Raw genomic sequence first — 56,321 nt, forward strand, 5'->3', positions numbered from 1 at the left:
GCGCCCATCCAGGCTGAAACCGCTCCGGCGCCCTCGGCGGCGGTGGTCGAGGCGGAAGCGCCCGCTGCCGAACCGGCGCCTGAGCCCGCTTCCACATCAGCGCCCGCGCCGGCCGAGACCACGCGGACACCCCCCGCGCCGGCCGCTCGCCCGACGACGCCTCCAGCCGCGACCGCGTCCCGCCCGACCCAGAGCCAGACCCAGACGCCCGCGACGACTCCGGCGCCCAGCCAAACGGCGCCGGCCGTCCAACCCCCGGCGGTAGTCATCGTGCCGCAGACGCCGCCCCCGACCGCCGCGCGCCCCACCCAGACCGATCCCGACGCCCCGATCGTCACCCGGCCCCAGCCGCTCGACTGAGATTTCGATCTCGTCTCCTCTCCAGTTCGCGGCGAGGAGACGACGGCGGCTCACGCCGTGCGGATGATCCCGCCGCTCGCCGCCACCGGCCAGGGCGTCAGCCGCCCGCCGGCGCAGGGGCCGCCGCGGCATTCGCCGGTCAGGGGCTCGAACACCGCCCCGTGCCAGCCGCACAGGATCAGGTTTCCATCAGGCGTCAGATAGCGATCCAGTTCGACCGCGATGGGAAAACCCGCATGGGGACAGCGGTCGACCCAGCCTGCGACGACCCCGTCCTTTCGCACCACGAAGCCGTGGAAGAAGGCCTCGCCGATCTGAAGCACGAAGCCGCGCGCCCCGGGATCGGCGATGTCGCCCTCGGCGCACAGGGCGACGCCGGGCGGCGTCTTCCAGACCCGTTTGCGTTCGGTCTCGCCTTCAGACACGCTCGGCCTTCAGCGGGCGCGCCAACAGGCCGTCGATCAGGCCGTCCACGGTGATCTCGCCGGCCAAGAGGGCCGCGATGCCCTCGGCGATCGGCGTCTCCACCCCCAAGCGGGCGGCCAGGGCGCGCACGGCCGGGGCGCTCTCATAGCCTTCCGCCACCGACCGCTTGCCCGCCAGGGCCTGTTCCACCGTCTGGCCCTGTCCCAGGGCCAGGCCCAGGCTCATGTTGCGCGACTGAGGGCTGGAGCAGGTCAGGACCAGATCGCCCAGGCCGCACAGGCCCGCCACCGTCTCGGCCTGGCCGCCCATGGCGACGGCGAGCCGGGTCATTTCCGCAAAGCCGCGCGTGATCAGGGCGGCGTGGGCGCTGCGTCCCAGCTGACGCCCTTCGGAGACGCCGCAGGCGATGGCGAGGACGTTCTTCAACGCCCCGCCCGCCTCGGCCCCGATCAGGTCGGTGGCCAGATAGGGCCTGAAGCCCGGCGCCGACAGGGTGTTCAGCAGGGCTTGGCCCAGGACGGGATCGGCGCAGGCCAAGGTGACGGCGGTGGGCAGGCCGCGCGCCACCTCGCCCGCGAAACTGGGGCCGGACAGTACGGCGGCCGGGGCGTCCGGCAGGGTCTCGGCCAGAACCTCGGTCATCAGCTTCATCGTGCCCCGCTCGACTCCCTTGGAGCAGAGCACCACAGGCACGCCGGCGCGGTGATAGGGCGCAAAAGCGGTCAGGGTCGCGCGCATATGCTGGGCCGGCGGCACAGCCAGGATCAGGTCGCAGCCGCCCAAGTCGGCCAGATCAGCGGTGAATTGGAGCCCCTCGGCCAAGGGCACGCCCGGCAGATACAGGTCGTTGGCGCGCGTCGTTCTCAAGGTCTCGACCAGCTGGGGCTCACGCGCCTGAAGCGTCGTCTCCAGTCCGGCGCGGACGCAGACCTGGGCCAGGGCCGTGCCCCAGGCGCCGGCGCCGATGACCCCTGCGGTGCGGAATTCCATGCGCCCTCCCAAGGCGGTCTCGTTCGTCATGCCTTTGCGCCCTTGCGGCCGGGCTTGTGCGAAGGATCGGCCAGGGCGCGCGCTTCGTCCAGCGGCCATCGCGGTCGGGCGACCACGTCTATGTCGCTGGTCAGCCCGAGCGCCAGCCGTTCGGCCCCCGCCAGGGCGATCATGGCCGCATTGTCGGTGCAATAGGCCATCGGCGGCGCCAGGAAGTCGAAACCGCGTTTCGCCGCCGTCGCCTGCAAGGTCGCACGAATGGTCTTGTTGGCGGCCACGCCGCCCGCGACGACAAAGAGGCGATGATCGTGGGTCTCGGCATAGGCGGCCAGGGCCCGCTCGGACCGGTCGGCCAGCTGCCGGGCGATGGCGGTCTGGACCGCGTCGGCCAGATCGGCCTTGTCCTGGTCGGTTTCGCAGGTCTGGGCGATGCGGAAGGCGGCCGTCTTCAGACCCGAGAAGGAGAAGTCGCAGTCCTTGCGGCCCAGCAGGGCGCGCGGCAGGTCGATCTTCGATCCGTCGCCCTGCTGCGCCAACCGTTCCAGCGCCGGCCCGCCCGGATAGCCCAGGCCCAGGGCCTTGGCGATCTTGTCGAAGGCTTCGCCCGCCGCATCGTCTATGGTGGCGCCGATCCGGCTCATGTCGCCGACGCCCCGCACCTCCAGAATTTGGCAATGACCGCCTGAGACCAATAGCAGCAGGAAGGGATAGGCGACCTCCTGCCCCAGACGGGCCGAGACCGCGTGGCCTTCGAGATGGTTGACCGCCACCAGGGGCAGACCGCGCGCCAGGGCCGCCGCCTTGCCGAAGCTGAGGCCCACCATGACGCCGCCGACCAGACCCGGTCCGGCCGTCGCGGCGATGCCGTCCAGACCGTCATAGCCCAGGCCGGACTCGGCCATGGCGCGGCGCGTGACCTCGGCGATCATCTCCACATGGCTGCGCGCGGCGATTTCGGGGACGACGCCGCCATAGGCCGCGTGATCGTCGATCTGGCTGTGAACGACCGAGGACAGCACCTCGGCCCGGCCGCCCTGCTCCGATGGGTGCAGGCGCACCACCGAGGCGGCGGTTTCGTCGCAGCTGGTCTCCAGACCCAGCACCGTCAGGGCTTTACCGGAACGAGGGGGGACATCCCGTCCAGTTGCCGCTGCGGCGCCGCTGCTATAGTCGGCGGAACTCTCCATCGGATCGAGGTAGCGATCCGGCGTCCGGTAAGCAACGCTCATGACCCTTCCCCTCCGCATCGGCACCCGGCGCTCCAAACTGGCCCTGGCCCAGTCGGGCATGATGCAGCGCGCCATCGGCCGGGCACTGGGCATAGCCGAGGCCGAGATCGAAACGGCCGTGCCCCTGGTCGAAATCGTCACCACCGGCGACCGCGTCCAGGACCGCCGCCTGATGGAGCTGGGCGGCAAGGCCCTGTTCACCAAGGAGATCGAGGAAGCCCTGCTGGACGGCCGGATCGACATCGCCATCCATTCGATGAAGGACGTCCCGGCCGAACAGCCCGAGGGCCTGTGCATCGCCGCCATCCCGGAACGCGAGGACGCGCGCGACGCCTTCATCAGCCGCGACTTCGACAGTTTCGACGCCCTGCCCTTCGGCGCCCGTCTGGGCACCGCCAGCCTGCGCCGTCAGGCGCAGGCCCTGGCCCTGCGCCCCGACCTGAAGGTCGAGATGCTGCGGGGCAATATCGACACCCGGCTGCGCCGCGCCGCCGAGGGCGATTTCGACGCCATTCTGCTGGCCGTCTCGGGCATGACCCGGCTGGGGGTGACCGAACACATCCGCGAAAAGCTGTCGCTGGACGCCTTCCTGCCCGCGCCGGGCCAGGGGGCCCTGGCCATCCAGACCCGTGCAGAGGACATCGACGCCCCGTGGGTCGCCGCGCTGAACCATGCCCCGACCGCCGTCGCCGTCGCGGCCGAGCGCGGGGCGATGACGGCGCTGGAAGGGTCTTGCCGGACGGCGGTGGGTGCCTACGCCGTGATTGACGGCGACACCCTGCGGCTGACCACGGAAATGCTCAGCCCCGACGGCTCGGCCCGCTGGCGCCGCGCCGGCGAACTGTTCCAGCCGACCGAGGCCGACGCTCGCGCCCTGGGCGAAAGGCTGGGGGCCGAGGTCCACGCCTTCGCCGGCGATCAGGAGGTCGATCCGGCGAGCCTGGACGGATGACCGTCTCCCCCAGCCCGGCCCCGGCCAAGCCTCGCGTCTGGATCACCCGGGCCGAGCCGGGGGCGTCGCGCACCGCCGCCCGCCTGCGCGACATGGGATGCGAGCCCCTGATCCAGCCGCTGCTGGCGGTGGAGCCCCTGGCCCCGCCCCTGCCCGATCTGGATCGTTTCGCCGCCCTGGCCTTCACCAGCGCCAACGGGGTGGCGGCCTTCGCCGCCCTGACGCCGCGCCGTGACCGACCCGTCTTCGCCGTCGGCGAGGCCACGGCGGGGGCTGCGCGTGAGGCCGGATTCGTCGCGGTTCGCTCGGCTGACGGCGATCTGACCGATCTCGCCCGATTGATCGCCGCCGAACTGAGCGAGGCCGTCCTGCTGGCGCCCCTGGCCGAAACCCCCGCAGGCGATTTAGCCGCCGCGCTCGACGCGGCGCAGGCCCGCAACGTCGCGGTCCAGCCCTTGACCGTCTATCGCACGGCCTGGGCCGCTCGTGTCGATCCACCCGCTTTTGACGCGGTCCTGGTCCATTCCCCACGCGCCGCTCAGGCCCTGGCGGCCTGGGCGGCGTCCTCACCGGCTCGCCTGGCCGGGGTGGTCTGCGCCTGCATCTCCGCCGCCGCAGCCGCCCCCCTGACCCCGCTCGGCCTGACCACTGCTGTGTCCGAACGGCCGAACGAGACGACATTGTTGAAGACCTTGAAAGCGGCGCTTGGCAAGCGCGACGCGCCCGTATAAAGAGCGCCTCTCGCACGGGCCGTTTCCGCCCGCGCGACCGGGCCGCTTTAGCTCAGCCGGTAGAGCACCTCATTCGTAATGAGGGGGTCAGGTGTTCGAGTCACCTAAGCGGCACCACTTTTCCCCAGTTGCCCCTGAGACGATCGTGCCTCGGCGAAAGCCGCGCTGAATTAGGGATGTTAGGCAGGATTTTATTAGGTCGCGGCCGTTATGGGGGGCGCCTTCAGGGACGCGGCCGTCCCACCTTGACGCGGGCCGCAGGAAGGCGCGTGATTTCGGCCTGTTGTTCAACGATGGACATTGAGTCGCGCGGCGATCGGCGGAGCCGCTTTCATCCCTGAGTAGCCTTAGACTCCCATTCTGAGTACGTACCATCCCTCTAATGCAGAGCTTTGGCTTGACGGCATGGAGGATTTCGGGCCTGACGGCCTCCAATATCGTTCCGAAGGTTGTTATGAGCGACGCAGTAGACCCCGTTGACATCGCGATCGGCGCCCGCATCCGCGCCCGCCGCGAAGAACTCCGCATCACCCAGGCCCAGTTGGCGGCCGGCGCAGGCGTGACCTTCCAGCAGATCCAGAAGTACGAGCGCGGCGTGAACCGCGTCTCGGCCGCCCGTCTGCTGCAGATCGCCGCCGTGCTGAAATCGACCGGCGCGGCCCTGCTGGGCGAACTGGACACCGCCGAGGGCGACGATCTGGTTCTGGCTCAGCCGGGCGTATCGGAACTGCTGTCGGCCTTCCGCGCCATCGGCGACGGCGACAAGCGCGACGCCCTCCTGGTGGTGGCCAAGGGCCTGCGCGGCTGAGATCAGAGCGGCGGCTGCAGCAGTCGGTTGACCGCCGCCCCCTGCCCCGCGCCGACGGCGAAATCCGCCAGCCAGATCTGGACGGCCTCCAAGGCGCGGGCGTCCAGACTGTCCGAACGGCCGGAGTCGGCGATGTTCTGACGGACGATCTCCAAAAGACAGGCCGCCTCGGTCGCGCTGGACGGCGCGTGTTTCAAGAGGCGGGCCTCGGCCTCCACCATCGGCCCCAGGTCCAGTTCGGCCAGCAGATTGTCGTCGCTGGCGGCGACGCCAGCCGCTCCAAGGGTGTCGGCGATGCGGGCGGTCTCGAACCACGATCGAAAGAGCGGCATGAAGGCCGGAGCGGTCGAAGCGGTCACTGATACAGTTCCTTCTTTAAAGCGAAAGCGCGCGGCGTTCTTGACTAGGACGGGTTCGCGCATAGGGGGCCGCATTGGCCTCCCACACGCCGAAGATCGCCAGAAGCAGCAGTTCGAACCAGACCACCATCCGGGCCGAAACCATCGACCACATCAGGGGTTGGGACGCGCCGAGCGCGGCGAAATGGGTCGATAGAGCGATCAGTTGTGCCCCGGCCGCCAACATCAGCCACCACCGTTGATAGACGAGCGCCAACCCCGTCAGCAGGCCGAACATGCCCAGGGAGAGGCCCGCCACCGCCCAACGGAAGCTGCCGATCGTGAGGTGATCCAGGATCGGAGAGCCGAACTGGAGGGCCAGGAGGCCCGCCAGAACCAGCCGCTCCGGCGTCCGACCCTTCCAGGCCAGCAGCGCCATGGCGCCGTAGGTCAGGGCTTCCAGCAGGATCGAGAGGGGCGAGCCCACCGGCGGGACCGATCAGGCCGCGACGGAAAGAACGGGGGCGACGGGATTACCGGTCTTGTCTTCGCGCGTGCCGTCCAGGTTCCAGCCGATCTGATGGTCCTCGGCGACCTTGGCCAGTCCGTCATGCGCCGAAATGACCGCGCCGCGCACCTGGGTCAGTTGGCTGAGGCCCTGAACCATGTCGGCGAGGACCGCCTGGCCCACTTCCGCGGCCAGATGCGCCTCGGCACGGCTTTCCAGGGCCGTCTGGACCAGTCTGCAGACCTCGATCATCGCCCTGTCCACGGCGTGTTCGGTCGTTCGTATTTGTCGCGCCACCCTGACGCCGACCTGAATATTTCTCATGGCTCGCCCTCCTGCTCAAAGCCGCTGCGTCAGCGCACCGCTTCGGGGGCGATCCGGTCGAACAGGGATGGAAGCACCATACCCGCCGTCACAATCCCGATGGCGAGCAGAAGGGCGATGGCGGAACCCGCGACGATGATCCCCAGCCGCGCGACGACCCCACGGGGCGGAGCGGGAAGGAACCAACCGGCATCCCCGGCGGCTTCCGCATCGCCGGACTGTTCGGCCGACGCCGGGCCAACTGAGCCGTCTTCCGTCGCTTCGGGAATGAGTATCGAATGCCCTGAGTAGCCGTTACTCAGCCGGCGCGCGGCCAGCTTGCGGTCCGAAACCCCCAGCTTGCCGTAGGCCCGGTGCAGGTGGTTGCCCACCGTGCGAGGCGAAATCCCCAGACGCGCGGCGATTTCCTTATCCTCCAGTCCCTGGCCCGCCAGGCGGACGCATTCCCTCTCTCTCGGCGACAGGTTTTCGGACATCACGCGCTCCCCCGTCTGTCATAACGGATTTCCGCGCCTCGACCAGACCGGGGTCTCGGATATAGCTGGGCAAGAGTCAGGACATCACTTGAACATATAAGCATATGTTTATATGTCTTCACGCCTGACACTGACAGGAGCCTCTCTTGGCCGCTCGTTCCTCCTTCCTCTTCACCTCGGAAAGCGTGTCCGAAGGACACCCGGACAAGGTCGCCGACCGCATCTCGGACACCGTCGTCGACGCCTTCCTGTCCAAGGACCCCGAGGCCCGCGTCGCCTGCGAAACCCTGGTGACGACCCAGCGGATCGTGCTGGCCGGCGAGGTCCGCGCCACCCAGCCGGGCAACACCAAGGAACAGAACGAAGCCTTCACCCAGTCGATCATCGACAGCCTGGAGCCCCTGGTTCGCGCTGCGGTCAAGGACATCGGCTATGAGCAGGACGGCTTCCACTGGGCGACGGCGGACTACGCCTGCCATCTGCACGCCCAGTCGGCCGACATCGCCGTGGGCGTCGATTCAACCAATGAGAAGGATGAGGGCGCAGGCGACCAGGGCATCATGTTCGGCTACGCCTCGAACGAGACGCCGGAGCTGATGCCGGCGACCCTGCAGTACAGCCACAACATCCTCAAGCGTTTGGCCGAGGTGCGCCACGCCGGCGGCTCGCAGCTGGAACCTGACGCCAAGAGCCAGGTCACGATCGAATACGAAAACGGCAAGCCCAAGCGCGCCGCCTCCATCGTTCTCTCGACCCAGCACGCCAAGGGTCTGAGCGCCGCCCAGGTGGCCGAGATCGTCAAACCCTATATCCTCGAAGTCCTGCCCGAGGGGTTCACCGACGAGAACACCGTCTGGCACATCAATCCGACCGGCATTTTCGAGATCGGCGGGCCGGACGGCGACGCCGGACTGACGGGACGCAAGATCATCGTCGATACCTACGGCGGCGCCGCGCCCCACGGCGGCGGCGCCTTCTCGGGCAAGGATCCCACCAAGGTGGACCGTTCGGCCGCCTACGCCTGCCGCTATCTGGCCAAGAACGTGGTCGCCGCCGGCCTGGCCGACCGCTGCACCATCCAGATCTCCTACGCCATTGGGGTTGCGGAGCCCCAGTCGATCCACGTCGATCTGCACGGCACGGGCAAGGTGTCCGAGGCCTTGCTGGAGGACAAGCTGCTGGGCCTGATCGGCGGCGCCACGCCGCGCGCCATCCGCCAGCACCTGGGGCTGAACAAGCCGATCTACGCCCGCACGGCCGCCTATGGCCACTTCGGCCGCGCGCCGGACGCCGACGGCGGCTTCAGCTGGGAAAGGACCGATCTGGTCGATCAGTTGAAGGCCCTGGCCTGAGACCTCAGCCGGCCTGATCCTCCAGGGTCAGGCCGCGCACCCCCGCCAGATTGGCGCCCGTCAGATCGATCTGGCGGGTCTGGGCGCCGTGCATGACGGCGCGGCCCAGATCGGCGCTCGTCAGCACCGCCCGGCGCAGATCCGCGCCGGACAGGTCGGCGCCCCGCAGATTGGCGCCGGTCAGGTCCGCCGCCAGCAGCCGGTCGGCCCCGATCAGCAGCGGCCCCAGTTGCGCCCCGCGCAGGTCCGCCCCGCTCATCTTGGCGTTCTTCAGCCGCGCGCCGCGCAGATCGGCGCGGTAGAGTCGCGCCGAGCGCAGGTCGGCGTTCTCCAGATGGGCGCCCTGAAGCTGCACCCCCTCCATGTCCAGGCCGTAGAAGACCGCCCCCTTGGCCGACAGGGCGGTCAGGTTCAGGCCGGTGATCGACTTCAGCGGGCGCAGATCGACACCGTCGAAAACCGAAGGCTGCCCCTCCGTCCCGCCCGTCTCGCACCAGCGGGCGTGTTCGCGCAGCATTTCCGCCGCCGGCATGCGATCGACCGAGGCGCCGGCGGACCGGTCGTCGGTCAGGGTTCCTTCCATATTGGCGCCGTCGGCGCGCCACATCGTCATCTTGCAGCCCACCAGGATGGCGTCGCGCATGTCCGCCCCCGACAGGTCGGCGCCCGACAGGTCGGCCCCGGCCAGGTCCGCGCCGCGGAAATCGGCCTGTTTCAGATTGGCGCGGACCATTTTGCAGTCCTTCATCACCGCGCCCGAGAAGTCGGCCTTGATGGCGATGACGCCCGACATGCGCGAACGCTGCAGATTGGCCCCGGCTAAACAGGCGCCCATCATTTCGCTTTCCTGGCGCTGACGCGGTTCAATGACCTTGAACCCCAGTTTGGCGTCGGCGGCGGCGATGGTGCCTTCGCGCAGATCGGCCTCGAACAGGTCCGCGCCCGACAGGTCCGCCCCGCGCAGACAGGCGCCGCGCAGATCGGCCCGACGCAGGCTGGCGTCCGCCAGGACGACGTCCTGCATGTCCGCGCCGAAGAAGTTGGCGTTGTCCAGCCTGGCGCCGGTCAGGTCGCAGTTTTCCAGACAGGCGGCGGCGAAATCCGCATCGGCCAGATTGCGGCCCCTCAGGCTGAGGCCCGAGATGTCCATCCAGGCGAAGACGGCGCGGGCGCCGCCGGGGCGGGCCTGGAACAGGCGGTCGTGCCGGGCGCAGATCACGTCCAGTTCCGCCTGGGTCAGGCGCTTGCGCACGATGGGTTCAGCCGCCTGCATTCGATCAGCCTAGGCCCGGCTGATTTAAGAAAGCCTTTAGCGACAGTCGGTTGTCACTCGGTCAGCAGGCCCTGGTCGCGCAGGGCGTCGGCCAACTCCCCCGACGAGGTCCAAAGGCGCGTATAGCCCGCCTCCCCCAGCCGCTTCAGCTCGGTGACCAGGTCGGCCTTGGGCGAGGCGACGAAACGGCCGTCGAAACCGGCGCCGTCCTTGCTGACCCGCACCAGGGGGCGGCCGGTTTCCAACCGGTGCAGAAACCCCTCGCACAGGGCCGCGCCCTCTTCGCACATAAGGCCGGTCTCGACCGTCAGCCCCTCGGCGCGCAGGCGTTCGGTGCCCCGGCCGGCCGCAAAGGGCGACGGGTCCAGACAGGCGATGACGACGCGCGCCACCCCGGCCTCGGTCAGGAAGTGGGCGCACGATTTGCGGCCGGAAGAACGCGCGCCGCAGGGCTCCAGGGTGACATAGACCGTCGCGCCCTCGACGTCGGGTCCGGCGGCGGGGACCGCCTGCTCCTCGGCGTGGGGACGGCCGCCGGGGGCGGTCGCGGCCTGGGCGATGACCCGCCCGTCCTTGACGATGACGCAGCCGACCGCCGGATTGGGCCAGGTCTCGCCCATACGGCCTGTCGCCAGGTCTATGGCCTGGGCCATGAAGCCGCGATCGGCGTCGCTCCAGCTCATGGCAGGGTCGGCAGGGTTTCGGCGCGATCGGCGTCCAGATAGCGCGCGGCGGTCGGCTTCAACTCGGCGTCCAGCTCGATCTCCAGCGGATTGCCGGTGGGGATTTCGACCCCGACGATCTGATCGTCCGGCACGGCGAACAGCAGTTTGACGATGGCGCGCAGGGAGTTGCCGTGGGCGGCGATCAGCACGTCCTCGCCCGCCTTCAGACGCGGCGCGATCTCGGCGTCCCAATAGGGCTCCACCCGGTCCAGGGTGGTCTTCAGGCTCTCGGTGTCCGGGATGGCCTTGCCGGCGTAGCGGGGGTCGGCGTTGAAATCGAACTCGCCGCCCGGCGCCAGAGGCGGCGGCGGGACGTCATAGCTGCGTCGCCAGATCTTGACCTGATCCTCGCCGTGCTTCTCGGCCGTCTCGGCCTTGTTCAGCCCGGTCAGGCCGCCGTAGTGACGCTCGTTCAGCCGCCAGTCCTCGATCACCGGCACGTCGGTCAGCCCGGCCGATTGCAGGGCCAGGGCGCCGGTGCGTTTGGCGCGTTTCAGCACCGAGGTGAACATGACGGCGGGCTTGAACCCGGCCTGGGCGATCAGTTCGCCGCCCCGACGGGCCTGGGCCTCGCCTTCCGCCGTCAGATCGACGTCCACCCAGCCTGTGAAGCGGTTCTCGAGGTTCCACTGGCTCTGGCCATGGCGGAGCAGGATCAGGCGCGGCATTCGACGGTCCTTTGCAAACAGTCTGTCCGGGTAAGCCGCCGTCATGAGCCGGTCAAGGTTTTGACGCAGGTGCGAAACCGACCGCCTTGTCCGCCGATCGTCGGATGGATAGGGTTCGCCCATGTCCGATCGTCTGTTCTTCCCCTTGGCCGGCGCCGTCGTCGTGATCCTGACGGCCCTGGCCCTGGTCTGGCCTTAAGCCCGCCGTCAGAACAGGATCTTGCGCAGATTGATGCGGAAGACCCGACCCTGGGGGTCCAGATAGTCGCGCTGATAGTTGACCGGGGTCGAGCCGTCGCTGCTGGTCACCGAGATGCGGTCGTCGAACAGGTTCTGAACCCCAACGCCGACGCGGGCCCCCTTCAGGAAGGGGAAACGCTCCACCAGTCCCGTGCGTTGGGTCAGGTCGGCGAAGGCGAACAGATTGACCGTCGTGCGGTCCGAAAAGTCCAGGTCGGTCGCGCCGGGGCCGTCGCCGTTCACCGTGGTGCCCGAGCGCCAGTTGGCGTTGACGAAGGCGCCGTAGCCGTTCTTGAACACGCCGGTCTGAAGCTGGACCTCATGGCGCGACTGGCCGCCCGAGCCGGAGATGGAGTCGCCGCCCAGCAGGTCCAGGGGCGCCAGGCCGTCGCGGATCACGACCTCGTCCTGCACCCGCCAGGTGTGGGTCAGCGACAGGTTGAACATGGCCTGGCCCGGCTGCATGCCCGGCCCGCGCGAGCCGCGCAGACGGCCGCCCCCCGGACCACCGGGCCCGCCGGGCCCGCCGGGTCCGCCGCCCATCCGGATCACGCCGCCGCCAGGGCCGGGGCCGCCCGGGCCGCCCCCAGGCCCCCGCTGGCCTGCAAGCGCGGGATTGGCCTGGCCGAAGGGCCGCGAGAAGTTGAAGCCCCACTGGACGTCCTGCTGGTCGCGTTTGGCGAAGTTCAGCGGCCGGGCGTCGATCGAGACCAGGTCGCCGTCGGCGTTACGGACGAACCGCTCCGGCAGGGCCGCCTCCAGGTCCGGGGTGATGGCGGGGAAGCTGGCGATCTCATTGTCGATCTCGGTGCGGGTATAGGCCAGGTTCAGCCGCAGATCGGTCGCTGACAGGGGCTGCCAGTTGACGCCCAGCTTCAGGATGCGTCGATCCTCCGCCTTCAGATTGGGATCGCCGCCGCTGATCTGGGTGATTTCGACGGTCTGGTTGGTCGCATAGTCGAAGACCGGGGTGTTGGGCGTGGCGATCGTCGGATCGTTCAGCTGCTGCACCGTGGGGGCCTTGCCCTCGTCCGAATAGTTGGCCGACAGGGACAGCCGCTCGACCGGCGACCAATTCAGGCCGCCGCCGATGCTGGAGACCCCGCCGAAGTCCGACAGCTCCTGATAGGCCAGGTTCATATTGGCCGACAGATCGCCGATGCCCGCCAGGACGCCGCGATCCACGCTGGCGATCGGCAGGTCGAAGTTCGCCTGGACGCTGCCCAGGTCGCGCGACTGGGAGCGGTCTGTCGCCAGGCCGGAGCGGACGCTTTCGGAGTCCAGCGCCTGATGCTCTCCGCCGAACTTGAAGGTGGTGGTGATCCCGCCGGCAGGCAGCTCCCAGGCCGTGCCGTTCAGCACCACCTCCCCCTCCAGCGATTGGGAGATCGACTGGGCGGTGTCGCGGCGCACCGGCCCGACCGCGCCGGTGAGATCGCCATAGGGGTTCACCGTCGTGTCGCCGGCGGCGATCCGGGCCAGGAGGTCGTCGTCCTCGACCCCTCGGCCGGTGACGGTGTCGGTCCGGGTGCGGCTGTATTCACCGGTCGCGGTCCAGCGCCAGTCGCCCAGATAGCCGTCGAACACGGCGCCCAGTTCGGCGCTGCGCGTATTGGTCTGGCGGGTCAGGGCCTGGGGCAGGTCCAGATAGCGATAAAGGGTCGTCGCATCGCCCCCCGGCGACCAGGGATTGCCGTCCGGCAGGGTCAGGCTGACGCCCGGCAGGCCCAGATAGCTGCGGCTGGCGCTGTCCGTCAGACTGCCGCTCAGGGTCATGCCGACCTTGTCGTTCAGATCGTGCTTGTAGGTTCCCGCCACCGAGGCCTCGGCCGAACGCGGCAGCAGGGTGCGATAGGCGTTCAGATCCCTGTCGGCGACGGAGTCTTGCCGCGTCGTCCCCGACCGGTCGATGTCGCGCTCGTCCTCATACAGGGGGTTGCTGGTCGAACCGTTGATGTCCATCGACCAGCGGTCGGCGCCGGCGATCTTCAGCAGATTGTTTTCGCTGGCCGTGGTGGTGCGGCCGCCCTGCTCGGGCCGACTGACGTTGACCGAGGCGGTCAGGGAGCGGAAATCGGCCTTCAGCACGATGTTCACGACCCGCTGATTGGCGCTGTAGCCATAGGAGAGCGCCGTCTCCTCAGGCAGGACCTCGAACCGCTCTATGGCCTCGGGCGGAATGCCGCGGATTTCGCGAAAGCCCGAGATGCGCCGGCCATTGACCAGAAAGACGGGCGAGCCGCCCCGCGCGCTGCGGGTCTGGGCCTCCAGCAGGGTGACCAGTTCGCCGATGTTGGTGGCGCCGAAGGCCTGAATCTGGGTCGCGTCATAGGAGACGATCGGCTCCTGCCCGCCCAGGGCCACGCCGCGCTTGGTCGCCGTCACCTCGACATCGGGCAGGACCACCGCAGGGGCCTCCGGCTGGGTCTGCTGAACGTCAGCGGCGGCGGGCGTCAGGGCAAGCAGAAGAAGCGCGGCGGAGGTCATGAAACATCGGTCCGTGACGAGGAGGTCGGCACTCTTGGGACGCGAAAATCATGGCCGGAAAGCGGCGAATATCATGACGCTTTTGAAAGCGTGTCAAAGACTCAACACCCTTGATTTTCCTGCGACGGACAAGGGTCTCAGCCGCGTTGAAGGGTGTTTGGGCGACGTCGCCGCCGCCCGCTGAGGTTAGAACTCTTCCCAACCGTCGGATGCAGCGTCGGTAGAAATCACGCCGCCGTTGGCGACCTTGAGCGTCTTCTGCGGGGCCGTGCGGGGCCTAGCCGTCGCGACGGGCGCTGAGGCGGGTTTGGCCCCCGGCGTCTTGCCCGCCGCCGACACCTGGAAGAAGGCGACCTGGGCCGACAGTTCGGCGGTCTCCTGGCGCAGGGCGGCGCTGGCGGCCGTGGCCTGTTCGACCATGGCGGCGTTTTGCTGAGTGACCTGATCCATCTGATTCACGGCCACATTGATTTCTTGCAGGCCCGTCGCCTGCTCCTTGGCCGAGGCGGCGATCTCGACCACCAGGGCGCTGATGTCGTTGACCTGGGCGGCGATGGCCTGGAGGGCCGAGCCGGCCTCGCTGACCAGGCGCACGCCGTTCTCGACCTCGGCGCCGGAGCTGTTGATCAGGGTCTTGATCTCCTTGGCGGCCTCGGCCGAACGCTGAGCCAGGGCCCGGACTTCCGAGGCGACGACCGCAAAGCCGCGACCGCTCTCGCCCGCCCGCGCCGCCTCAACCCCGGCGTTCAGAGCCAGAAGATTGGTCTGGAAGGCGATCTCGTCGATGACGCCGACGATCTGGCTGATCTGACGCGAGCCGTCTTCGATCTTCTGCATGGCTTCGACGGCGTTCATCACGACGGCGCCTGAGGCTTCCGCGCTCTGGCGGGCGCCGCTCGTGACGACGGCGGCCTGGCTGGCGCCGTCGGCCGTCTTGCGGACCGTGACGGTGATCTCGTCCAGGGCGGCGGCGGTCTCCTCCAGGCTGGCGGCCTGTTGTTCGGTGCGACGCGACAGGTCGTCAGAGGCCTGGCTGATTTCACCTGCGCCGCTGTCGATGCCGTGGACCGAGCCCAGAACGCCGGTGACCGTCTCTTCCAGACGGGCGATCGAGCGGTTGAAGTCCGTTTTCAGAACCTCGCTGCGCGGCGGGAAGGGCGCATTGATGCGGTAAACGAGGTCGCCTTCGGCAAGGGCGTGCAACCCCTTGCCCAGGTTTTCGATGACGACGGCGTTTTCAGCCGCCTCCTGGGCGGCGGCGGCCTCGCGGCGGCGGCGCTCGGCCTCGGAGTCATTGCGCAGGGTGTCGGCTTCCTGTTCCAGCGTCTTGGCGCGCAGGCCGTTATCGCGAAACACCTGCATGGCCTGGGCCATGGCGCCGACCTCGTCCTTGCGGTCCGTGTCGGGAATGGCGACGTCCAGCTTGCCTTGGGCCATGATCGACATGGCGCCCGTCATGCGCCGCACCGGCGCGACCATCAGGATTGACAACTGGACGCCCAGGAAGACGGCGGCGACGATCAGGATCAGGCCGCCGACGGCCAGGGCGATGAAGGAGGCGGTGATGGCGGACGACTGCTGGGCGTCGCGCAGATTCATCCGCTCGATCTCCATGTCACGCAGATCGCTGATGGCTTTGGTGATGTGGGTCACCCGGACGCGATCGCCGGAATCCACCAGGACCCGCCGCGCCGCATCGATGCGCGCGGGATCAAGCGCAGCCTCGGTCAGGGGCGTGCCGAACTCGGTCCGCCAGGCGGCGGCGTCGGCGCGAGCCTTCTGCACCAGGGCGGCTTCTTCGGGCGTCAGATCGGCGGCGGCCAGGGCGGCGCTCGACTCTTCGAACTGCTCCCACCCCTTTCGATAAACCCCCAGATAGTCTTCGTTGCCCGTCAGCAGCACGCCCCGCATCTGCGAGTTGAGGCGGATGACGCCCTTTTCCGCGACATGGGTATGTTCGATGATCGCCTTGCTTTCGGCGTTCAGCCGCGCAGCAGTCCGCATCTCCGACAGCTGAAAGAAGACCGCACCGATCATGGCGGCGGCGACCGTCAGCAGAAGGGCGAAGGCGATCGCCAGTTTCCGCTGCATCGGAATATTCTTCAGGTTCATCGGACTGTCCCGGAGATTTGGTGGGGCGGGGAAAGCCCGGAGCGGCGGGCCGCTCCGGGCTATGTTGTCTAGCTGAGCAAACCTTAAAAAGCCGTCTGGACGCGGACCGTGGCGGTATTGCCGCTGTCGTCGCCCAGGAAGGTTCCGGTGCGGTTGTCGACCGACCAGGCGCTCCAGTGGGCCGAGACGCGCGTATTGTTGGTCGGGTACCAGTTGACGCCCAACAGCCAGCTGTCGCCCTCGCCGCCCGTGGCGATGTCGCTGTAGTCGGCCTGATCGTACCGCCCCACGATTTCGACGGCGCCGTAGCCGTCGGCGCCGAGCGGATTCAGCACCTTGGGACGCGCCCAGGTGCCCGTCTTGGCCGACAGCGGCGGCTTTTCACCGGTCAGGAAGAAGCCGGCCGAGACGCTGTAGGCGTCCTGATCATAGTCGCGCGCCGCCGTTTCCAGCACCCGCCGACCGCCCTCGGCCATCAGCCAGCCCGAACCCTGGACCCCGCCCAGTTCGAGACCCAGACCCTTGCTGCCCTTGGGATCGGCGTAGACGCCGCCTTGGAGCCGCAGATTGTCGTTGCCGCGGGACGAGACGACCAGGCTGCGCGACGCCACCGAGGCGTTCGGCGTCAGGTCTTCGACGAAGCCCCAGCCGCCGAGGTGCAGATGGCCGGCGTCCGTCTTGAACGGCGCCCAGTGGGTGCGGGCCATGACAGTGACCGAGTCATTGGTCGCGCCGCTGCTGATCGCATCGCCCGTCACGGACAGGGAGGCGTGCCAGACGCTGCCGGTCAGCTTGGACGAGACGCCGACCCCGTAGGCGCCCCGTTCCGGGCCGATGGTGGAGACCATCAGGCTGCGCTCGAGGAAGGGGGTCATGTCCTCGGCCGTGCCGCCCTCGACGCCGCGGTCGTTCAGCCGCTGGCCCATGGAAATTTCGAGGTCACGGCCGCCCCATTTGGTGCTGTAGGCCATGAAGGCGTTGGCGACGCTGACGGCGTTGTCGGCGATGTCGCCTTCGATCCAATAGCTGAAGCCGCCGGGGATCTTGCCCTGGGCGCCCAGGCGCAGCCCGCGCAGTTCGGTGGTGGTCAGATTGCGGCTGTCGTAGTCCGAGCCGAAGGTGTTGGACAGGTCGGCGGTGACGCGGATGCGCGGTTTGAAGGTGAAGGCGCCGTCGGGGCTGCGCATCTCGGGCAGGCCGGTCGACCAGTCGGTGGTGGTGGCCGGCGCCGGCGCGGCGGCGGCCTGAATCACAGGACGCGCGGCGGCCGGGGCCGGGGTCCCGGCGGCTGCGGGCGCCGCAGGAGCCTGCTGGGCGGCGGCCTGGGCTTCCAACTGCTCGAGGCGGGCTGAAAGCGCCTGGACCTGAGCGCGCAGGGCGGAGATTTCGTCCGTCGAGGGCGACTGGGCGAAGGCGGAGGTGGCGAGCGCAGCGAGGCCGACGCCCGCCACGAGGGTGCGGAGACGTGTCATGAGAACCCCTGTAAACTTAGTGTGTTAAGGAAGGGCTGAACCCCGATACGCAGAACTGCGTAAAATCTTGGCGGCTTGTTCAGCGGGTGCTGGGCGCCGTCGTTGCGGGGGGCGGAAAACCCGCAGCGACGGCGCTCAAGGTCCTCAGTCGGCGGTGACCAGATCCTTGTCGCCAGGGCCGGCGGCAGGATCGGGCCGGGCGGCGATCGGCTGGGCCGGGCCGTTCAAGGCCGCGGCCAGCGCATTCCGGTCCAGTTCGCCCTCCCACCGGGCGACGACGATGGTGGCCACCGCATTGCCGATGAAGTTGGTCAGGGCGCGGCATTCGCTCATGAAGCGGTCGATGCCCAGGATCAGGGCCATGCCCGCCACCGGGACGGTCGGCACAACCGACAGGGTCGCCGCCAGGGTGATGAAGCCGGCGCCGGTGATGCCGGCTGCGCCCTTGGACGACAGCATGGCCACCGCCAGCAGCAGGATCTGCTGTTCCAGCGACAGTTGGATGTTCAGGGCCTGGGCGATGAATAGGGCCGCCATCGTCATATAGATGTTGGTGCCGTCCAGATTGAACGAATAGCCGGTCGGCACGACCAGTCCGACCACCGACTTGGAGGCGCCGGCCCGCTCCATCTTGTTCAGCAGCGACGGCAGGGCGGCTTCCGACGAGGAGGTGCCCAGGACCAGCAGCAGTTCTTCCTTCAGATAGCGGATCAGCTTCAGAATGTTGAAACCGTTCGCCCAGGCGACCAGGCCCAGGACGCCGACCACGAAGATGACGGCGGCGATGTAGAAGGTGGCGACCAGCGCGGCCAGATTGGCGATCGAACCGATGCCGTACTTGCCGATGGTGAAGGCGAAGGCCCCGAAGGCGCCGATCGGCGCGGCCTTCATCAGGATGGCCACCAGTTTGAAGAAGGCGTGGCTGACCGATTCCAGGAAGTTCAGAACCGGCTTGCCGACATCGCCCACCATGGCCAGGGCCAGGCCGAACAGGACCGAGACGAACAGGACCTGCAGGATGTTGCCCTCGGAAAAGGCGCTGGCGAAGGTGTCGGGGATGATCCCCATCAGGAAGCCGGTGACGGTCGTCTCATGCGCCTGTTCGGAATATTTGGCGACGGCCCCGGCGTCCAAGCTGGCGGGATCGATGTTCAGGCCGTGGCCCGGCTGGACGACGTTGGCGATGATCAGGCCGACGATCAGGGCCAGGGTCGAGAAGGTCAGGAAGTAGGCGAAGGCCTTGGCCGCCACGCGCCCCACCCGGCCGATGTCGCTCATGCCCGCAATGCCGGTGACGATCGTCAGGAAGATGACCGGGGCGATGATCATCTTCACCAGTTTGATGAAGGCGTCGCCCAGCGGCTTGAGGCTCTCCCCGAAGCTGGGCCAGAAATGGCCGATAAGGGCCCCCGCGACGATGGCGGTCAGAACCTGAAAATAGAGATGCCGATAGAAGGGCCGAGGCGCGGTCGGCTGGGCGGCGGAAGGGAGCGCGATCACGGATGTCTCCTGTGGTGGCGGGACGGGCCCGCGGTTTCCTCGACGGCCCTCGCTGCTGTCGTCGAGGCGCCGAGACGACTGTCCCGCACGCTGGAACCAGGTCCAAACGCGATCGACGTTTGATATAGAGATCTGTAAAAACACGTTATTTTCGGAAAGCGCCTCTCGCAGGGCCATTTGCCATGCGAAGTATCGCACGCCGGACTCGCGCTATTGTGCGAAATATCGCACAAGTAACGAATGAACCTCTCTGCGGTCCGAGAACTTATCGAAAGATCGTCGAGTTTCATTTGGCGCCCCTGGGCCCTGCTCAGCCTGGGCTGGCTGACGGCGGGCCTGGTCCTCGCCGGCCTGGCGGGGGAGGCGGCGCGGCGCGACGCGACCCAGGAGTTGGCGCGCCAGGCGACGACAGGCGCCGCCCTCCATGCGGCCGTCCTGCGCAGCGAGCTGGAGAAACAGCGCGCCATCCCCGTCGTCCTGGCCGAAGACCCGGATGTGGCGGCCTTGCTCGCGCGGCCCGCCGACCAGGCGGCCAAGGCGGTCGATCGCAAGCTGGAGCGACTGGCGGGTCAGACCCGCGCCGCCGTCATCTATGTTTTGGACGCGCAGGGGCTGACGCTGGCGTCCAGCAACTGGCGCGCCCCCACGAGTTTCGTCGGCGTCCGTTATGATTTTCGGCCCTATTTCATCAACGCCATGCGCGACGGCCAGGGCGAATTCTACGCCCTGGGCACGCGCAGCGGCCGCCCCGGCCTCTATCTGTCGCGCCGGCTGGACGCCGCCGACGGCCGCCCCCTGGGCGTGGTGGTGCTGAAGGTGGAGTTCGACGCCCTGGAGGCGCAATGGCGGAGCTCGGACGAGCCGGCCTGGGTCGCCGACCCGGGCGGCGTGGTCCTGGTCGCCAGCGTGCCGGAATGGCGCTTTCGCGCCATCGGTCCGATGGACGAAGCGCGGCGAAGGCTCAGCCTGACCGATCTGACCCTGCGTCCCGGCGCCCTGGCCCCCCTGCCCTTCCAGACGCCCCCCGGCGATCGGCCCCGTCTGGTGCGCGCCGCCGTCGGCGAAGAGCGGCCCCAGACCTGGATGCATGCCCAGACGGGCACGGCCACGCCGGGGTGGACCCTGCATCTTCTGACGCCCGAGCGCGGCGCCGTCGGAACCGCCGTGGCGACCGCCCGGGGCCTGGCTCTTCTGTCGGTCAGCCTTTTGGCCCTGGTCGTGGGGGTGCTGCTGCGCCGTCGCCGGCTGGCCGTCCTTCGCGCCCGGGCCGAAGAGGAGGGCCGGCTGGAGCTGGAACGTCGCATCCGCGAACGGACCCACGAACTGCACGAAGCCAATCAGGCGCTCAACCGCCAGATCGAAGAGCGTCGCCGGGCCGAGGCCGCACGGGAGCTGTTGCGGGATGAACTGGTGCAGGCCAGCAAGCTGGCGGCCCTGGGCCAGATCGTGGCCGGGGTGGCCCACGAGATCAACCAGCCCGTAGCCGCCATCTGGACCTATGCCGACACGGCCGTGACCCTGGTGGAGCGTCGCGAGACCGACAAGGCTCTGGACGCCCTGCGGCGGATCGGCGACCTGACCCGCCGGATCGGCGCCATCACTCAGGACTTGCGCCTGTTCTCGCGCAAGGCCGCCCCGAACATCGATGAAATCCGGCTGGAGGACGCCATCCAGGGCGGACTGCAGCTGACCCGCGGCCGATTGGAGGAAGGCGGGATTCGGCTGGAGCGGATCGGATCGGGCGAGATCAAGGTCCACGCCGACCAGTTCCGGCTGGAACAGGTGATCGTCAATCTGATCAAGAACGCCGCCGAGGCCATGGAAGGGCAGGCGGACCCCCAGTTGGTCCTGACGGTCGAGCGCCGGGGCGAACGGGTGCGCCTGATCATCGCCGACAACGGCCCCGGGCTGGCGCCCGAAGTGGCCCGACAGCTGTTCACCCCCTTTGTCACCACCCGCTCCAACGGACTGGGGCTGGGCCTGGTCATCTGCCGTGACATCATCGCCAGCTTCGGCGGCGAGCTGGACCTGGCGCCCAGCGACAGGGGCGCGACCTTCGTCGCCGCCCTGAGGCCCGCCTGATGCAGAGCGCCGCCTCCCGCGCCGTCATGCTGATCGAAGACGACGGCGATTTCCGCCAGGCCCTGGTCGAGCGCATGACGCTGGAGGGCTATGAGGTGCGCGCCTTCGCCGCCGCCGAGCCGGCCCTGAAGGCCGTCGCCGCCGATTTCGACGGGGCGGTCGTGACCGACCTTCGCATGCCGGGCCTGGACGGCCGCCAGTTGCTGGCGCGGATTCAGGCCCTGGACCCTGCGCTTCCCGTGATCATGATCACCGGCCACGGCGACATCGCCGATGCGGTCGCCGCCATGCAGAGCGGGGCCTATGACTTCGTCGCCAAGCCCTTTCCGTTCGAACGCCTGCGCGACAGCCTGAACCGGGCGCTGGAGAAGCGCAGCCTGGTGCTGGACAATCGGCGGCTGACCGCCCTGGCGGACGCCGATGGGGGCCATGAGCTGCCCCTCGCCGGCGCCTCTCCCGCCATCACGGCGCTGCGCGCCACCATCGCCCAGATCGCCGATGCGAAGATGGACGTGCTGATCGAGGGCGAGACCGGCGTCGGCAAGGAGGCGGTGGCGCGCGCCCTGCACAACGGCGGACGCCGCCGTGTCGGCCCCTTCGTCGCCGTCAACTGCGGCGCCCTGCCCGACGGGCTGATCGAGAGCGAGCTGTTCGGCCATGAGCTTGGCGCCTTCGCCGGCGCCATGCGGCGGCGCGTGGGCCATGTGGAGCGGGCCCACAACGGCTCGCTGTTCCTCGACGAGGTCGAGAGCATGCCGCTGGCGGTCCAGGTCAAGATGCTGCGGGTGCTGGAAGAACGCGAGATTCACCCGATCGGCGCCAATGAGCCGCGGGTGCTGGACCTGCGTATCCTGGCCTCGGCCAAGATCGACCTGGGCGAGGCGGCGCGACGCGGCGTCTTTCGCGAAGACCTCTTCTATCGCCTGAACGTCGTGCGGCTGCGCGTGCCGCCGTTACGCGAACGGCGCGAAGACATTCCGTTGCTGTTCGCCCACTTCCTGCGCCGGGCGGCCGACCGTCAGGGGCTGGATGCGCCGGAGGTTGACGACGGGGTGCGCCGTCGTCTGCTGGAGGAGGCCTGGCCCGGCAATATCCGCGAACTGGCCCATTTCGCCGAAAGGGTGGTTCTGGGCCTGGAGGACGGTCGCGCCGAGGCGACGTCGGATCTCAGCCTGCCCGACCGTCTGCACCGGTTCGAGGGCGAACTGCTGCGCGACGCCCTGGAGACCCACCGGGGCGACATCGTCGCCGTGCTGGAAGAGATGCGGATTCCGCGCAAGACCCTCTATGACAAGCTGCAGCGGCACGGCCTGAAGCCCGCCGACTTCCGCCGCTGACCGTCAGGCCGCGGCCGGCGCGTGCGACCGTTCGGCCGAACCCATGACCGCCGAGAGACCGTCGATAAGGCCGGCGAAGGTGATCGGCTTGGACAGATGGCCGTCGGCTCCCGCCGCCCGCCCCGCCTCCACATGTTCCGGCATGGCGTTGGCCGTCAGCATGATGATGGGGGTGCGTTTTCGGTTGTCCTGGCGTTCCAGGGCGCGGATGGCGGCGGTGGCGGTCAGGCCGTCCATCACCGGCATCTGCATGTCCATCAACACCAGGTCGAAGGGCTCGCGCCGGACGGCCTCCAGCGCCTGACGCCCGTCCTCGACCACGACCAGTTCGGCCGGCGTCTCGGCCAGCATGATCTCGATGACCTTGCGGTTCGCCGGATGGTCGTCAGCCAGCAGAACGCGCGCGGGGAAGGGGAAGTCGTCGCTCCTCGCCGTCTCCGCAGGCGCTGACGCCGACGCCTTGACGCGCGCCAGGGGCAGTTCGAACCAGAACTCGGCCCCCTCGCCCGGACGGCTGCGGCACTCCAGCCCCCCGCCCATCAACTCGACCAGATCGCGCGAGATGGACAGACCCAGGCCGGTGCCGCCAAACCGGCGGGTGATCGAGCCGTCCGCCTGCTGAAACCGGCCGAAGATACGGGCTTTCTGCTCCTCGTCGAAACCGCAACCGGTGTCCTTGACGGTGAAGCGCATCCGCTCGGCGTCGACCGCAGACGCCGTCACCGTGACCGAACCCGTCTCCGTGAACTTCAAGGCGTTTGAGATCAGGTTCGAAAGGACCTGACGCAGACGCACCAGATCGCCCTCGACCGGCCCTTCGGCCGCCGGTCCGACCTCAAGGCGCAGGGCGACGCCCTTCTGGTCTGCGGAGGGTCGATAAAGGGCGGCAACGCCGCGCACCGCCTCGCCCAGGTCGAAGACCGAACGCTCCAAGGCGATCTGTCCGGCCTCGATCTTGGCCGAGTCGAGGATGTCGGACAGCAGCCGCTCCAGCGTCACGCCCGAGCTTCGGATCACCTCGACCATCTCGCGCTCGCGCGGCGCCAGCCGGGCGCGGGTCAGGGCGTCGGCCATCGCCACCACGCCGTTCAAGGGGGTTCGGATCTCATGGCTCATATTGGCCAGGAACTCGGACTTGGCGCGACTGGCCTCTTCGGCGCGACGACGCGCGACCTTCAGATCCTTGGCCTGGCTGGCCATCCACAGCACGGCGGCGAGGGCGGAGAGGACGAAGATGACGGAGATGGCCAGCAACACGCCCTGCAAATGGGTGTTTGATCGCGCCGTCTCCAGCTGGGCGCGGCGCTCGGTCAGCTGTTGCTGCATGTCGCCCGTGACCTGACGAATGCCGTCGCTGAAACGACGGGCGTCGGCGACCCGATCTTCCTGCATGTGGCGGCGAAGCTTGACGAAGGCTTCCGAGGCCCGCCCTTCGGCGAACAGGATTTCAGCCTCCACATGGTCGATCTCGGACGCGGCCTCTCGCTGTGATTCTTCAGCTGCGCGACGACGGATTTGGACAAGGTCACGGCGCGCCGCCTCGATCTGGCCGGTCTGGGCCCGCGCGACGGCCCGCGACGGCAAGAGTTGCGAGGCGAGGAAGGACGCCTGCCCGAGATTTTCACCCAACGGCGCCAGACACTGAAGCACCCCGCCAGGATCATTCGCCGCTTCGAACGTCTGAGCGCACAGGGCCGCGTCGTAGACCGCCAAGTTGGGCAGACCGGACCGAACCGTCAGACGGTGGTGAATCTCGTAAAGGCTTTTCGCCCGATCAATGTCGCCCAACTGCGCCGACAGATAGGCCAGATTGTAGATGGCGTCGAAATCCGGACGAGGATAGTCGGGATTGGCGAGGTCGATCTCAAAATGGCCGAAGGCGGCGGTGGCCCCGTCGATGTCGTTCAACTGCATCAGGCCGATTCCGGTCATTTCCCACAGGCTGGCCCGCGCCGCCCGGGCATAGGGCGCCTCGTCTGGGATCAGGGCGTCGGCGTCCGCCAGCGCCTTCAACCCCTGGCCGATCTCATCCTGATCCATCAGCGCCACGGCCCACAGCCGGATCGCATGGGTCCGGGCGAACCAGTCTGGCTCGATGGCGGCGTGTTCACGCATCTCTGCGGCGGCGGCGCGGTCGCCCATGTCATAGCGAAGCGCCAGCCGGTTCAGATCGGCGATGCGGATATAGCGCCCGTCCCTCTGGTGGCGCGCGGCCGCAGCCAGGCGGTCGTTCCACAGCTGCGCCGTCTTGAACTCGCCCTGGTTCATAAAGGTCCAGACGACATGGTAGAGCCGTTGCAGGCCTTCACGATCATTGCGGCTCAGGGCGTCCTGACCGAAACGCTCCAGATCCTGAAAGCTGGCGGCGGCGGCGCGCCGTTCGACCGCCTGGGCCAACTCCAGCGGGGACCGCCCGCTCGCCTGTTTGGCGAAGGCGTCGCCCGCGCCCAAAAGACCGGCGACGACGAGCAGGAGGACGGCGATAGGCGTTGATCTGGGCATGCGGTTTCCGATTTGATCGGAAAATGGCCTGCATTTGGTTGAACAAGCTTTATCGCCCCAGTGGGCGTTTATCCTTAAGCCCGCAAATTCAGACTCTGCGTTGACCGCTTACGGCCTTTCGGCTATAGGCCCGCCCTCTTGAGATTTCCGCGCCGTGGACGTGTGCTCCGCGGCGTTTTCCGTTCGAAGGTTTGACATGGCCAACAACCCCGGCGCCCGCAAGGCGATCCGCAAGATCGAAGCGCGGACCGAAGTGAACAAGGCGCGCCGTTCGCGCGTCCGCACCTATCTGCGCAAGTTCCAGGAAGCCCTGGCCGGCGGCGACGCTGCGGTGGCCAAGGCCGCCTTCATCGAGGCCCAGTCCGAACTGATGCGCGCCGTCTCCAAGGGCGTCGTTCACAAGAACACCGGGTCGCGCAAGGTGTCGCGTCTGGCCGCCCAGCTGAAGAAGCTTTCGGCCGCCTGACCCGTTAAGGGTTTTCCAGCATACGGAAGGGCTGTCGTCGTTCCGTTATGCCATTTGTTCGCGTTTTCAACGGCGAAGGAGCAGATGCTCCTTCGCCGTTTTGCGTTCCCCGGTTAACTCTCTTTACGCACGAATACGGAGTCCGGCGTGTCGGTCGGACGAATTTCCCAAGCAGGATTAGCGTTTGACGGAGTCAAACAATTTAACTGCGAATCAACCAACGAATCAGCGTTGACCCGACCGGCGCGCCGCGTAAGTTTTGGGCTCTAACGCACTTCCATCCCAACACGGATGAAGACGGCGCGGGACGATAGTTTCGCGTTGGCGGGAGATGTCTGTCCAGGAGTTCGGCCCCGCCCGAAAAGCATCGCTTTTCGGGGCTGGAGAAGTCGTCCCTGAACCATCGCCCTGAAGTGCAGACGATCGGATTGGCTTTTTGGATTGGGTGGCGGAGCGATGGTTGGGGGTGCGATGGCGGCGGCGAACGGCGTGGACGGATCGAACATGACGGATCCGAACCGCATCTGGAACGAGGCCTCGTTGCGCCTGAGGGCCGAAATCGGCGACGGCCCCTTCTCGTCCTATATCGCCCCCTCGGCCGTGCGGATGGATTCCGCCGGTCAGCTGATCCTGGTCACCCCCACCGCCTACGCCCGCGACTGGGTTCGCAAGAACGCCCTGCGGCGTATGAACGAGCTGTGGCTGGGCCTGGACCGGCTGAACCGCCGGCTGGACGTCCGCTGCCGCGCCGAAGTGGGCTCGGCGCCCCCGGCCTCGGCGGTGATCGGCGGCAATGTGGTGGACGCCACTCCCCGTCTGGCGGCCCTGGCCCAGCCCACCGTCGCCCCCGTCGCCGACGGCGCCCGGGCCGTGCGCGCCGCAGGCCTGCAGGAGCGTCTGACCTTCGACAGCTTCGTGGAGGGTCAGGGCAACGCCTTCGCCCTGGCCATCGCCAAACAGGTGGCCAGCTGGGCCGACGGCCACTTCAACCCCGTCTTCTTCTGCGGCCCCTACGGCTACGGCAAGACCCACCTGCTGAACGCCATCGCCTGGGAGGCCCAACGCCTGCGGCCCGAGGCCAAGGTGGTCTATCTGACCGCCGAACGCTTCCTGTCGACCTTCGTCAAGGCGATGCAGGACCGTTCGACCGCCGCCTTCAAGGAAAGCCTGCGCTCGGCCGACATGCTGCTGCTGGACGATGTCCAGTTCGTGGGCGGCAAGGCGAGCACCCAGGAGGAGCTGCTGTCGACCCTGACCGCCCTGATCGAGGACGGGAAACGGATCGTCTTCTCGGCCGACCGCGCGCCCATGGCCCTGACCGAAGTCGAACCGCGCCTGCGCAGCCATCTGTCCGCCGGCCTGACCTGCCCGGTCGAGGCGGGCGACCGGGCGCTGAAGATCGCCGTGGCCCAAAACCGCCTGAAGGCCCTGTCGGCTCTGGGCGTGGTCCAGGGGGAGGCCGCGCCCGAGGTGCTGGCCCAGCTGGTGGATCGCACCCCCGGTTCGATGCGCGAACTGGAAGGCGCCGTGAACACCCTGGCCGCCGCGGCCGGATCGCGTCTTTCGTCCCTCTCGGTGGACGAGGCCTCGACCCTGCTGGGCGCCGCCCTGCGCGGCGGACCGGAGCGCCGCATCACGGTCGATGAGATCCAGAAGACGGTCGCCGACCATTTCAACCTGAAACAGGCCGACCTGCTCAGCGAGCGCCGCACCCGTTCGGTGGCCCGTCCCCGTCAGATGGCCATGTATCTGTGCAAGCAGCACACCACCCGCTCCTACCCCGACATCGGCCGTCGCTTCGGCGGACGCGACCACACCACCGTCCTGCACGGCGTGCGCAAGATCGAGGAGCTGATGGCCCAGGACGACCAGATCGCCCGCGACGTCGAGGCCCTGACCCGCAAGCTGCGGGGCTGATTTCGAGCGGCGAGCGGTCGGCGGCGAAGGGCGAGCGAATAGAAAACGTCTCATCCCGCCGATTTGCCCCCAATATCCCTCGTCACTCGCCAACTAACCACGCGCCGCTTCCTTGCTCCTTGCGCCCAATCCGCTAGTGTCCAAGGCCCTTTATCGTGGCGCTCCAGCCTGAGTCGCCGCATCCGGGCGAGACGATATGCAACTGACCATCGAACGATCCGCGCTCCTTAGGGCCCTGGGCCATGTGCAGAGCGTGGTCGAACGTCGAAACACCATTCCGATCCTGTCCAACGTCCTGCTCAGCGCGGGCCGTGACCGTCTGGCCTTCGCCGCCACCGATCTGGACATGGAGATGGTGGACGAGGCCGAGGCGACGGTGAACGTCGAGGGCCAGATCACCGCCCCCGCCCACACCCTGTACGAGATCGTGCGCAAGCTGCCGGAAGGCGCCGAGGTCTCTCTGACCTATTCGGGCGACGATCCCCGTCTGGTGGTGTCGGCCGGTCGGTCACGCTTCAACCTGCCGGTCCTGCCGGCGGGCGATTTCCCGGTCATGTCGACCGACAGCGCCGGCGCGTCCTATGTCATGCCCAAGGAAGACCTGGCGCGCCTGATCGACAAGACCCGGTTCGCCGTCTCGACCGAGGAAACCCGCTATTATCTGAACGGCCTTTATCTGCACACGGTCGCAGAGGCCGGCGTGCCCCTGCTGCGCGCCGTGGCGACCGACGGCCACCGCCTGGCCCTGGCCGAGACCCCGGCGCCCGACGGCGCGGCCGGCGGCCCCGGCGTCATCGTGCCGCGCAAGACGGTGGATCAGGTCCGTCGCCTGCTGGACGACGCCGGCGGCCCGGTCGAGATCACCGTCTCGGCCCAGAAGATCCGCTTCCAGATGGGCGAGGCCAGCCTGACCTCCAAGGTCATCGACGGCGCCTTCCCGGACTATCTGCGCGTCATTCCGCGCGGCAACGACAAACAGGCCGACATCGACAACGCCCTGTTCGCCAAGGCCGTCGACCGCGTGGCCACCATCTCGGCCGAGAAGAGCCGTTCGGTGAAACTGGCCTTCGACAACGACCGGGTGAAGCTGACCGTCCGCAACATGGAGGCCGGTCAGGCCGAGGAAGAGGTCGAGATCGGCTATTCCGACGAGCCGTTCGAGATCGGCTTCAACGCCCGCTATCTGCTGGACGTCGCCGGCCAGATCACCGGCGAAAACGCCGCCTTCCGCTTCGCCGACCCGGCCTCGCCGACCCTGGTGCTCGATCCGGGCGATCCGGGCGTGCAGTATGTGCTGATGCCGTTGCGGGTGTGATCGAGTGGCGAGTGGTGAGTGATGAGTGGCGAGCACGACTCGTCCTGCTTTTCTCGCCACTCGCCACGCGCCACTCGTCACCTCCTTGATCTCCTCCCTCACCCTCACCGATTTCCGCTCCTATTCGAGCGCACGGCTGGAGCTCGCCTCCGGCCCGGTGGTGCTTCACGGCCCGAACGGGGCGGGCAAGACCAATCTGCTGGAGGCGATAAGCCTTCTGACCCCCGGCAAGGGGTTGCGGGGCGCGACCGCCGCCGAGATGGGGCGGCGTGAGCCCGGCGAGGCGGTGGGCCGCGCCTGGGCCGTCATGGTCGAACTGGACGACGAGACGCGGCTGGGCACCGGCGTCCAGACGGCGGGCGCGGCGCGACGCATCGTGCGGATCGACGGCGAGACGGCGCAGCCGGGGCGGTTGCTCGACTATCTGCGCCCGGTCTGGGCCACGCCCGAGCAGGACCGGCTGTTCTCCGACGCCCGGGCCGAGCGGCTGAAGTTCTTCGACCGACTGGTCTTCGCCGCCGATCCTGACCACGCCGCCGCCGTCTCCGCCTATGAAAAGGCCCTGCGCGAGCGGCTGCGACTTCTGAACGACGCGCAGGACGGACGCGAGGCCGACCCCGTCTGGCTGGACGCCCTGGAGGCCCGGCTGGGCGAGGCCGGCGCGCGCGCGGCCCTGGCCCGCGTCGCCGCCCTGCAGGCGCTCCAGGCCGCCATCGACGCCCGCCGCGACCGTCCCTTCCCCCAGGCCGACCTGGGCCTGGACGGCCCCGCCGAACAGATGGCCGAAGCCGGCGCCGAGGAAGACGAGATCGCCGCCGCGATCCGCGACGGCCTTACCAAGGCGCGCACCCGCGACGGCGCCGCCGGCCGCTCCCTGTTCGGCCCGCACCGCACCGACCTGACCGCGCTTCACCGCGAGAAGAACCGCCCCGCCGCCGAGGGCTCTTCCGGCGAGCAGAAGGCCCTGGTCCTGAATCTGATCCTGGCCCAGATCAGCCGCCTGTCACACCAGTCGGCCCGCCCCGTCCTGCTGCTGGACGAGGCCCCCGCCCACCTGGACGAAGCCCGCCGCGCCGCCCTGTTCGACGAGATCACAGCCCTGGATCTGCAGGCCTTCATGACCGGCACCGAACGCAGCCTGTTCGCCGGTCTGGACGGCCGCGCCCAGTTCGTCCGCGTCGCCGGCGGGGCGCTGGAGCGCGACTAGTTTAAGCCCTGGGGTTCGGTTATTCTGAAGCCCATGGCCACCCTGACCCTCTCCCTGCCGGACTCGCTGAAGGCCTTCATCGACGCCCAGGTCGCAGACCAGGGTCTGGACGCAGACAGCGACTACGTCCTGGCTCTGTTGAAGCTGGAGCAGGAGAAGCAGCGTGTCCGCGACATGCTGATCGAAGGCCGGGACTCCGGGCCTGGAGAGATCGTGGACGCCGACTACTTCCGCAAACGCATCGACCGTATCGAGGCCGCGCGCCGAGCAGGTCTTGGTCTGGCGCATCCTTCACGCGCAGCGCGACCTCGCGGCGGCCTTGGCTGAGACGGCGTTTCCGAAGGTTCAATCGACATTCAGCTCACTGCGGTCAGGCCGCTCTTCCCGCGTCAGAGGGCCTTGATGCGGCGACCGGGTTCATCACAGCGATCACGGCGGATTCACAGCGGTCACGACGCCATCGGAACCCGCCGTGTTCGCCGTGACCTCGTCGTGCCCGTTGTGATGAACCCACCCTCAATCGGCGTTACGCCGCCAGACGTTTTCCCTTCCGCTGACGCGGGAAGGAAGACCGACACTCAATCGAATAGAGTCTTCAACGCCCGAGGCGCCTCTCCTGGGTTGGCGGCTGCGCGCAGGACGGCAGGACGGCGGCAGGCCCAATGTCGATTGGCCCTAGCCCAGATCTGCGGGCCAAGCCCTTTTACGATCGCCGGCGGACCTACGCACAAACCCTGCGCCAACCGTCCGTTTCGCTCGCAATTCCTGCCGAATTTCCTATATCTTACCAGCTTCGGACGGCGCTGGGATTCGCGTCGTTCGTACCTTGCTTCGAAGCCCGCCGTCCGGGCGTCTCAACGACCGATTTCATGACCGATCCGATTGCCGAACAGCCCGAATACGGCGCCGATTCCATCAAGGTTCTCAAAGGCCTGGACGCGGTGCGCAAGCGTCCCGGCATGTATATCGGCGATACGGACGACGGCTCGGGCCTGCACCACATGGTCTATGAGGTGGTGGACAACGCCATCGACGAGGCCCTGGCCGGCCACGCCGACCTGGTCCAGGTCATTCTGAACGCCGACGGCTCGGTGACGGTCACCGACAACGGCCGGGGCATTCCGACCGACATCCACGCCGAGGAAGGCGTCTCGGCGGCCGAGGTCATCATGACCCAGCTGCACGCCGGGGGTAAGTTCGACCAGAACTCCTACAAGGTCTCCGGCGGCCTGCACGGCGTGGGCGTGTCAGTGGTCAACGCCCTGTCCGACTGGCTGGAACTGAAGATCTATCGCGACGGCAAGCAGCACCAGATGCGGTTCGAGCGCGGCGACACGGTCAAGTCGCTGGAAGTCACCGGCACGGCGCCGATCCGCACCACGGGCGACAAGGCCGGTCAGCCCCTGAGCGGCACCGAGGTGACCTTCTTCCCCTCGATCACGACCTTCAGCCACATCGACTTCGACTTCAAGACGCTGGAGCACCGCCTGAGGGAACTAGCCTTCCTGAACTCGGGCGTGGTCATTCGCCTGGCCGACATGCGCCACGCCGAGCCGATCGACGTCACCCTGCACTATGAGGGCGGGGTCGAGGCCTTCGTGCGCCACCTGGACAAGTCGAAACAGCCCCTGCTGAAGGACGTCATCGTCATTCGCGGCAAGAAGGAGGGGATCGAGCTCGATCTCGCCCTGTGGTGGAACGACAGCTACCACGAGACCATGCTGTGCTTCACCAACAACATCCCCCAGCGGGATGGGGGCACCCACCTGTCGGCCTTCCGCGCCAGCCTGACCCGCGTCATGGGCGGCTATATCGAAAGCTCGGGCCTGGCGAAGAAGGAAAAGGTCGCCCCGACCGGCGAGGACGCCCGCGAGGGCCTGACCTGTGTCCTGTCGGTCAAGGTGCCGGACCCCAAATTCTCCAGCCAGACCAAGGACAAGCTGGTCTCCTCCGAGGTGCGGCCGGCCGTTGAGGCCCTGTGCTCGGAAGGTTTGTCCACCTGGTTCGAGGAACATCCGGTCGAGGCCAAGATGATCGTCGCCAAGATCATCGAGGCCGCCTCCGCCCGCGAAGCCGCCCGCAAGGCCCGCGACCTGACCCGCCGCAAGTCGGCGCTGGAAATCAGCTCCCTGCCCGGCAAGCTGGCCGACTGCCAGGAGCGCGACCCGGCCAAGTCCGAACTGTTCATCGTCGAGGGCGACAGCGCCGGCGGCTCGGCCAAACAGGCGCGCAACCGCGAGAACCAGGCCGTCCTGCCCCTGCGCGGCAAGATCCTGAACGTCGAGCGCGCCCGGTTCGACCGGATGCTGTCGTCGGACCTGATCGGCACCCTGATCCTGGCGCTCGGCACCGGCATCGGCCGCGACGACTTCAACGCCGACAAGCTGCGCTATCACAAGATCATCCTGATGGCGGACGCCGACGTCGACGGCGCCCACATCCGCACCCTGCTGCTGACCTTCTTCTATCGGCAGATGCCCGAGCTGATCACGCGCGGCCATGTCTATATCGCCCAGCCGCCCCTCTATAAGGTCTCCAAGGGCAAGCAGTCGCGCTATCTGAAGGATCAGGCCGAGATGGACGCCTATCTGATCGAGGAAGGCTCGTCCGAGGCCGAGCTGGACCTGTCCACCGGCGAACGTCGCCTGGGGCTGGACCTGCAGGCCCTGGTGCGCGAGGCCAAGGCTTTCAAGGCCGGGGTCGACCGCCTCAGCCAGCGGGCCCCCGCCTTCGCCATCGAACAGGCGGCCCTGGCCGGTCTGTTCACCGAGAACGCCGACACCGCCGAGGCGGCTGCGGCCGCCGCCGTCCGCCTGAACCTCTACGCCGAAGAGGGCGACGGCGACTGGACCGGCGCGCCGGGCGAGCAGGGCGCCGTGATCTTCACCCGCACCCGTCGCGCGGTCCAGGAGACCATCGTCCTGGAAGAGACCCTGATCCGGTCGCTGGACGCCCGCCGCCTGGCCGAGCGCGCCGCCGCCTTCGACGGCGTCTTCACCGCCCCCGCCACCTACCGCCGCAAGGACAAGTCCACCACCATCCGCGGGCCGCTGGACCTGCTGAACGCAGTGCTGGACGCCGGCAAGAAGGGCCTGGCCATCCAGCGCTACAAGGGTCTGGGCGAGATGAACCCGGAACAGCTGTGGGAAACCACTCTGGACGCCAACGCCCGCACCCTGCTGCAGGTCTCGGTCGAGCACGAGGAAGACGCCAACGACCTGTTCGCCAAGCTGATGGGCGACGTGGTCGAACCCCGCCGCGACTTCATCCAGGAAAACGCCCTGGACGCCGCCGTCGACGTCTGACCCTCGGTCCCCTACCTCCTCATCGAAAAAAGCCGCCCCCGATCCTGCGATCGGGGGCGGTTCAGTTTGGCGTCAGGGTTTGACGGGCTGAGCGAAGTCCGGCTGGAGGGAACGTCCCCCAGCCGGTTTCGCCCAGGTTCTGGATCAGTAGGAATAGGCCAGGCGGACCAGGAAGTTCCGGCCGGGTTCCATATAGTCCTTCTGATAGGAGGGGCTCTCGCCCTTGGTCGTATAGTAGCGGTGGCCGTCCAGGATGTTCTGGACGTCGAAGTCCATCGTCAGGCCGGGACGGAAGGTGTAGCGCGAGTGGAAGTCCAGGCTCTTGTTGGGCTGGACCCATTTGTCCACGGCGTTATCGCGCAGGTCTTCGATATAGGCGCCCTGATACTGATAGGACAGCCGGGCTTCGAGGCCGTACTTCTGATAGGTCAGAGAGGCGTTGTAGATCAGATCCGGCGCCTGGATGAAGGAGATCTTGCGCCCCCTGCGGTAGTCCAGACCCGTCTCGGCCTCGCTGACCTGGCGGGTCAGATTGGCCTCGACCCCGAAGCCGTCGAAGGGCGCGGCCATGCCCTCGAACGACTTGATCAGGTTCAGCTCGACGCCCGTGATCCGGGCCGTCTCACCGTTCTTGGGCTGAGTGATGGTGATCACGCCTTCCTGGGTGGGAGCATCGACCGCGCTGCCGTTGGTGAAGATGAAGTGGTCGATCTTCTTGTGGAAGACGCCGATCGACACCAGGCTGGAACGGTCCGGGTAATATTCAGCCGAAACGTCCAGGTTCAGGGCCTCGGCCGGTTTCAAGTCGGGATTGCCCCGGCTGATGGAGACGATCTCGCCCAGGGTCTCGCCCGGCCTCGGCTTCGCCCGGCCGACGCTGACGCCGCGCGAGATATTGCTGAACTCGGGCCGGGAGAAGCTGGTCCAGATCGCGCCGCGATAGACGAAGTTTTCCGACGGGCGATAGATCGCCGTCACGCTGGGCAGGACGTTGGTGTAGTGGCTGTCGGTGTCGCCGAAACCGGTCTGGGCGCCGTCTTCGATCCAGTTGGTGTTGGTGACTTCCGTGTGTTCGACCCGCACCCCGGCGACCACGTCCAGATCGTTGAGCTGGAAGCTGGCCAGGCCGTAACCGGCGTAGATGGTCTCTTCGCCGCTCTTATCGCTCGAGTTCAGATCGGCGTAGGAATAGTTGACCGGATTGGCCTTCTGGGCGGCCTCGATGGCGGCCGTCACCTTGTCGCGGTTCAAGATGGCGCCGTAGTAGTAGCGGCCATTCAGAACGTTGCGGACCTCGCGGTCGATCAGGCCCGACTGACCCAGACTCTTGCCCGCCAGCGGCGTATTGTCGAACGAACCGCCCCAGATCGGGGTCGAGTCGTACTCCCGCTCGGACCGCAGGATCTTCACGCCCGCCTTCAGATGACGGACGAGGCCTTCCATCTCATAGACGGCGTCGAACTTGAACGCCGTGCGCGCGTCGGTCTGTTTGTCGCGGCTGCGGCCGCCGCCGTCATAGGGCAGCAGATTGGGATCGTTCGGCGCGTTCTGAGCGAAGGCCGGCAGTTGCGGCATGGGGAAGCGCGGATCATAGGACGACCACAAGAGGCCCGTCTGGTTGAACGGCGCCGAGCAGGCGTCGCAGTTATAGCCGATGGAGAAGCTGTCCGGTCCGCCCTTTTCGCCGGCGCTGTAGCTGAGGTCATAGTCCAGGGTCAGGCGGTTCAGACGGCTCTGGCCGCCCAGATTGATGGTGCCCAGGGTCGAGGTCTGGTCCAGGGTCTGGAAGGTGCGGGCGAACTGGAAGGTCTCGGGCTTCCAGACGCCGGACCGGCCGAACAGGGACCAGTAGGACGAGCTGCTCTGACGGTCCGCGTCCGTGATCACGCCGTCAGCGTCGAAGTCTTTGATCTGGGCGGTGGTGTAGCTGTAGATGCGGCCCTTGGCGCCGAAGCCGACGACCGCATTGTCCGGCTGGATCAGGCTGGTGTCTTCCAGATCGACCTGTTGCAGGCGTTTGGTCTTGCGGCTGCGGAAGTCGGTGTAGTCATTGGTGCCGGTCCGTTCCAGACGGCTGTACTGACCGCGCAGATAGAAGTCGTTCGTGTCCCCACGATAGTCGATCGAGAAGTTCCCGCCGAACCGCTCTTGCTCGATGCGACGGTAGTCCAGGTCGATGCCCGGCAGGTACATCGAACGCTCGTCGATCTCTTCGGTGCTGTTCCGACGCCAGCGATAGGGCTCCCACTCGCCGTCGTTCTCGGTCTCTTCGTTCAGGCCGTTGCTCTTGCCGTAGTTGAAGGAGACGAAGGCGCCGAAACGGCTGTCGGACGGCAGGCGGCTGGCGAAGTCCAGCTGGACCTGACCGGCGCCGTCCTTTTCATCCTGCTCGCGGGCGCGGTCGTTGATCCCATAGCTGAGGAAGGCGCGCGCCACCGGGCGGGCGAAATCGAAGGCCGTGGGGGTCTGGAAGTTGACGGAGCCGCCGATGGCGTCGCCGTCCATGTCCGGCGTCAGGGTCTTGGAGACGGTGATGCTCTTCAGGCCGTTGGGCGGCAGGACCGTCATCGACATCTTGCGGCTGTCGGGATCGGTCAGGGCGACGCGGACGCCGTTGATCGAATAGGCGTTGAAGGTGCCGGCCAGGCCGCGCACCGAGACATATTCGCCTTCGCCCGTCTCCTGGTTCACGACGACGTTGATGCCGGGCGCGCGGGCCAGGGCGTCGGCGACATTGGCGTCGGGCAGCTTGCCCAGGTCGTCGGACGAAATCACGCTGGAGACCACGCCCGAGCGGCGCTGGGCCTCGATGGCGTTGGCGGTGCTGAGGCGCTGGCCGGTCACGACGACCTCCTCCACCTCGGCGGGCTTCGGTTGCGGCGCAGCGGTCTGGGCGTGGGCGGCGCCCGCGACCAGGACGGCGGAACCCGCCATGAGGACCGCGCGCAGGCCGGTCCGGGCGATGGCGTGACGATGAACGGCCCGTTCCTGGGCCATGAGATGATGCGACATGACTGTCTCCATTGATCCTGATGTGTGGTCGGATCGGCCGTCCGGGTCCGCTCAGGGCAGGCGTCAGCGATCAGCGACGCGCGGGCGCGCCCTGACTGCATCAACCGCTCGCCCCAGACCCGGGCCGATAACTATTGGATTGCGACGGCGCCGCCGGAACCGGCGGGCCGATGTCTTTCGCTCCGTCTATCCGGAGCGGTGACGACTGGAACCTTCACTCATTCAACAACCCCCATTCGTTGAAATGAAAACTAGGCTTCCGCCCTGCGGTTGATCAGGTCGCAGAGAAGCTGGCGATAGGCCTCGAAGCCGGCGACCTCGACGCCCTGGGCCTTGCCCAGTTCGTCGTAGCGGCGCAGCCGAAGGGCGGCCTCGGCCGCCGGCAAGGCCATGAATTCCTCCACCTCGGCCGGGCTCATCGGTCCGCCCTGCAAGGCCAGGCTCTGAAGCGAGGCGGCGCTCAGCCGATCGACATAGCCCGGCGCCGTGGCGGCCAGACACCGTTTGGCCGCCACATGCAGTCGGACCGGCTCGGTCACTTCAGGTCCAAAGGCGCGGGCCAGATAGCCGGCGCTGATGTGTTCGTGCCGGGTGTCGATGCCCCGGTCGGCGGCGTCCTCGCCGGCCTTCTGCATCATGTGGCCGACGTCGTGCAGCAAGGCCGCCGCCACCAGGGCGGGCGGAGCCCCGTCCGCCTGGGCATGGTGCGCCGTCTGCACCGCATGCTCCAGCTGGGTGACGTCCTCCCCGTAATGCAGCCCGCCCAGCCGGGCGAACAGGTCCGAAAGTTCAGAGACGAAGGCGTCGGCGTCCACGGGAGAGGTCATCAAATTTCCGTCGTAAGCAGCGGTCGAAAGAGCGGGGGTCACAGGCGCATCCGCCCGATGGCCGGATCGGTGCGGCTGGGGCGGCCGGTCTCCACATGACCGGCCAGCCTCTGGATGAAGGTCGGATCATTCTCCAGGCTCACCGTCAGGTCGTACCAGTGGTCGCTGCCGCGCAGGTCCCAGGTCGATTGCGACGCTGCGCCGGGCCGGACGGTCAGCCGACGCCGCGCCTCGCCTTCGGACAGGGGATAGGCGGGGTCCATGTCCAGCACCGCCAGGGCGGCCTCCTCGCCCACGCCCGTCACGCCCACGGTCAGCACGCCCCTGGCGTCTGTGGCGATCATCACCTGCGGCTGGGGCTGGGCGGCGTCGCCGGCGAAGCGGCGGTAGAAGCCGTTGGGGCCGTGAACCATCAGATCATAAGGGCCCGGCCGGCCGGTGTTCCAGTGTCCGGCCGCGTAGGTCTCTCCGGCGGCGAGGGTGAAGCGCCAGGGGCCCGCGCGATCAGTGGCGTCGAACACCTGGAAGACCGCGCCGGTGCGGCCGCGGTTGACCAGGTCGATCCAGACGGCCCCGTCGGCGACGCGGGCCTGGGCGGCCAGATCATAGGGCAGAGGGCGGGCGCCCCGCTGCGGCCCGTCCTGAACGGCCGGAACCTGGCGCTCGGGAATCCGCAGGGTCGGCGCGGCCTTGGAGCGGGCCACGCGCTGCATGTAGTCGGCCGTGGCGGGCAGAGACAGGGCGGCCCAGTCCTGGTTGGGACGCGCGAAGTCGAAGGCCGACGTCAGGTCGCCGCAGACGGTCCGACGCCAGTCGCTGATGTTCTCCTCCCGAACGCCGAAACGCTTTTCCAGGAACTGCAGCGTCGAGGTGTGGTCGAACACCTCCGAACAGACGAAGCCGCCGCGGCTCCAGGGCGAGACCACGATTGCGGGCACCCGAATGCCCAGGCCCAGCGGATGGGCGCCGCGATGGGCCGGATCGGCGTCGGGCCCATAGAACTTGGCCTCGCCGGCGACGGAGACGGTGCTGTGGCCCTGATCCGGCGTCAGGGGCGGCATCGGCGGCTGGATATGATCGTAGAAGCCGCCGGCCTCGTCATAGTTGACGATGAAGACGGTCTTGGAGAAGACCTCCGGGTGATCGACCAGGGCCTCGATCAGCTGGGCGCAGACGTGCTCGCCCTTGGACGGCTCGGCGTCGGGATGTTCCGACAGATCCCGCGCCGTCACGATCCAGGACACCTGGGGCAGGCGCCCGCCGGCGATGTCGGCGCGGAAGGCCTCCACCAGCTGCTCCCCGTCCGAACGGGTGCGGTCTGCGCCGGTCTTATGCTCCGACACCCAGGACCGGCCGCGCTGATACAGGGGCGACTCCTTGGGGCAGGGCCGGAACGGCTTGAAGACCGACAGGATGTTGTCGCCGAAATTGTCGTACTCCTGATAGACCTTCCAGCTGACGCCCGCCGCCTGGAGCCGTTCGGCGTAGGTGGTCCAGTCATGCGGACCGCGCGCCATCTCCATGTCTTCGGCCATGTCGGCGCTGGGCGTCTCGTCCTCGCCGTAGTTGCTCATCTCCGGGTCGCCGCCGACCTTTCCGCCGCCGTTGCAGCCGGTCCAGAGGTGCAGCCGGTTCGGATAGGTCTGGGTCAGGGTCGAGCAGTGATAGGCGTCGCAGACGGTGAAGGCGCTGGCCAGGGCGTAGTAGAAGGGCAGGTCCGAGGCCTTGTAATAGGCCATCCGCTTGTGAAGCTCGCCGGAATGGCCCCACTGGTCATAACGGCCGCCGTTGACGATGGTGACGGCGGCCTTGTGCCCCTGGTCCGACCCGTCGACCGTATAGGCGTTGGTGGTGCGGGAATCCCCATGGAAGGGAATGACGAAGCCGTCGGGATGCTGGTCGCTGGGCTGACGCCAGACGCTGGCCCCGCCCGGCAGGCGTTGGGGGCGCGGATCGCCGAAGCCGCGCACCCCGTTCAGCGCGCCGAAATAGTGATCAAAGGCGCGGTTCTCCTGCATGAAGATGACCACGTGTTCGACGTCCATGATGGTGCCGGTGGCGTTGTTGGCGGGAATGGCCATCGCCTTGCACACCGCGGCGGGCAGCAGGTTCAGGGCCGCGCCTGCGGCCACGCCGCCCAGAGCGCCCCGCAGGAAAGACCGACGATCATTTGACATGGATCAAATCCCCTCTTCACTTTTGGTATAGACCAGAAGGGGTGTCGTCTTCGGCGAAATTTTCGTGAAGCTTGCGCGGCGGATGTCTGAACCTTCCGTAGACGGACCCGGCTCGCTTGACCCGCAATGCTTGAATTCGCATCTTCCGACCGGGCGGGAATCGACCGTCGTTTGAGCGATTCCATGACGCAGCCGGACAGTCTCCATTACCTCGGGGTGCGCGACGCCATCGCTGCGCGGATCGCGGGCGGAGAGTTGAAGCCCGGCGAACGCCTGCCCTCCGAACGTCAGTTGCAGGTCGGCGGCGGCGTGGCGCGCGGCACGATCCGCGAAGCCCTGTTCCAGCTCGAGGCCGAGGGGGTCATCTATCGAAAGGACCGCAGCGGCTGGTACGTCTCGCCCCCGCCCGTCGTCTATGATCCGACGCGCTGGGAGGGTTTCATGTCCTATGTGGAGGCCCAGGGACGCCGGCCGACCACCGAAACCCTGAGCAAGACCGAGATCGCCTGCACCCCGGTCCTGGCGCCGATCTTCGGCCGACCGGTGGGGGCCCCCATGTACCGCATCCGCCGCCGGCGTTCGGTCGACGGCCGTGCGGTTCTGGTAGAGACCATCGTCGTGGACGCCGCCATGGCCCCGGACCTGCTCAGCCATCCGCTGGACGGCTCCCTGACCAGCGTGCTGAAGTCCGCCTACAACATCGCCGTGGCCCGCAACCAGGTGGACATGCAGCCCTGCGCCCTGACGCGCGGCGAGGCCGAGGCGTTACAGGTCAAGTCGGGCCTGCCCGGCCTGAACGTGGTCCGAACCAGTTATGACGCCCAGGGCCGGGTGGTCGAATTCGACCGCGAATACTGGCGCCACGACGCCCTGAAGATCAGCGTCGACATCCGGGTGCGTTAAGCCCTCGGGCGATCAGGCCCTCCGCGCCGCCTCGGCCTCCAGGGCCGGGATCAGATCCGCCACCGTGTCGATGACCCGGTCGGCGCCCGCCTTCAGCAGACGATCGGCGGCTGCGGCCAGCCGGGCCGACCGTTCGTCCGCATCCAGCTCGGCCAGGGCCTGGGCCGTCAGCCCCGTCAGATTGCCGGACGCGGCGACCCCGATGGTGAAACAGCCGGCGTTGCGCCCCTCGGCGATCCCCACCTCGGCGTCATCCACCTTGACCACGCGCGACAGGGGCCAGACGCCCAGATCGGCGCAGGCCTTGTAGATCATCAGGGGCGACGGCCGTCCCTGAGGCGTCTCATGGGCGCAGACCACCAGGTCGGGGGCGTAACCCTGGTCGGCCGCGCGGGGCAGGACCGCCTGCATCATCTCGCGCGTATAGCCGGTGCAGGAGGCGATCTTCAGACCCTCGCCCCGCAGCCGGGCCACGACCTCGGCGGCGCCGGGGATCAGGTCCGCCGTTTCCTGGGCCAGGCGGATCATCGGCTGCTGGAGTTCGCCCATGACCCGTTCGATCGCCGCCGTATCGGGCGCCGCGCCGTGCGCCGCCCGCCAGGCCTCATTGACGCGGGGCTGTTCGAACAGGGCCCGCACGTGATCGGCCTTGGCCCGGCCCATGTCGCGGCGCGCCTCGTCCTCCGTCACGGGCGTGTCCAAGGCGGCGAAGGCCTCCATCAGGGCCAGAACAGGGGCCCGGCTGCCGAAATCGACCATGGTGCCGGCCCAGTCGAAAACGACCATGTCGAAACTGTCGCGGATGGGGGTCATGGTCACGTCTCCTGAAACAGGTCTGCAATCACCTCTTCGCCGAAGGCGAAGCCGGTGGAGGCGCCGTTGCCGGCGGTGATGAGGGCCAGGCGCACGGCCGGGTGCGGCGCCGCGATCAGATCGGCCTGGGGGCCTCGGGCGTAGGTTCCGGTCCAGCGCTGGAGCACCGGCGGGGCGGGCTGGCCGGTGGCGGCGCGCCATTCGTCCAGGATCAGCTGATCGACCGCCTCGCTGGCGAAGGGGTCCGGCGTGGCCGCGTCATGGTGGCTGTCGCCCATGACCAGGGCGCCGTCGGCGTCCTGGACCGCGATCAGATGGACCCCGTTCGTCAGGGCCTGGCCCTGCTCCGCCTCCAGCCGCGCGCGCAGGGCGGCCGCCTCCGGCAGGGCGGCGTAACCGCCGTAGCGCACCAGGCCCAGGTCCGACATGACCGGAGCGGGCAGATCAAAGCCGGGCGAGGCCAGCCGCATCATCTGAAGCTTGCACCGGGTCACGCCCGCCTGGGCCATTTGATCGGGGAACAGGCTGACCAGGTCGTCGCCGGGACAGACCACCATCCGCTCGGCCTCCACCACGCCCCGACTGGTGACGAGGCGCGGCGGCTCGACGGTCTGGACGGCGGTCTGTCGCCGAAACGCGACGCCGAAGCGATCCGCCAGCCAGGCGGCCAGACGCGGGATGGCGATGCGGGAATCCACGCGCAGCTCGTGGGGGCTCCACAGGGCGGCGACAGTCTGGGGGCCGATGATCTGCGGCGCGCGCGCCCGCGCCTCCTCCCCCGACATCAATCGACACCCTTCGCCCATTTCGGTGGCCGTGAAGGCCTCCAGCACGGCCGCAGCCTCGGGCCGGCGCACGGGCAGCCACAGCCCGCGTTGCAGGACCGGCACGTCCGCCTCGCGCGCCGCCTCATCCCAGATGGCGCGGCTGCGGTGGGCGCGGCTCCAGACCTTCCCCCGCGGCTGGCCCGTGACGGTGACGAAGCCGAAATTGCGGATCGAGGCGCCGTTGGCCTGGGCGTCGCGGTCGATCACCACGACCGACAGACCCCGCCGCGCGGCCGCCAGGGCGCAGGCCAGGCCGACGATCCCCGCGCCCACCACAGCGACGTCGTAGCGTCTCTCCGTCATCCTCGTCCTCGTCATCCAAGCGTCGCAGCAGTGGTCTAGACCACGCGAGTGCAACGGGATGATGTCAAATGATGAAACGGATGCGGTCGTGGCTGGCCCAGGCGAATCCTGTCGTCTTCGTCCTGTTCGCGGGTCTGGCGGGTTTCTGCGCCTATTTTTCCATGTACGCCTTCCGCAAACCCTTTACGGCGGCGACCTTCGACGTCGTGCCCGGATGGGACTTCGCCCTGGACTATAAGATCGCCCTGGTGATCGCCCAGGTCGCCGGCTACGCCCTGTCCAAGCTGATCGGGGTCAAGGTGATCGCCGAAATGCGGGCCGAACGCCGCGCCCTGGCCATCGTGCTGCTGATCGGGGCGTCCTGGATCGCCCTGGTGCTGTTCGCGGTGACGCCGGCGCCGTGGAACGTCGCCGCCCTGTTCCTGAACGGCCTGCCCTTGGGCCTGATCTGGGGCCTGGTGTTCGGCTTCATGGAGGGGCGGCGCACCAGCGAGGTGCTGGGCGCCATATTGTGCGCCAGCTTCATCCTGTCTTCCGGCGTTGTGAAATCGGTCGGCAAGGCCCTGATGGAGCATCAGCACGTCAGCCCCTTCTGGATGCCGGCGGCCGTCGGGGTGGTCTTCATGCCCCTGCTGGCCGTTTCGGTTTTGGCCCTGGCCGCCCTGCCCCCGCCCAGTCCCGCCGATGAGGCCGAGCGGGTCGCCCGCCGCCCGATGATGGCGGGGGAGCGGGCCGCCTTTCTGGCGCGCCACTGGCCGGTGCTGGTCCTGCTGATCGCCGCCTATGTGCTGCTGACGGCCTTCCGAGACCTGCGCGACAACTTCGCCGCCGAGATCTGGCGGGCCCTGGGCTATGGCGACGCCGCCTCGGTCTTCACCGCCAGCGAAGGCCCGGTCGCGGTCCTGTCTCTGGTCGCCATGGGCGTTCTGATCGCGGTCAAGAACAACGTCCGCGCCCTCCTGCTCATGCATGGGGTCATACTGGCCGGTTTCGCACTATTGGGCCTGTCCACCCTGGCCTTCCAGCATGGTTTGATGTCGCCGATCGCCTGGATGATAGCGGGCGGCGCGGGGCTTTATCTGGCCTACACCCCCTTCAACGCCATGCTGTTCGACCGGATGATCGCCTATTCCGGCACAGTCGCCACCGCCGGCTTCCTGATCTACTTGGCCGACGCCACCGGCTATCTGGGCAGTGTGGCCCTGCTGCTGTTCAAGAACTTCGCCGTCGTGGACCTGCCCTGGCTGCCCTTCTTCACCGGCGCCGCCTATGCGACCAGCCTTGCGGGCCTGGTGCTGGTGGGGGGCTCGGCCCTGCTGTTTCTGCGCGGACGGCGGGACGGCGCCGCTTCAACTTGACTTTCGCGGCCGAAGCGCCCATTTGCGCTGCATCGCACAATCGCGATCTCCGGCGTCTCCAGCGCGTGTGGGTCCCCTTTCGGACCTGACTGTAGCAGCCGCCGGCTCCTCATAGTCATTCGCTGCCCGGACACGCGGGGCGGCGCCCGATCCACCCCGCAGGCCTCGTCTTTGAGGCTCCGTCGGGACTGGCGGTGCGCGGCCCGACGGCGTCATGCCATGGCCGATGCGCGTCGCCGCACGCGAAAGAAACTGCCGTGAGCATCACCTTCGAATCCATGGGCCTCAATAAGGCCCTCCTCCAGGCCCTGGCCTCGACCGGCTACGTCAAGCCCACTCCGATCCAGGAAAAGGCCATCCCCGACGTCATGGCCGGCAAGGACCTCTTGGGCATCGCCCAGACGGGCACCGGCAAGACGGCGGCCTTCGCCCTGCCGATCCTGCATCGCCTGGCCGAGAACCGCACCCCGCCCGTGCCGCGTACCACGCGCGCCCTGATCCTGAGCCCCACGCGCGAACTGGCGACCCAGATCGGCGACAGCTTCAAGGCCTACGGCGCCCATCTGGGCTTCCGGGTCGCGGTCATCTTCGGCGGCGTGAAATACGGCGCCCAGGAACGCGCCCTGCAACAGGGGCTGGACATTCTGGTCGCCGCGCCGGGTCGTCTGCTGGACCATATCCAGCAAAAGACCCTGGACCTGTCCTCGACTGAGATCTTCGTTCTGGACGAGGCCGACCAGATGCTGGACCTGGGCTTCATCAAGCCGATCCGCCAGATCGTCAGCCGTATGCCGGCGCGCCGTCAGAACCTGTTCTTCTCGGCCACCATGCCGACCGAGATCGGCAAGCTGGCGGGCGAACTGCTGAAGGATCCGGTCAAGGTCCAGGTCACGCCGCAATCGACCACGGTCCAGCGCATCGCCCAGTCGGTCGTCTATATCGAACAGGGCAAGAAGCGCGCCCTGCTGACCGAGATGTTCAGCGATCCCGAGTACAAGCGCTGCCTGGTCTTCACCAAGACAAAGCACGGCGCCGACAAGGTCGCGGCCTATCTGGAAGCCGGCGGGGTCGAGGCCGGCGCCATCCACGGCAACAAGTCCCAGCCGCAGCGTGAACGCACCCTGGAAGCCTTCAAGAAGGGCAAGCTGCGCGTCCTGGTCGCCACCGACATCGCTGCGCGCGGCATTGACGTCGACGGCGTCTCGCACGTGGTGAACTTCGAACTGCCGCACGTGCCGGAATCCTATGTCCACCGCATCGGCCGCACGGCGCGGGCGGGCAAGGACGGCACGGCCGTCAGCTTCGTCGCCGGCGACGAGATGAAACTGCTGCGCGACATCGAAAAGGTCACGCGCCAGAAGATCCCGGTCGCGGACCGCCGCAACGACAAGCAACTGGCGGCGCTGGACGCCTCCATCATGGCCGCCGGCGTGGCCAAGAAGGCGACCCTGCCGGAACGTGAAGGCGGCGAGCGCAACGAAGGCGGTCGCGGCGGGCGGGGACGTCGGGTTCCGCACCGCGACGGCGTCCGTCCGGAAGGCGGCGGCCAGCCCCACCGCCAGCGCCGCAACCGCCCCGGCGGCGAGGCGGCCGCTCCCCGTCCGGAAAAGACCTACAACCCCCTGGCCGGTGAAAAGACGACCCCGCGCGAACCGCGTCCGTCCGATGCGCGCCAGCACGAGCCCCGTCCGGTCGGCGAGATGAAGCGCCGCCCCCGTCGCCGCCCCTCCAACGGCGGCAAGGGCTACGCCGCCAAGGGGTGATCCTCACCGCCTTCCCCCCGCCTGCGGGAGAGGGTCTGGAAAGAAAAACGGCGGCGCCTTTGCAGGCGCCGCCGTTGTCATGTCAGCCGGGGCTGAACCGACTTAGAAGTTCCAGGTCGCGCCCAGCGAGAAGCCGACGCCCGAACCCTTGGCCTCGCCCCGCAGGTTCGAGATGACCAGGCCGTTGTTGTACAGGTCGCGCGTGTCGTTGATCGTGGCCGTGTCGATGTCGATATAGGTCACGGCGCCGTCGAAGGTCATCGAACCGACCGTCTTGGACAGGCCGGCGGCGTACAGCCAGCGGTCGCCGTCGGGGATGCGGGCGGTGCGGTGATCGTCCGGCGTCGGGGTCGGGTCATAGCCCAGGCCGGCGCGGACCGTCATGGTCGGATCGATCTTGTAGTCGAAGCCGATCGCGCCGGTGGTGACGTCGTCATAGTCCTGAACGATGGTCGAGGATCCCGTGGCGCCGTAAGCGACGCGGATGGCGTCGAACTCGCTCCAGCCGATCTGATTGACCTGGGCGTTCAGGGTCAGGCGGTCATTGACGGCGTAGCGGGCCGAGACGGTGGCGAACCAGGGGGTGGTGAAACTGGCGACGCCGTCAGCCGAGACGTTGGCGGGAGCCAGGACGCCGGTCAGGCCCGAGATGTTCACCGTGCCGTCCAGCTCGTGCTCGATCTTGGAGCGATACGACAGACCCAGGTCCAGCTTGCCGAAATGCATCTGGGCGCCGGCGTTCCAGCCGTAGTTCCAGCCGTCGCCTTCCAGCTGGTTGCGGCCGTCGGTCGACGGCGAGACGACATAGGCGGGCGACAGGACGGCCGGGATCGGCGCGTTCGGCAAGGCCGAGGACAGGGTGGCCTTGGCGAACTGAGCGTCGAAGCCGGCGCCGATGTCCAGCCAGTCGGTGACCGTCATGGCGGCGACCAGGCTGACGTTGGCCGAGCGCAGTTCCGACGTCAGGGCGTCGTAACGGGCGAAGTCCGTCGGCTCGTACTTGGTGGTGAAGTTGTACGGCGCCTGGACGGCCAGGCCGACGTTGAAGCGGTCGCCGATCGGCATGGAGACGGCGAAGTTCGGCACGATGCCGCTTTCGACCACCTCGTGGACGTGCGGGTCGCCGTTGACCGGATAGGTGCGGCTGACGACGCCGACGCCGGCGACCGGCACATTGTAGGTCAGGGTCGAGCCGGTGTTGTCGACGTCGGAATCCAGGACCAGGCCGTGCATGCCGACATAGAGTTCACGCTGGGTTCCGGCGATGGCGGCCGGGTTCCACCACAGCGACTGGACGCCCTTGTCGGCGCCGACGCCGGCGTTGGCGCGGCCCTGGGCGCGGGTCGATTGTTCCTGGACGTAGAAGGAGCCGGCCATGGCCGGAGCGGCGACGCCGGCCAGCAGGGCGGTCGTCAGCGCAATGCCGCCCACGCGGGCGAAATTCCTGGGAGTCATAAAAGCCATTCCTATAGTTCAGCCCCCGCCATTTACGCGGCGGTGGGTATTCGGGGAGGTCGATCGCACGGCAGCGCTTTCGTCAGGAAAACGTTGCATGCGTGGCGGGTCTCCGCCCGGAAACGGGCGAAACTGTGTCTTAAAAAGCCCACATGATCACACCGGCGAGAGGTTACGCCGGGGCAGGTTCATTCGGATGAATGACAGTGTCGCGCAATACACAGTCATTCTTTCCGCAACGGAAGGAATCCTTGACCGCCCCACATTCGCCTTGCCTATCCGTGATAGGATCGCCATCTGAAGCCGCTTCCGTCGCCGAATAGAGCCCCATGTACGAAACGCCCGAACTGGAAACCGACGCCCTGGTCCGCTCCAGCGCCATCCGCATCCATCAGGCGGAGGATTTCGAAGGCATGCGCAAGGCCGGGCGTCTGGTGGCCGAGGCGTTGGACATGATCACGGCCCATGTGAAGCCGGGCGTCACGACGGGCGCGATCGACGACCTGATCCGCGAATTCACCCTGGACCACGGGGGCCTGCCCGCCTGCCTGGGCTACAAGGGCTATGAGAAGACCGTCTGCACCTCGATCAACCACGTCGTCTGCCACGGCATCCCCGGCGACAAGGTTCTGAAAGAGGGCGACATCGTCAACATCGACCACACCGTCATCGTCGACGGCTGGCACGGCGACTCCAGCCGCATGTATGCGGTGGGCGAGATCAATGCGCGAGCCAGGAAGCTGATCGACGTCACCTATCAGTCGCTGGAGTTGGGCCTGGAGCAGGTCAAGCCGGGCAATACGTTCGGCGACATCGGTTTCGCCATTCAGAAGTTCGTCGAGGCCCAGCGGATGAGCGTGGTGCGTGACTTCTGCGGCCACGGCATCGGCCGCGTCTTCCACGACAGCCCCAACGTCCTGCACTATGGCAGGAAGGGCGAGGGCGCCGTGCTTAAGGCCGGCATGTTCTTCACCGTCGAGCCGATGGTGAACCTGGGCAAACCCCATGTGAAGGTCCTGTCCGACGGCTGGACCGCCGTGACCCGCGACAAGTCCCTGTCGGCCCAGTGCGAACACACCATCGGGGTGACGGAAGACGGACTGGAGATCTTCACGGCCTCTCCGGCAGGACTGTTCCGCCCGAACTGAGGGGGCGCGAGCCTCGCCGCCTGCGCACAGGCTCTATCCTCTTCGATGTCGTGACGCTAGGTTGCCGCCGCACAACCGAAGAGCACGACGATGAAGACGCCTTACGCCGCCGCCGGCTTCTTTCTTCTAACGCTCGGTTGCGCTTCGGCCGACAGGTCTGAGGTCGAGCGAGACCGACCCGTCCACGATCGCCAGACGGCTGCTCGGCGATGCGTTCCTTTGGAGACAAAGGCTTGGTTCAGCTGTTGGGTGTCCGCCTCGAACGCCCCGCTGAGCCATTGCGTCGCCTACGCTGAGGACGACCCCGCCTGCGGGCTGAAGGCGCGGGGGGGCGCCTATCTGAGCCGCGGGGCGCCGAGCGGCCATGCAGGGACCACAGAACGGTCAGGCGGCTGGATGCTCATCCCTGTTTTTGCGGATGAAGAGGGCCGCGTCGGAATGGCGGCCACGCGGATGGATGGAACACGTTATCTGAGCCATCACGACCAGTCGCCGCCCCCGACGGACGCGCCCCTTCCCCCACAGTGGCCGCGTTGGCCTGCGGGGCTGGAGTTCGGCCCCGAGCAGACCAAGCCATGATGTCGGAGACGGACGAAGGGGCGGGGGCTCCGGGCCGAACCAAGTCGTCGCCCCGCCACAGCGGTCATCGCGATCGGCTGCGCGAACGGGCGGCGAAGGGAGGGTTGAACGCCCTGCCCGACTATGAGCTGCTGGAACTGCTGCTGTTCCGCAGCGTGCCCTATAAGGACACCAAGCCGCTGGCCAAGGATCTGCTGGCGCGGTTCGGCGGGCTGGAGGGCATCGGCGCCGCCAGCCACGAGGCGGTCGAGGATCAGGTGGCGCGTTCCCTGGGCTATGCGCCCGGCAAGGCGACGCGGGCGGTGGCGCTGGACCTTCAGCTGATCTTCGACGTGACGCGGCGGATCGCGCGCGAGCCGACGGCGAAACGGCCCGTCATCTCGTCCTGGAGCGCCCTTCTGGCCTATGTGCGCGTGGCCTTGCAGCACGAGCCGCGCGAGCAGTTCCGCGTCCTCTACCTGGACAAGAAGAACCAGCTGATCCTGGACGAGGTCCAGAACAGGGGCACGGTGGATCACGCGCCGGTCTATCCGCGCGAAGTGGTGCGTCGCGCCCTGGAGCTGTCGGCCAGCGCCCTGATTCTGGTTCACAACCACCCTTCCGGCGACCCGACGCCCAGCCGCGCCGACATCGAGATCACCAAACAGGTTGTACAGGCCGGCCGCGCCCTTAATGTCGAGGTTCACGACCATCTGGTCGTCGGCCGCGAAGGGGTGGCCAGCTTCAAGCAACTGGGTCTGATGTGATGATCAATCTGTCGCGCCGCAGCCTGATCGCCGCATCCGGCCTGGCGGCGGCGGCGTCAGCGGCCAGGGCGGGTTCAGCGGACGCGACGCCTGTCGTCATGGTCTCGACCTGGGACTTCGGCGCGGCGGCCAACGCCGAAGGCTGGAGGGTGCGCCAGAGCGGCGGCTCGGCCCTGGACATGGTCGAGGCGGCGGCCCGCGTGCCCGAGGCGGACCCGACCAACGCCTCGGTCGGCCTGGGCGGCTATCCGGACAGGGACGGCCATGTGACCCTGGACGCCGTGATCATGGACGACGCCGGCGGTCTGGGCGCCGTCTGCGCCCTTGAGGACGTGGTTCACGCCGTCTCGGTCGCGCGCCGTGTGATGGAGAAGACCCCGCACGTCATCCTGGTCGGGGCCGGCGCGCGGGACTTCGCCCTGTCAGAAGGGTTTGAGACGACGAATTTGCTGACGCCCCAGGCCGAGGCCGCCTGGCGCGAATGGCTGAAGACCGCCCGCTACGCCCCGCGCGCCAACAGCGAGAACGACGACTGGCGCCGGGCCGGCGCCGGCGGGGTTCTGGATCATGACACCATCGGCGTCCTGGGCCGCGACGCGACCGGCCGCATGGCCGGGGCCTGCACCACCTCCGGCATGGCGTTCAAGATGCGGGGCCGCGTGGGCGACAGTCCGATCGTGGGCGCCGGTCTGTTCGTCGACGGCGAGGTCGGCGCCGCCACGGCGACCGGGGTGGGTGAAGAGGTGCTGCGGGTCTGCGGCGCCCACGCCGTGGTCGAGGCCATGCGTCACGGAATGGACCCGGCGACCGCCTGTCGGCAGACGATCGAACGGATCGCCCGGCTGCGGGGGCGGGCCGTCGCCGAGGCCCAGGTCGGGCTTCTGGCCCTGACCAAGGCGGGGCGCGTCGGGGCCTTCGCCCTTCAGCCCGGCTTCACCTACGCCGTCACACGCGCCGACGGGGCGACCGAAATCTTGAACGCCGAAAGCCTGTTCGGATGAACCGGCCGACCCTGACCACCCAACGTCTGGTGCTGACGCCGGTCGATCTGGCCGACCTTGAGGACCTGCAAGCCCTCTGGGCCGATGCGGACTTTACGCGCCACATCACCGGCCGTCCCATGACCACCGAGGAGGTCTGGTTCCGCCTGCTGCGCGACCTGGGCCAATGGGGCGTAAGGGGCTACGGCAGTTGGACGATCCGCCTGATCGAAGGCGGCGCCTATGTGGGCAATGTCTCGATCCTGGATCATCGACGGCTGATCGATCCGCCGATCGACGATCCGGAACTGGGCTGGGGCCTGGCGCCCGCCTTCCAGGGACGGGGCTTTGCGAAAGAGGCCCTGGAGGCGGCCCTGGCCTGGGCCGACGCCCATCTGAGGGCGGCGCGGACCCTGTGCATGATTTCGCCCGACAATCTGGCCTCCGTTCGCCTGGCCGAGCGGGTCGGCTACCGCCCCTATCGGCGCACCACCTATAGGGACGAGCCGGTTCAGCTGTTCGAACGACCCGGGGGTGCGAACTGGGCGCGAACTGAGCGCGAACCGGGTGCAGGCTGACCGAACCGGCCCCGCCGTAGTCCGTCGTTAAGGTTTATGGGGCAGTCTGACGCGACCAGATCGAAGGCCCGCCCATGCCCATGTCCGTCGAAACCCTGCGTCGGCATCTGATCGACGCCTTTCCCGACGCGGAAATCGCCATCGAAGACCTCGCCGGGGACGGCGATCATTATCGCGCCCGCATCGTTTCCAACGCCTTTGCGGGCCTGGCGCGCGTGCGCCAGCATCAGTTGGTCTACGCCGCCCTGAAGGGACAGATGGGCGGCGCCCTGCACGCCCTGGCCCTGGAAACCTCAGCCCCGTCCGACAAGGGGTGATCGGATGCGCTATCGTCCCTTCGGCGCCTCGGGCGCGGCGATTTCCAATCTGACGCTCAGCTTCGGCCCCGGCTGCCTGGCGCGGGGACGCGAAGCGGCGCTGGACCTGCTCTACTCGGCGCTTGAGGCGGGCATCAACGCCTATCGGCTGGAGACCGCCGATTCCGTTCTGGCCGAGATTCTGGGCGAAGCCCTGTCCCACGTGGACCGCAAACTGGTGTGCGTGGCCCTGACCCTGGGCGCCGACCGCGACTTTTCGGCCGAAGCCATGACCGCCGCCCTGGATCGCGTGCTGCACTTCTCGCGGCTGGGCTGGATCGACATCGCCATCCTGCAGGAACCGGGGGAACACGAACTGTCGCAACAGGCGCTGAACGCTCTGAAGGCGGCGCGCGCGGCCGACCGCGTCAAACTGCTGGGCGTGGCGGGTTCGGGCGACGTCATGGACGCCTACATCTCCACCGGCGCCTTCGACGTCCTGGCGACGCCGTTCGACATCAATGCTGACTGGAAGCGGCGCAACCGCCTGCGCGCCGCACGCGAACAGGACATGGCCGTCATCGCCTATGACTTCTACACCGACCGTCGCGCCAGGCCGCGCGGCCCAGAGACCGTCGCCAAAAAGGGCCTGTTCGGTCTGGGCGCGCCCAAGCCGCCGCAACGTTCTGGCGGACCGGACGCCTTCGGCTTTCTGTATCGCACCCCCGGCTGGTCGGCCGAGTCCATCTGCCTGGGCTATGTGCTGACTGAGACGACGATCTCAAGCGTCATCGTGCGCGCCACCGACCCCGACCATCTGCGGATCTTGGCCGAGACGCCCGAGCGCGATCTGCCCCCGTCCCTGGCCGCCCAGATCGAAATGGGTCGCGTCGCCGCCTCGGCCGCGGCCTGACTGAGCGCGTCAGAACCGCGTCGGTTCGCCGCGCCTTGACCCGGCGGTCCCCTCTCCCTAGCTGACGGTCTTCGCGAAAGGCTTCTCCCGTGACCGACACCGTTTCCGCCGACCCCGTCCACGCCTTCATCAGCGACACCGTGAGCCAGCACGACGTCGTCCTGTTCATGAAGGGCACGCCGGACCAGCCGCGCTGCGGCTTCTCGTCCCTGGCCGTGCAGATTCTCGACCATGTGGGCGCGCCCTTCGTCGGCGTCGACGTCTTGCAGGACGAGGCCCTGCGCGAAGGCGTCAAGACCTTCACCGACTGGCCCACCATTCCCCAGCTTTATGTGAAGGGCGAATTCGTCGGCGGCTCGGACATCGTGCGCGAGATGTTCCAGGCCGGCGAGCTTCAGGCCCTGATGGCCGAAAAGGGCGTGGCTCTGGACGGGGGCGCGGGCGAGGCCTGATGGCGCGTCCCACCCTGACGCCGCGCGAGGATCGTGAGGTCTTCGTCGTCCCGCTGGAGGTCCGACCCGACCATATCGACGCCAACGGCCATGTGAACAATGTGGTCTATGTCGGCTGGCTTCAGGACGTGGGCACGGCCCACTGGAACGCCCGGTTCGACGAAGAGACGCGGGCGCGCTGGTCCTGGGTCGCCCTGCGGCACGAGATCGACTATCTGCGGGCCATAGAGCCGAATGCGACCGGCGTCGCAGCCCGGACCTGGGTCGGCGATCCCCAGGGGCCGCGGTTCAACCGCTATGTTCGGATCGAGGACGGCCAGGGCCGGCTGTGCGCCCAGGGCGTGTCCGAATGGTGCCTGGTGGACGCCGCCACCTTGAGGCCGCACCGCATCCCCCCGCCGATGGTCGCCGTCTTTTCGACGACGACCGAGGCGACGGCTATTTCAGCGGATTGACGATGCGGGCCGGGGTTCCCGGCTCCAGACCCAGTTCGGCATAGGTCCAGCGCAGTTCGACCCCGTCGGGAACCAGGGCCTTGCACAGGTCCTGTTTGGTCCGGCGCAGGGTGATTTCGGTCGGATCATTGTCGGCGATCGACACTTCGAAATCCGACGCCTGGGTGCAGCCGTTGGAATCGACCCGCGCCACCAGGGCGCCGTCGGCGAAGCGGGCCTCGCGAATGGCCTCGGCCGGAGGCCCGTCCTTGCGCGAGACGTTGACCGAGACATTCTCGCCGGCCTCGCTGTCATAGATGACGCAGCCGGCCAGCAGCGGTGCGGCCAGGGCGCCGACCGCCAGGATACGCAGCCCCCGCATCATTGGTCGGACGCCGGGGTGGTGATGACCCGGGTGGTCGGCTTTTCGGTCGAAACGATGATGCAGCCCGACAGCAGCGGGGCGGCGATGGCGATGGCGAGAGCGAGACGAAGCATTGGTGTTCCCCAGTTGAAGCTTGAGCCTTTTGTGACGCGCTCACCGCCGCCACACACGTGAATTTTCGGCAAGCCAGGTGAACAATCGGAAAGGTCGGGCTTGATCCGCTTGGAAACAGACATAGTTGCAGTCGCCGCCCACCGGACCTGCCCGCCATGAGCCGCCTCTTCTCGCCTCACGCCCTCGGCCCCCTGACCCTGCGCAATCGCATCGTCGTGGCGCCCATGTGCCAGTATTCCGCGATCGACGGCGCGCCCCAGCCCTGGCACCACCAGCACATCGGCCGGCTGGCCCTGTCCGGCGCCGGCCTGGTCATCATCGAGGCGACGGGCGTCACGCCCGAGGGCCGCATCACCCCGGACGACGTCGGCCTGTGGAACGACGAACAGGCCCAGGCCTTCGCCGACATCCTTCGCGGCGTGCGGACCTATTGCGACACTCCGATCGGGATTCAGCTGGGCCATGCGGGACGCAAGGCCTCGACCGCCGCGCCGTGGAAGGGGGGCGGCCCTCTGGCGGCCGAGGACGGAGCCTGGACCACCTACGGCCCCTCGGCCCTGCCCTTCCGCGAGGATTGGCATACCCCGTTGGAGATGACCGAGGCCGACATGAACCATGTGGTCGCCGCCTTCGAGGCGGCGGCGCGCCGGGCGGACCAGGCAGGCTTCGACCTGGTCGAACTGCACGCCGCCCATGGCTATCTGCTGAGCGAATTCCTGTCGCCCCTGTCGAACCGCCGCCCCGACGCCTACGGCGGCTCGGCCGAGAACCGGGCGCGCTTTCCCCTGCGCGTCGCAAAGGCCTTGCGCGAGGCCTGGCCTCGGACCAAGGCCCTGGGCGCGCGCTTCAACGGTTCGGACTGGGTCGAGGGCGGCGTGGCGCTGGAGGAGGCCGTCGCCTTCGGCCAGGCGCTGCACGGCTTGGGTTACGACTATCTGCACCTGTCCTCGGGCGGCAACGTCCCCCGCGCCCTGATCCCCGGCGACCAGCCCGGCTATCAGGTCCGCTTCGCCGAGGCGGTCAAACAGGCGGCGCCCCAGGCCAGCGTCATGGCCGTGGGCATGATCTTCGATCCCCACCAGGCCGAGGCGATCGTCGCCTCGGGACAGGCCGATCTGATCGCGGTGGCCCGCGCCGTGCTCGACGATCCCAACTGGGCCCATCACGCCGCCGTCGCCCTGGGTCAGGACGAAGGTCTGCCGCCCCAGTACGAACGCGCCGGCAAGGCCCACTGGCCCGGATACGGCCGCTGAGGGCCGATCAGGTCTGGGGCAGCTGATAGGGATTGTTAACGCTGACGGGGGAGCCGGGCGCCAGGCCCAACTCCTCGAACGACCATTTCAGCTCGACACCGCGGATCGAGGGCTTGTCGCAGGTGTCCTCATCGATCCGGCGCAGGGTGATGATCGCGTCCCCGCCCTTGATGCTGACGATGGGGATCAGATCCTCCTTGCGGGTGCAGCCGTTGGAGCTGACCCAGAAGACCGCCTGGTCCTTGGTGAAGGCCGCTGCATGGATCGGCTCCAGGGCGCCGGGCATGCCGACGGTCGAGACGGTCGGCCCGTCCAGACCGCCCGCACAGGCGGCCAAGCTCGCCGATGCGGCGGCGATCAAAGCCAAGCGTTTCATGATGGAGTCGTGCAACGGACGACCTCCCCTGCCTCAAAGCCTGAACCGGCCGAGAATGCGCCTGTTCGCTCCTTGAGGGAACAGCATAAAAGGCGAAAGGCCCCGGACGAATCCGAGGCCCTCCAAACTGAACACTTCAAAGGGACGACCAAGGGGCTCAAGTAGCCCGAAGGGCGATAGCCCCCTTGAAGAAAGCTTCGTAAGCTCCGCTTACGAAGCGTAGTATTCGACGACCAGGTTCGGTTCCATCTTGACGGCGTAGGGCACGTCCGACAGTTCCGGCACGCGGACGTAGCGGACGGCGAACGAACGGTCCGACAGTTCCAGATAGTCCGGCACGTCGCGTTCCGACGACTGCTGGGCTTCCAGCACCAGGGCCATGTTGCGCGACTTTTCCTTCACCGAGACGACGTCGTCGGGCTTCACGCGATAGGAGCCGATGTCGACCTTCTTGCCGTTGACCAGGACGTGGCCGTGGCTGACGAACTGGCGGGCGGCCCAGACCGTGGGCACGAACTTGGCGCGATAGACGATGGCGTCCAGGCGCGATTCCAGCAGGCCGATCAGGTTTTCCGAGGTGTTGCCCTTGCGGCGAGCAGCCTCGTCATAGGTCTTGGCGAACTGCTTTTCGGTGATGTTGCCGTAGTAGCCCTTCAGCTTCTGCTTGGCCTTCAGTTGCAGGCCGAAGTCAGAGACCTTGGACTTGCGGCGTTGGCCGTGCTGACCGGGACCGTAGGAACGCTTGTTGACCGGAGACTTGGCGCGACCCCACAGGTTTTCACCCATGGCGCGGTCGATCTTGTATTTGGCGCTGTGGCGCTTGGACATTCTATTCTCTTTTCGACGATGCGGCCCGGCGTCCCCTGAATTGGGGATGCGATCTCAACGGCGGTCCACGCATCTTCCGTCATGAATCCCGCCTGCGGCGAACCGAGGCGTGGAAGGCGGCGCTTATGGCCATGCAGACTGTCGGAGTCAAGTCAGACAGGCCGTTAAGCACGATGGCGGGGAACCAAGCCGGGCCTCGCTTCTTTCCTGTTCCGACGCAGACCGCCGAGGAGAAGGGAGGATTGAAATGCGAACCGACGCCCCGCGCTTTCAGGCCGGCCTGTCCGACCGCGGGTTCGAGACGCTGAAGCGCCGACTGGTTGATCTGGTCGAGCCGCTCAGCGACCACCAGCTGCTGGATCTGGCCGACGGCATCCACGACCTGCTGCGCCAGCGCCGCACCGTGCGCCGCCATCACGCCGAGCGGATGAACGACCGGCTGCGCGACGGCCTGCCCATCTGACGAAAACACCCGCCGGAGGTCTCTCCGGCGGGTGTTCGTTCGGCTTGCCTAAGCCCGCCGTTATTGGGCGACCGCGGCGGCGTACAGTTCGTTGACCTTGTTCCAGTTCACCACCGTCCAGAACGACTTCAGATAGTCGGCGCGGCGGTTCTGGTATTTCAGATAATAGGCGTGTTCCCAGACGTCGGCGCCCAGAACGACCTCGCCCCGCTCCTCGACCACATCCATCAGCGGAT

Annotated in this window: 50 protein-coding genes, 1 tRNA gene and 1 pseudogene (1 of these 52 running past the window's edge); 27 read left to right on the forward strand and 25 right to left on the reverse strand. The window is 67.9% G+C overall.

Features of this window, described 5'->3' with window-relative positions; translation table 11 throughout:
• Positions 1 to 360: pseudogene (locus AC07XS_RS08785) on the forward strand (hypothetical protein); the annotation flags it as partial.
• Positions 361 to 410: 50 nt separating this feature from the next.
• Here the strand turns inward: AC07XS_RS08785 and AC07XS_RS08790 are convergent.
• Genes AC07XS_RS08790 through tsaD form a run of 3 tightly spaced genes read right to left on the reverse strand, consistent with a single transcriptional unit; the run spans position 411 to position 3,005 of the window.
• Positions 411 to 785, reverse strand: coding sequence for a Rieske (2Fe-2S) protein (locus AC07XS_RS08790; RefSeq protein ID WP_182714176.1), 375 nt, complete (start codon positions 783 to 785; stop codon positions 411 to 413).
• Complete coding sequence (locus AC07XS_RS08795; protein ID WP_182714213.1) at positions 778 to 1,776, reverse strand: NAD(P)H-dependent glycerol-3-phosphate dehydrogenase; 999 nt, start codon at positions 1,774 to 1,776, stop codon at positions 778 to 780. Before AC07XS_RS08795 ends, AC07XS_RS08790 begins: the two co-directional genes overlap by 8 nt.
• Positions 1,777 to 1,802: 26 nt before the next feature.
• Positions 1,803 to 3,005 carry a tRNA (adenosine(37)-N6)-threonylcarbamoyltransferase complex transferase subunit TsaD gene (tsaD, locus tag AC07XS_RS08800; protein WP_227975993.1) on the reverse strand — a complete coding sequence of 401 codons (1,203 nt, stop codon included), beginning with the start codon at positions 3,003 to 3,005 and terminating at the stop codon, positions 1,803 to 1,805.
• Here tsaD and hemC point away from each other — a divergent pair.
• From hemC to AC07XS_RS08820, 4 genes are all read left to right on the forward strand, one after another.
• Complete coding sequence (gene hemC / locus AC07XS_RS08805) at positions 3,004 to 3,957, forward strand: hydroxymethylbilane synthase (RefSeq protein WP_182714177.1); 954 nt, start codon at positions 3,004 to 3,006, stop codon at positions 3,955 to 3,957. The genes tsaD and hemC overlap by 2 nt on opposite strands.
• Positions 3,954 to 4,688 (forward strand): uroporphyrinogen-III synthase, encoded by a 735-nt coding sequence (locus tag AC07XS_RS08810; RefSeq protein ID WP_182714178.1) that lies wholly within the window; start codon positions 3,954 to 3,956, stop codon positions 4,686 to 4,688. The genes hemC and AC07XS_RS08810 overlap by 4 nt, the downstream gene beginning before the upstream one ends.
• 41 nt (positions 4,689 to 4,729) lie before the next feature.
• Positions 4,730 to 4,805, forward strand: a tRNA-Thr gene (locus tag AC07XS_RS08815).
• Between the two features lie 337 nt (positions 4,806 to 5,142).
• Positions 5,143 to 5,496 carry a helix-turn-helix domain-containing protein gene (locus AC07XS_RS08820; RefSeq protein ID WP_054766704.1) on the forward strand — a complete coding sequence of 118 codons (354 nt, stop codon included), beginning with the start codon at positions 5,143 to 5,145 and terminating at the stop codon, positions 5,494 to 5,496.
• A gap of 2 nt (positions 5,497 to 5,498) precedes the next feature.
• Here AC07XS_RS08820 and AC07XS_RS08825 read toward each other — a convergent pair whose 3' ends face one another.
• Genes AC07XS_RS08825 through AC07XS_RS08840 form a run of 4 tightly spaced genes read right to left on the reverse strand, consistent with a single transcriptional unit; the run spans position 5,499 to position 7,142 of the window.
• Complete coding sequence (locus AC07XS_RS08825) at positions 5,499 to 5,855, reverse strand: hypothetical protein (protein ID WP_224764398.1); 357 nt, start codon at positions 5,853 to 5,855, stop codon at positions 5,499 to 5,501.
• 16 nt (positions 5,856 to 5,871) lie between these two features.
• Positions 5,872 to 6,321: a hypothetical protein gene (locus AC07XS_RS08830; protein ID WP_224764399.1), complete on the reverse strand. Its 450-nt coding sequence runs from the start codon at positions 6,319 to 6,321 to the stop codon at positions 5,872 to 5,874.
• Positions 6,322 to 6,333: 12 nt separating this feature from the next.
• Positions 6,334 to 6,666, reverse strand: coding sequence for a hypothetical protein (locus AC07XS_RS08835; protein WP_182714179.1), 333 nt, complete (start codon positions 6,664 to 6,666; stop codon positions 6,334 to 6,336).
• A 29-nt stretch (positions 6,667 to 6,695) separates the two neighbouring features.
• Positions 6,696 to 7,142, reverse strand: a complete 447-nt coding sequence (locus AC07XS_RS08840; protein ID WP_182714180.1) for a helix-turn-helix domain-containing protein — start codon at positions 7,140 to 7,142, stop codon at positions 6,696 to 6,698.
• 146 nt (positions 7,143 to 7,288) lie between these two features.
• Between AC07XS_RS08840 and metK the strand changes: the two genes are divergently transcribed.
• Entirely contained in the window at positions 7,289 to 8,494 is a 1,206-nt protein-coding gene (gene metK / locus AC07XS_RS08845; RefSeq protein WP_182714181.1) for a methionine adenosyltransferase, read from the forward strand.
• A 4-nt stretch (positions 8,495 to 8,498) separates the two neighbouring features.
• Here metK and AC07XS_RS08850 read toward each other — a convergent pair whose 3' ends face one another.
• From AC07XS_RS08850 to AC07XS_RS08880, 7 genes are all read right to left on the reverse strand, one after another.
• The gene (locus AC07XS_RS08850; RefSeq protein ID WP_054766708.1) at positions 8,499 to 9,767 is read right to left on the reverse strand and encodes a pentapeptide repeat-containing protein; all 1,269 of its coding nucleotides are present in this window, start codon (positions 9,765 to 9,767) and stop codon (positions 8,499 to 8,501) included.
• 53 nt (positions 9,768 to 9,820) lie between these two features.
• Positions 9,821 to 10,450 carry a deaminase gene (locus AC07XS_RS08855; RefSeq protein ID WP_182714182.1) on the reverse strand — a complete coding sequence of 210 codons (630 nt, stop codon included), beginning with the start codon at positions 10,448 to 10,450 and terminating at the stop codon, positions 9,821 to 9,823.
• Positions 10,447 to 11,160, reverse strand: coding sequence for a 2,3-diphosphoglycerate-dependent phosphoglycerate mutase (gpmA, locus tag AC07XS_RS08860; protein WP_182714183.1), 714 nt, complete (start codon positions 11,158 to 11,160; stop codon positions 10,447 to 10,449). Before gpmA ends, AC07XS_RS08855 begins: the two co-directional genes overlap by 4 nt.
• Positions 11,161 to 11,367: 207 nt before the next feature.
• Complete coding sequence (locus AC07XS_RS08865; protein WP_182714184.1) at positions 11,368 to 13,887, reverse strand: TonB-dependent receptor; 2,520 nt, start codon at positions 13,885 to 13,887, stop codon at positions 11,368 to 11,370.
• Positions 13,888 to 14,073: 186 nt separating this feature from the next.
• Positions 14,074 to 15,999, reverse strand: coding sequence for a methyl-accepting chemotaxis protein (locus tag AC07XS_RS08870; RefSeq protein WP_152950998.1), 1,926 nt, complete (start codon positions 15,997 to 15,999; stop codon positions 14,074 to 14,076).
• Between the two features lie 83 nt (positions 16,000 to 16,082).
• Entirely contained in the window at positions 16,083 to 17,471 is a 1,389-nt protein-coding gene (locus AC07XS_RS08875) for an OprO/OprP family phosphate-selective porin (RefSeq protein WP_182714185.1), read from the reverse strand.
• 144 nt (positions 17,472 to 17,615) lie between these two features.
• A complete protein-coding gene (locus AC07XS_RS08880; protein ID WP_182714186.1) occupies positions 17,616 to 18,971 on the reverse strand; it encodes a dicarboxylate/amino acid:cation symporter in 1,356 nt (451 codons plus the stop codon).
• Positions 18,972 to 19,211: 240 nt separating this feature from the next.
• Here AC07XS_RS08880 and AC07XS_RS08885 point away from each other — a divergent pair, with 240 nt between their 5' ends.
• The gene (locus AC07XS_RS08885) at positions 19,212 to 21,053 is read left to right on the forward strand and encodes an ATP-binding protein (RefSeq protein ID WP_321208039.1); all 1,842 of its coding nucleotides are present in this window, start codon (positions 19,212 to 19,214) and stop codon (positions 21,051 to 21,053) included.
• A complete protein-coding gene (locus AC07XS_RS08890) occupies positions 21,053 to 22,390 on the forward strand; it encodes a sigma-54-dependent transcriptional regulator (protein ID WP_182714187.1) in 1,338 nt (445 codons plus the stop codon). The genes AC07XS_RS08885 and AC07XS_RS08890 overlap by 1 nt, the downstream gene beginning before the upstream one ends.
• A gap of 3 nt (positions 22,391 to 22,393) precedes the next feature.
• Here AC07XS_RS08890 and AC07XS_RS08895 read toward each other — a convergent pair whose 3' ends face one another.
• Positions 22,394 to 24,892 (reverse strand): ATP-binding protein, encoded by a 2,499-nt coding sequence (locus AC07XS_RS08895; protein WP_182714188.1) that lies wholly within the window; start codon positions 24,890 to 24,892, stop codon positions 22,394 to 22,396.
• A 196-nt stretch (positions 24,893 to 25,088) separates the two neighbouring features.
• Between AC07XS_RS08895 and rpsT the strand changes: the two genes are divergently transcribed.
• The 6 genes from rpsT to gyrB all read left to right on the forward strand — a co-directional run bounded on the left by rpsT (position 25,089) and on the right by gyrB (position 33,102).
• A complete protein-coding gene (rpsT, locus tag AC07XS_RS08900) occupies positions 25,089 to 25,358 on the forward strand; it encodes a 30S ribosomal protein S20 (protein ID WP_054766717.1) in 270 nt (89 codons plus the stop codon).
• Between the two features lie 456 nt (positions 25,359 to 25,814).
• Positions 25,815 to 27,275: a chromosomal replication initiator protein DnaA gene (gene dnaA, locus AC07XS_RS08905; protein ID WP_494732662.1), complete on the forward strand. Its 1,461-nt coding sequence runs from the start codon at positions 25,815 to 25,817 to the stop codon at positions 27,273 to 27,275.
• A gap of 196 nt (positions 27,276 to 27,471) precedes the next feature.
• Positions 27,472 to 28,590: a DNA polymerase III subunit beta gene (gene dnaN, locus AC07XS_RS08910; protein WP_182714189.1), complete on the forward strand. Its 1,119-nt coding sequence runs from the start codon at positions 27,472 to 27,474 to the stop codon at positions 28,588 to 28,590.
• Positions 28,591 to 28,675: 85 nt separating this feature from the next.
• Positions 28,676 to 29,797, forward strand: a complete 1,122-nt coding sequence (gene recF / locus AC07XS_RS08915) for a DNA replication/repair protein RecF (RefSeq protein WP_182714190.1) — start codon at positions 28,676 to 28,678, stop codon at positions 29,795 to 29,797.
• A 33-nt stretch (positions 29,798 to 29,830) separates the two neighbouring features.
• Positions 29,831 to 30,124: a ribbon-helix-helix domain-containing protein gene (locus AC07XS_RS08920; protein ID WP_182714191.1), complete on the forward strand. Its 294-nt coding sequence runs from the start codon at positions 29,831 to 29,833 to the stop codon at positions 30,122 to 30,124.
• Positions 30,125 to 30,666: 542 nt separating this feature from the next.
• Positions 30,667 to 33,102 carry a DNA topoisomerase (ATP-hydrolyzing) subunit B gene (gene gyrB / locus AC07XS_RS08925; RefSeq protein WP_182714192.1) on the forward strand — a complete coding sequence of 812 codons (2,436 nt, stop codon included), beginning with the start codon at positions 30,667 to 30,669 and terminating at the stop codon, positions 33,100 to 33,102.
• A 144-nt stretch (positions 33,103 to 33,246) separates the two neighbouring features.
• Here gyrB and AC07XS_RS08930 read toward each other — a convergent pair whose 3' ends face one another.
• The 3 genes from AC07XS_RS08930 to AC07XS_RS08940 all read right to left on the reverse strand — a co-directional run bounded on the left by AC07XS_RS08930 (position 33,247) and on the right by AC07XS_RS08940 (position 39,118).
• Positions 33,247 to 36,114 carry a TonB-dependent receptor gene (locus AC07XS_RS08930; protein WP_321208040.1) on the reverse strand — a complete coding sequence of 956 codons (2,868 nt, stop codon included), beginning with the start codon at positions 36,112 to 36,114 and terminating at the stop codon, positions 33,247 to 33,249.
• A 251-nt stretch (positions 36,115 to 36,365) separates the two neighbouring features.
• Positions 36,366 to 36,941 carry an HD domain-containing protein gene (locus tag AC07XS_RS08935; RefSeq protein ID WP_182714194.1) on the reverse strand — a complete coding sequence of 192 codons (576 nt, stop codon included), beginning with the start codon at positions 36,939 to 36,941 and terminating at the stop codon, positions 36,366 to 36,368.
• Between the two features lie 38 nt (positions 36,942 to 36,979).
• The gene (locus tag AC07XS_RS08940; RefSeq protein ID WP_182714195.1) at positions 36,980 to 39,118 is read right to left on the reverse strand and encodes a phosphocholine-specific phospholipase C; all 2,139 of its coding nucleotides are present in this window, start codon (positions 39,116 to 39,118) and stop codon (positions 36,980 to 36,982) included.
• A 183-nt stretch (positions 39,119 to 39,301) separates the two neighbouring features.
• On the opposite strand from AC07XS_RS08940, the gene AC07XS_RS08945 reads away from it, so the two are divergent.
• A complete protein-coding gene (locus tag AC07XS_RS08945; RefSeq protein ID WP_182714196.1) occupies positions 39,302 to 40,021 on the forward strand; it encodes a UTRA domain-containing protein in 720 nt (239 codons plus the stop codon).
• A 12-nt stretch (positions 40,022 to 40,033) separates the two neighbouring features.
• Here AC07XS_RS08945 and phnX read toward each other — a convergent pair whose 3' ends face one another.
• Together phnX and AC07XS_RS08955 are read right to left on the reverse strand one after the other, a co-directional pair.
• Positions 40,034 to 40,834 carry a phosphonoacetaldehyde hydrolase gene (phnX, locus tag AC07XS_RS08950; protein WP_182714197.1) on the reverse strand — a complete coding sequence of 267 codons (801 nt, stop codon included), beginning with the start codon at positions 40,832 to 40,834 and terminating at the stop codon, positions 40,034 to 40,036.
• 2 nt (positions 40,835 to 40,836) lie between these two features.
• Positions 40,837 to 41,964: a TIGR03364 family FAD-dependent oxidoreductase gene (locus AC07XS_RS08955; protein ID WP_152948859.1), complete on the reverse strand. Its 1,128-nt coding sequence runs from the start codon at positions 41,962 to 41,964 to the stop codon at positions 40,837 to 40,839.
• A gap of 71 nt (positions 41,965 to 42,035) precedes the next feature.
• Here AC07XS_RS08955 and AC07XS_RS08960 point away from each other — a divergent pair, with 71 nt between their 5' ends.
• Positions 42,036 to 43,322, forward strand: coding sequence for a DUF5690 family protein (locus AC07XS_RS08960; protein ID WP_494732663.1), 1,287 nt, complete (start codon positions 42,036 to 42,038; stop codon positions 43,320 to 43,322).
• 278 nt (positions 43,323 to 43,600) lie between these two features.
• On the forward strand, positions 43,601 to 45,085 hold the full coding sequence (locus AC07XS_RS08965) for a DEAD/DEAH box helicase (RefSeq protein ID WP_182714216.1): 1,485 nt from the start codon (positions 43,601 to 43,603) through the stop codon (positions 45,083 to 45,085).
• 102 nt (positions 45,086 to 45,187) lie between these two features.
• Here AC07XS_RS08965 and AC07XS_RS08970 read toward each other — a convergent pair whose 3' ends face one another.
• The gene (locus AC07XS_RS08970) at positions 45,188 to 46,549 is read right to left on the reverse strand and encodes an OmpP1/FadL family transporter (RefSeq protein WP_054763878.1); all 1,362 of its coding nucleotides are present in this window, start codon (positions 46,547 to 46,549) and stop codon (positions 45,188 to 45,190) included.
• Positions 46,550 to 46,869: 320 nt separating this feature from the next.
• Here AC07XS_RS08970 and map point away from each other — a divergent pair, with 320 nt between their 5' ends.
• The 8 genes from map (at position 46,870) to AC07XS_RS09010 (ending at position 52,687) form a co-directional block, all read left to right on the forward strand.
• Positions 46,870 to 47,688 carry a type I methionyl aminopeptidase gene (gene map / locus AC07XS_RS08975; RefSeq protein WP_182714199.1) on the forward strand — a complete coding sequence of 273 codons (819 nt, stop codon included), beginning with the start codon at positions 46,870 to 46,872 and terminating at the stop codon, positions 47,686 to 47,688.
• Positions 47,689 to 48,266: 578 nt separating this feature from the next.
• Positions 48,267 to 49,013 (forward strand): RadC family protein, encoded by a 747-nt coding sequence (gene radC / locus AC07XS_RS08980; protein WP_182714217.1) that lies wholly within the window; start codon positions 48,267 to 48,269, stop codon positions 49,011 to 49,013.
• Entirely contained in the window at positions 49,013 to 50,014 is a 1,002-nt protein-coding gene (locus AC07XS_RS08985; protein WP_182714200.1) for a glycosylasparaginase, read from the forward strand. The genes radC and AC07XS_RS08985 overlap by 1 nt, the downstream gene beginning before the upstream one ends.
• Entirely contained in the window at positions 50,011 to 50,571 is a 561-nt protein-coding gene (locus tag AC07XS_RS08990; protein WP_182714201.1) for a GNAT family N-acetyltransferase, read from the forward strand. The genes AC07XS_RS08985 and AC07XS_RS08990 overlap by 4 nt, the downstream gene beginning before the upstream one ends.
• Before the next feature lie 74 nt (positions 50,572 to 50,645).
• Positions 50,646 to 50,888, forward strand: coding sequence for a BolA/IbaG family iron-sulfur metabolism protein (locus tag AC07XS_RS08995; RefSeq protein ID WP_054763938.1), 243 nt, complete (start codon positions 50,646 to 50,648; stop codon positions 50,886 to 50,888).
• Between the two features lie 4 nt (positions 50,889 to 50,892).
• Positions 50,893 to 51,780, forward strand: a complete 888-nt coding sequence (locus tag AC07XS_RS09000) for an aldo-keto reductase family protein (RefSeq protein WP_054763939.1) — start codon at positions 50,893 to 50,895, stop codon at positions 51,778 to 51,780.
• Positions 51,781 to 51,869: 89 nt separating this feature from the next.
• Positions 51,870 to 52,232, forward strand: a complete 363-nt coding sequence (grxD, locus tag AC07XS_RS09005) for a Grx4 family monothiol glutaredoxin (protein WP_054763940.1) — start codon at positions 51,870 to 51,872, stop codon at positions 52,230 to 52,232.
• Positions 52,232 to 52,687, forward strand: a complete 456-nt coding sequence (locus tag AC07XS_RS09010; protein WP_182714202.1) for an acyl-CoA thioesterase — start codon at positions 52,232 to 52,234, stop codon at positions 52,685 to 52,687. The genes grxD and AC07XS_RS09010 overlap by 1 nt, the downstream gene beginning before the upstream one ends.
• Here the strand turns inward: AC07XS_RS09010 and AC07XS_RS09015 are convergent.
• Positions 52,671 to 53,051 (reverse strand): hypothetical protein, encoded by a 381-nt coding sequence (locus AC07XS_RS09015; protein WP_054763942.1) that lies wholly within the window; start codon positions 53,049 to 53,051, stop codon positions 52,671 to 52,673. The genes AC07XS_RS09010 and AC07XS_RS09015 overlap by 17 nt on opposite strands.
• 269 nt (positions 53,052 to 53,320) lie before the next feature.
• On the opposite strand from AC07XS_RS09015, the gene AC07XS_RS09020 reads away from it, so the two are divergent.
• Entirely contained in the window at positions 53,321 to 54,418 is a 1,098-nt protein-coding gene (locus AC07XS_RS09020; protein ID WP_182714203.1) for an NADH:flavin oxidoreductase/NADH oxidase, read from the forward strand.
• A gap of 7 nt (positions 54,419 to 54,425) precedes the next feature.
• On the opposite strand, the gene AC07XS_RS09025 is transcribed toward AC07XS_RS09020, so the two are convergent.
• Both AC07XS_RS09025 and rpsD read right to left on the reverse strand, forming a co-directional pair.
• On the reverse strand, positions 54,426 to 54,794 hold the full coding sequence (locus tag AC07XS_RS09025; RefSeq protein ID WP_182714204.1) for a hypothetical protein: 369 nt from the start codon (positions 54,792 to 54,794) through the stop codon (positions 54,426 to 54,428).
• A 210-nt stretch (positions 54,795 to 55,004) separates the two neighbouring features.
• Entirely contained in the window at positions 55,005 to 55,622 is a 618-nt protein-coding gene (gene rpsD, locus AC07XS_RS09030; RefSeq protein ID WP_054763944.1) for a 30S ribosomal protein S4, read from the reverse strand.
• Positions 55,623 to 55,869: 247 nt separating this feature from the next.
• Between rpsD and AC07XS_RS09035 the strand changes: the two genes are divergently transcribed.
• Positions 55,870 to 56,085 (forward strand): hypothetical protein, encoded by a 216-nt coding sequence (locus AC07XS_RS09035; protein WP_054763945.1) that lies wholly within the window; start codon positions 55,870 to 55,872, stop codon positions 56,083 to 56,085.
• A 60-nt stretch (positions 56,086 to 56,145) separates the two neighbouring features.
• Here AC07XS_RS09035 and AC07XS_RS09040 read toward each other — a convergent pair whose 3' ends face one another.
• Positions 56,146 to 56,321, reverse strand: the end of a protein-coding gene (locus AC07XS_RS09040; protein ID WP_152948870.1) for a superoxide dismutase. It continues 442 nt past the right edge of the window; the window shows 176 of its 618 coding nt (coding positions 443-618); its start codon lies beyond the right edge, outside the window; it ends in the stop codon at positions 56,146 to 56,148.

The organism is Brevundimonas sp. GW456-12-10-14-LB3, from assembly GCF_059424365.1.

Bases quoted from the DNA above. Each gene is read 5' to 3' on its own strand.
- AC07XS_RS08795 (WP_182714213.1), bottom strand. From the start codon at position 1,776: ATGGAATTCCGCACCGCAGGGGTCATCGGCGCCGGCGCCTGGGGCACG.
- hemC (WP_182714177.1), top strand. From the start codon at position 3,004: ATGACCCTTCCCCTCCGCATCGGCACCCGGCGCTCCAAACTGGCCCTG.
- tsaD (WP_227975993.1), bottom strand. From the start codon at position 3,005: ATGAGCGTTGCTTACCGGACGCCGGATCGCTACCTCGATCCGATGGAG.
- AC07XS_RS08810 (WP_182714178.1), top strand. From the start codon at position 3,954: ATGACCGTCTCCCCCAGCCCGGCCCCGGCCAAGCCTCGCGTCTGGATC.
- AC07XS_RS08820 (WP_054766704.1), top strand. From the start codon at position 5,143: ATGAGCGACGCAGTAGACCCCGTTGACATCGCGATCGGCGCCCGCATC.
- AC07XS_RS08835 (WP_182714179.1), bottom strand. From the start codon at position 6,666: ATGAGAAATATTCAGGTCGGCGTCAGGGTGGCGCGACAAATACGAACG.
- AC07XS_RS08840 (WP_182714180.1), bottom strand. From the start codon at position 7,142: ATGTCCGAAAACCTGTCGCCGAGAGAGAGGGAATGCGTCCGCCTGGCG.
- AC07XS_RS08850 (WP_054766708.1), bottom strand. From the start codon at position 9,767: ATGCAGGCGGCTGAACCCATCGTGCGCAAGCGCCTGACCCAGGCGGAA.
- AC07XS_RS08855 (WP_182714182.1), bottom strand. From the start codon at position 10,450: ATGAGCTGGAGCGACGCCGATCGCGGCTTCATGGCCCAGGCCATAGAC.
- gpmA (WP_182714183.1), bottom strand. From the start codon at position 11,160: ATGCCGCGCCTGATCCTGCTCCGCCATGGCCAGAGCCAGTGGAACCTC.
- AC07XS_RS08865 (WP_182714184.1), bottom strand. From the start codon at position 13,887: ATGACCTCCGCCGCGCTTCTTCTGCTTGCCCTGACGCCCGCCGCCGCT.
- AC07XS_RS08870 (WP_152950998.1), bottom strand. From the start codon at position 15,999: ATGAACCTGAAGAATATTCCGATGCAGCGGAAACTGGCGATCGCCTTC.
- AC07XS_RS08875 (WP_182714185.1), bottom strand. From the start codon at position 17,471: ATGACACGTCTCCGCACCCTCGTGGCGGGCGTCGGCCTCGCTGCGCTC.
- AC07XS_RS08885 (WP_321208039.1), top strand. From the start codon at position 19,212: ATGAACCTCTCTGCGGTCCGAGAACTTATCGAAAGATCGTCGAGTTTC.
- AC07XS_RS08890 (WP_182714187.1), top strand. From the start codon at position 21,053: ATGCAGAGCGCCGCCTCCCGCGCCGTCATGCTGATCGAAGACGACGGC.
- AC07XS_RS08895 (WP_182714188.1), bottom strand. From the start codon at position 24,892: ATGCCCAGATCAACGCCTATCGCCGTCCTCCTGCTCGTCGTCGCCGGT.
- rpsT (WP_054766717.1), top strand. From the start codon at position 25,089: ATGGCCAACAACCCCGGCGCCCGCAAGGCGATCCGCAAGATCGAAGCG.
- dnaA (WP_494732662.1), top strand. From the start codon at position 25,815: ATGGTTGGGGGTGCGATGGCGGCGGCGAACGGCGTGGACGGATCGAAC.
- dnaN (WP_182714189.1), top strand. From the start codon at position 27,472: ATGCAACTGACCATCGAACGATCCGCGCTCCTTAGGGCCCTGGGCCAT.
- AC07XS_RS08920 (WP_182714191.1), top strand. From the start codon at position 29,831: ATGGCCACCCTGACCCTCTCCCTGCCGGACTCGCTGAAGGCCTTCATC.
- gyrB (WP_182714192.1), top strand. From the start codon at position 30,667: ATGACCGATCCGATTGCCGAACAGCCCGAATACGGCGCCGATTCCATC.
- AC07XS_RS08930 (WP_321208040.1), bottom strand. From the start codon at position 36,114: ATGTCGCATCATCTCATGGCCCAGGAACGGGCCGTTCATCGTCACGCC.
- AC07XS_RS08935 (WP_182714194.1), bottom strand. From the start codon at position 36,941: ATGACCTCTCCCGTGGACGCCGACGCCTTCGTCTCTGAACTTTCGGAC.
- AC07XS_RS08940 (WP_182714195.1), bottom strand. From the start codon at position 39,118: ATGTCAAATGATCGTCGGTCTTTCCTGCGGGGCGCTCTGGGCGGCGTG.
- AC07XS_RS08945 (WP_182714196.1), top strand. From the start codon at position 39,302: ATGACGCAGCCGGACAGTCTCCATTACCTCGGGGTGCGCGACGCCATC.
- phnX (WP_182714197.1), bottom strand. From the start codon at position 40,834: ATGACCCCCATCCGCGACAGTTTCGACATGGTCGTTTTCGACTGGGCC.
- AC07XS_RS08955 (WP_152948859.1), bottom strand. From the start codon at position 41,964: ATGACGGAGAGACGCTACGACGTCGCTGTGGTGGGCGCGGGGATCGTC.
- AC07XS_RS08960 (WP_494732663.1), top strand. From the start codon at position 42,036: ATGAAACGGATGCGGTCGTGGCTGGCCCAGGCGAATCCTGTCGTCTTC.
- AC07XS_RS08965 (WP_182714216.1), top strand. From the start codon at position 43,601: ATGGGCCTCAATAAGGCCCTCCTCCAGGCCCTGGCCTCGACCGGCTAC.
- AC07XS_RS08970 (WP_054763878.1), bottom strand. From the start codon at position 46,549: ATGGCTTTTATGACTCCCAGGAATTTCGCCCGCGTGGGCGGCATTGCG.
- map (WP_182714199.1), top strand. From the start codon at position 46,870: ATGTACGAAACGCCCGAACTGGAAACCGACGCCCTGGTCCGCTCCAGC.
- radC (WP_182714217.1), top strand. From the start codon at position 48,267: ATGTCGGAGACGGACGAAGGGGCGGGGGCTCCGGGCCGAACCAAGTCG.
- AC07XS_RS08985 (WP_182714200.1), top strand. From the start codon at position 49,013: ATGATCAATCTGTCGCGCCGCAGCCTGATCGCCGCATCCGGCCTGGCG.
- AC07XS_RS08990 (WP_182714201.1), top strand. From the start codon at position 50,011: ATGAACCGGCCGACCCTGACCACCCAACGTCTGGTGCTGACGCCGGTC.
- AC07XS_RS08995 (WP_054763938.1), top strand. From the start codon at position 50,646: ATGCCCATGTCCGTCGAAACCCTGCGTCGGCATCTGATCGACGCCTTT.
- AC07XS_RS09000 (WP_054763939.1), top strand. From the start codon at position 50,893: ATGCGCTATCGTCCCTTCGGCGCCTCGGGCGCGGCGATTTCCAATCTG.
- AC07XS_RS09010 (WP_182714202.1), top strand. From the start codon at position 52,232: ATGGCGCGTCCCACCCTGACGCCGCGCGAGGATCGTGAGGTCTTCGTC.
- AC07XS_RS09015 (WP_054763942.1), bottom strand. From the start codon at position 53,051: ATGATGCGGGGGCTGCGTATCCTGGCGGTCGGCGCCCTGGCCGCACCG.
- AC07XS_RS09020 (WP_182714203.1), top strand. From the start codon at position 53,321: ATGAGCCGCCTCTTCTCGCCTCACGCCCTCGGCCCCCTGACCCTGCGC.
- AC07XS_RS09025 (WP_182714204.1), bottom strand. From the start codon at position 54,794: ATGAAACGCTTGGCTTTGATCGCCGCCGCATCGGCGAGCTTGGCCGCC.
- rpsD (WP_054763944.1), bottom strand. From the start codon at position 55,622: ATGTCCAAGCGCCACAGCGCCAAATACAAGATCGACCGCGCCATGGGT.
- AC07XS_RS09035 (WP_054763945.1), top strand. From the start codon at position 55,870: ATGCGAACCGACGCCCCGCGCTTTCAGGCCGGCCTGTCCGACCGCGGG.